Annotated in this window: 53 protein-coding genes (1 of these 53 only partly in view); 20 read left to right on the top strand and 33 right to left on the bottom strand. The window is 66.1% G+C overall.

The genetic code is table 11. The features are described from left to right. From D9X30_RS29175 to D9X30_RS29195, 5 genes are all read right to left on the bottom strand, one after another. Window positions 1–464, bottom strand: a 464-nt coding sequence (locus D9X30_RS29175) for a hypothetical protein (protein WP_249641122.1), incomplete at its 3' end; no start/stop codon positions are given. Window positions 465–478: 14 nt separating this feature from the next. Beyond that, window positions 479–1201 carry a hypothetical protein gene (locus D9X30_RS29180; protein ID WP_249641123.1) on the bottom strand — a complete coding sequence of 241 codons (723 nt, stop codon included), beginning with the start codon at window positions 1199–1201 and terminating at the stop codon, window positions 479–481. Beyond that, a complete protein-coding gene (locus tag D9X30_RS29185) occupies window positions 1198–2076 on the bottom strand; it encodes a glycine zipper family protein (RefSeq protein ID WP_153949351.1) in 879 nt (292 codons plus the stop codon). The genes D9X30_RS29180 and D9X30_RS29185 overlap by 4 nt, the downstream gene beginning before the upstream one ends. Before the next feature lies 1 nt (window position 2077). Next, window positions 2078–2674, bottom strand: coding sequence for a PAAR domain-containing protein (locus D9X30_RS29190; RefSeq protein ID WP_153949350.1), 597 nt, complete (start codon window positions 2672–2674; stop codon window positions 2078–2080). A gap of 120 nt (window positions 2675–2794) precedes the next feature. Beyond that, window positions 2795–3781 carry a GlxA family transcriptional regulator gene (locus D9X30_RS29195; protein ID WP_153949349.1) on the bottom strand — a complete coding sequence of 329 codons (987 nt, stop codon included), beginning with the start codon at window positions 3779–3781 and terminating at the stop codon, window positions 2795–2797. A 149-nt stretch (window positions 3782–3930) separates the two neighbouring features. Here D9X30_RS29195 and D9X30_RS29200 point away from each other — a divergent pair, with 149 nt between their 5' ends. Further along, complete coding sequence (locus D9X30_RS29200; RefSeq protein ID WP_153949348.1) at window positions 3931–4572, top strand: HD domain-containing protein; 642 nt, start codon at window positions 3931–3933, stop codon at window positions 4570–4572. Between the two features lie 23 nt (window positions 4573–4595). Here D9X30_RS29200 and D9X30_RS29205 read toward each other — a convergent pair whose 3' ends face one another. The 9 genes from D9X30_RS29205 to D9X30_RS29245 all read right to left on the bottom strand — a co-directional run bounded on the left by D9X30_RS29205 (window position 4596) and on the right by D9X30_RS29245 (window position 15176). Next, the gene (locus D9X30_RS29205; RefSeq protein WP_153949347.1) at window positions 4596–4976 is read right to left on the bottom strand and encodes a response regulator; all 381 of its coding nucleotides are present in this window, start codon (window positions 4974–4976) and stop codon (window positions 4596–4598) included. Between the two features lie 159 nt (window positions 4977–5135). Then, on the bottom strand, window positions 5136–6140 hold the full coding sequence (locus tag D9X30_RS29210) for a D-2-hydroxyacid dehydrogenase (RefSeq protein WP_153949346.1): 1005 nt from the start codon (window positions 6138–6140) through the stop codon (window positions 5136–5138). Between the two features lie 8 nt (window positions 6141–6148). Next, the gene (locus D9X30_RS29215; RefSeq protein ID WP_153949345.1) at window positions 6149–7147 is read right to left on the bottom strand and encodes a Bug family tripartite tricarboxylate transporter substrate binding protein; all 999 of its coding nucleotides are present in this window, start codon (window positions 7145–7147) and stop codon (window positions 6149–6151) included. A 187-nt stretch (window positions 7148–7334) separates the two neighbouring features. Next, window positions 7335–8123: a class II aldolase/adducin family protein gene (locus tag D9X30_RS29220; RefSeq protein WP_153949344.1), complete on the bottom strand. Its 789-nt coding sequence runs from the start codon at window positions 8121–8123 to the stop codon at window positions 7335–7337. Between the two features lie 47 nt (window positions 8124–8170). Beyond that, on the bottom strand, window positions 8171–9343 hold the full coding sequence (gene tcuB / locus D9X30_RS29225; protein ID WP_153949343.1) for a tricarballylate utilization 4Fe-4S protein TcuB: 1173 nt from the start codon (window positions 9341–9343) through the stop codon (window positions 8171–8173). Next, a complete protein-coding gene (gene tcuA, locus D9X30_RS29230) occupies window positions 9330–10769 on the bottom strand; it encodes an FAD-dependent tricarballylate dehydrogenase TcuA (RefSeq protein ID WP_153949342.1) in 1440 nt (479 codons plus the stop codon). The genes tcuB and tcuA overlap by 14 nt, the downstream gene beginning before the upstream one ends. A 201-nt stretch (window positions 10770–10970) precedes the next feature. Beyond that, complete coding sequence (locus D9X30_RS29235; protein WP_153949341.1) at window positions 10971–12560, bottom strand: gamma-glutamyltransferase family protein; 1590 nt, start codon at window positions 12558–12560, stop codon at window positions 10971–10973. A gap of 71 nt (window positions 12561–12631) precedes the next feature. Then, window positions 12632–13609, bottom strand: a complete 978-nt coding sequence (locus D9X30_RS29240) for a Bug family tripartite tricarboxylate transporter substrate binding protein (protein ID WP_153949340.1) — start codon at window positions 13607–13609, stop codon at window positions 12632–12634. Window positions 13610–13910: 301 nt separating this feature from the next. Then, a complete protein-coding gene (locus D9X30_RS29245) occupies window positions 13911–15176 on the bottom strand; it encodes a 4-aminobutyrate--2-oxoglutarate transaminase (RefSeq protein WP_153949339.1) in 1266 nt (421 codons plus the stop codon). Window positions 15177–15316: 140 nt separating this feature from the next. Here D9X30_RS29245 and pdxR point away from each other — a divergent pair, with 140 nt between their 5' ends. Both pdxR and D9X30_RS29255 read left to right on the top strand, forming a co-directional pair. Next, window positions 15317–16837 (top strand): MocR-like pyridoxine biosynthesis transcription factor PdxR, encoded by a 1521-nt coding sequence (gene pdxR, locus D9X30_RS29250; protein WP_153949338.1) that lies wholly within the window; start codon window positions 15317–15319, stop codon window positions 16835–16837. Window positions 16838–16935: 98 nt separating this feature from the next. Further along, window positions 16936–17955 carry a hypothetical protein gene (locus tag D9X30_RS29255; RefSeq protein ID WP_228771028.1) on the top strand — a complete coding sequence of 340 codons (1020 nt, stop codon included), beginning with the start codon at window positions 16936–16938 and terminating at the stop codon, window positions 17953–17955. A gap of 19 nt (window positions 17956–17974) precedes the next feature. Here the strand turns inward: D9X30_RS29255 and D9X30_RS29260 are convergent, their stop codons facing one another. Together D9X30_RS29260 and D9X30_RS29265 are read right to left on the bottom strand one after the other, a co-directional pair. Beyond that, window positions 17975–19702 (bottom strand): cation:proton antiporter domain-containing protein, encoded by a 1728-nt coding sequence (locus D9X30_RS29260; protein WP_153949337.1) that lies wholly within the window; start codon window positions 19700–19702, stop codon window positions 17975–17977. A gap of 155 nt (window positions 19703–19857) precedes the next feature. Beyond that, window positions 19858–20697 carry a hypothetical protein gene (locus D9X30_RS29265; RefSeq protein ID WP_153949336.1) on the bottom strand — a complete coding sequence of 280 codons (840 nt, stop codon included), beginning with the start codon at window positions 20695–20697 and terminating at the stop codon, window positions 19858–19860. A gap of 56 nt (window positions 20698–20753) precedes the next feature. Here D9X30_RS29265 and D9X30_RS29270 point away from each other — a divergent pair, with 56 nt between their 5' ends. Continuing rightward, window positions 20754–21662, top strand: a complete 909-nt coding sequence (locus D9X30_RS29270) for an ATP-dependent Clp protease proteolytic subunit (RefSeq protein WP_153949335.1) — start codon at window positions 20754–20756, stop codon at window positions 21660–21662. Between the two features lie 27 nt (window positions 21663–21689). Here D9X30_RS29270 and D9X30_RS29275 read toward each other — a convergent pair whose 3' ends face one another. Together D9X30_RS29275 and D9X30_RS29280 are read right to left on the bottom strand one after the other, a co-directional pair. Continuing rightward, window positions 21690–21923, bottom strand: coding sequence for a hypothetical protein (locus D9X30_RS29275; protein WP_249641125.1), 234 nt, complete (start codon window positions 21921–21923; stop codon window positions 21690–21692). Between the two features lie 110 nt (window positions 21924–22033). Then, window positions 22034–22171: a hypothetical protein gene (locus D9X30_RS29280; RefSeq protein WP_153949334.1), complete on the bottom strand. Its 138-nt coding sequence runs from the start codon at window positions 22169–22171 to the stop codon at window positions 22034–22036. Window positions 22172–22440: 269 nt separating this feature from the next. Between D9X30_RS29280 and D9X30_RS29285 the strand changes: the two genes are divergently transcribed. Further along, complete coding sequence (locus tag D9X30_RS29285) at window positions 22441–24060, top strand: bifunctional aspartate transaminase/aspartate 4-decarboxylase (RefSeq protein ID WP_153949366.1); 1620 nt, start codon at window positions 22441–22443, stop codon at window positions 24058–24060. 63 nt (window positions 24061–24123) lie between these two features. Beyond that, complete coding sequence (gene aspT / locus D9X30_RS29290; RefSeq protein ID WP_153949333.1) at window positions 24124–25812, top strand: aspartate-alanine antiporter; 1689 nt, start codon at window positions 24124–24126, stop codon at window positions 25810–25812. Between the two features lie 15 nt (window positions 25813–25827). On the opposite strand, the gene D9X30_RS29295 is transcribed toward aspT, so the two are convergent. Beyond that, window positions 25828–26766 carry a LysR family transcriptional regulator gene (locus D9X30_RS29295; protein ID WP_228771027.1) on the bottom strand — a complete coding sequence of 313 codons (939 nt, stop codon included), beginning with the start codon at window positions 26764–26766 and terminating at the stop codon, window positions 25828–25830. 121 nt (window positions 26767–26887) lie between these two features. Here D9X30_RS29295 and D9X30_RS29300 point away from each other — a divergent pair, with 121 nt between their 5' ends. Both D9X30_RS29300 and ggt read left to right on the top strand, forming a co-directional pair. Then, the gene (locus D9X30_RS29300; RefSeq protein WP_153949332.1) at window positions 26888–27871 is read left to right on the top strand and encodes a Bug family tripartite tricarboxylate transporter substrate binding protein; all 984 of its coding nucleotides are present in this window, start codon (window positions 26888–26890) and stop codon (window positions 27869–27871) included. Between the two features lie 10 nt (window positions 27872–27881). Further along, complete coding sequence (gene ggt, locus D9X30_RS29305; RefSeq protein WP_228771026.1) at window positions 27882–29507, top strand: gamma-glutamyltransferase; 1626 nt, start codon at window positions 27882–27884, stop codon at window positions 29505–29507. A gap of 41 nt (window positions 29508–29548) precedes the next feature. On the opposite strand, the gene D9X30_RS29310 is transcribed toward ggt, so the two are convergent. Next, a complete protein-coding gene (locus D9X30_RS29310; RefSeq protein ID WP_228771025.1) occupies window positions 29549–31345 on the bottom strand; it encodes an ATP-binding cassette domain-containing protein in 1797 nt (598 codons plus the stop codon). A gap of 196 nt (window positions 31346–31541) precedes the next feature. On the opposite strand from D9X30_RS29310, the gene D9X30_RS29315 reads away from it, so the two are divergent. Beyond that, window positions 31542–31679 (top strand): hypothetical protein, encoded by a 138-nt coding sequence (locus D9X30_RS29315; RefSeq protein WP_153949331.1) that lies wholly within the window; start codon window positions 31542–31544, stop codon window positions 31677–31679. 136 nt (window positions 31680–31815) lie between these two features. On the opposite strand, the gene D9X30_RS29770 is transcribed toward D9X30_RS29315, so the two are convergent. The 6 genes from D9X30_RS29770 to D9X30_RS29350 all read right to left on the bottom strand — a co-directional run bounded on the left by D9X30_RS29770 (window position 31816) and on the right by D9X30_RS29350 (window position 38037). Beyond that, window positions 31816–33441: a methyl-accepting chemotaxis protein gene (locus D9X30_RS29770; protein ID WP_153949330.1), complete on the bottom strand. Its 1626-nt coding sequence runs from the start codon at window positions 33439–33441 to the stop codon at window positions 31816–31818. A gap of 208 nt (window positions 33442–33649) precedes the next feature. Beyond that, entirely contained in the window at window positions 33650–34591 is a 942-nt protein-coding gene (locus tag D9X30_RS29330) for a LysR family transcriptional regulator (protein ID WP_153949329.1), read from the bottom strand. A 102-nt stretch (window positions 34592–34693) separates the two neighbouring features. Continuing rightward, complete coding sequence (alaC, locus tag D9X30_RS29335; protein ID WP_153949328.1) at window positions 34694–35911, bottom strand: alanine transaminase; 1218 nt, start codon at window positions 35909–35911, stop codon at window positions 34694–34696. A gap of 121 nt (window positions 35912–36032) precedes the next feature. Continuing rightward, window positions 36033–36422, bottom strand: a complete 390-nt coding sequence (locus tag D9X30_RS29340) for a hypothetical protein (protein WP_153949327.1) — start codon at window positions 36420–36422, stop codon at window positions 36033–36035. A gap of 71 nt (window positions 36423–36493) precedes the next feature. Next, on the bottom strand, window positions 36494–37330 hold the full coding sequence (locus D9X30_RS29345; protein WP_153949326.1) for a siderophore-interacting protein: 837 nt from the start codon (window positions 37328–37330) through the stop codon (window positions 36494–36496). 2 nt (window positions 37331–37332) lie between these two features. Next, window positions 37333–38037, bottom strand: coding sequence for a PadR family transcriptional regulator (locus D9X30_RS29350; protein WP_502799701.1), 705 nt, complete (start codon window positions 38035–38037; stop codon window positions 37333–37335). Between the two features lie 166 nt (window positions 38038–38203). On the opposite strand from D9X30_RS29350, the gene D9X30_RS29355 reads away from it, so the two are divergent. Beyond that, complete coding sequence (locus tag D9X30_RS29355; RefSeq protein WP_153949325.1) at window positions 38204–38797, top strand: 2-hydroxychromene-2-carboxylate isomerase; 594 nt, start codon at window positions 38204–38206, stop codon at window positions 38795–38797. Between the two features lie 45 nt (window positions 38798–38842). Here the strand turns inward: D9X30_RS29355 and D9X30_RS29360 are convergent, their stop codons facing one another. The 3 genes from D9X30_RS29360 to D9X30_RS29370 form a co-directional block, all read right to left on the bottom strand. Beyond that, the gene (locus D9X30_RS29360) at window positions 38843–40387 is read right to left on the bottom strand and encodes a methyl-accepting chemotaxis protein (protein WP_153949324.1); all 1545 of its coding nucleotides are present in this window, start codon (window positions 40385–40387) and stop codon (window positions 38843–38845) included. Window positions 40388–40536: 149 nt separating this feature from the next. Beyond that, window positions 40537–41037, bottom strand: coding sequence for a DUF6644 family protein (locus D9X30_RS29365; RefSeq protein ID WP_153949323.1), 501 nt, complete (start codon window positions 41035–41037; stop codon window positions 40537–40539). A 3-nt stretch (window positions 41038–41040) separates the two neighbouring features. Further along, the gene (locus D9X30_RS29370) at window positions 41041–41415 is read right to left on the bottom strand and encodes a DUF6152 family protein (RefSeq protein WP_153949322.1); all 375 of its coding nucleotides are present in this window, start codon (window positions 41413–41415) and stop codon (window positions 41041–41043) included. A gap of 165 nt (window positions 41416–41580) precedes the next feature. Between D9X30_RS29370 and D9X30_RS29375 the strand changes: the two genes are divergently transcribed. After that, window positions 41581–42729 carry a DSD1 family PLP-dependent enzyme gene (locus tag D9X30_RS29375; protein WP_153949321.1) on the top strand — a complete coding sequence of 383 codons (1149 nt, stop codon included), beginning with the start codon at window positions 41581–41583 and terminating at the stop codon, window positions 42727–42729. 17 nt (window positions 42730–42746) lie between these two features. Here the strand turns inward: D9X30_RS29375 and D9X30_RS29380 are convergent, their stop codons facing one another. After that, window positions 42747–43229: a hypothetical protein gene (locus D9X30_RS29380; protein WP_153949320.1), complete on the bottom strand. Its 483-nt coding sequence runs from the start codon at window positions 43227–43229 to the stop codon at window positions 42747–42749. A 470-nt stretch (window positions 43230–43699) separates the two neighbouring features. Here D9X30_RS29380 and D9X30_RS29385 point away from each other — a divergent pair, with 470 nt between their 5' ends. Together D9X30_RS29385 and D9X30_RS29390 are read left to right on the top strand one after the other, a co-directional pair. Then, window positions 43700–43882, top strand: coding sequence for a hypothetical protein (locus tag D9X30_RS29385; RefSeq protein ID WP_153949319.1), 183 nt, complete (start codon window positions 43700–43702; stop codon window positions 43880–43882). 65 nt (window positions 43883–43947) lie between these two features. Beyond that, window positions 43948–46098: a phosphocholine-specific phospholipase C gene (locus D9X30_RS29390; protein WP_153949361.1), complete on the top strand. Its 2151-nt coding sequence runs from the start codon at window positions 43948–43950 to the stop codon at window positions 46096–46098. Between the two features lie 2 nt (window positions 46099–46100). On the opposite strand, the gene D9X30_RS29395 is transcribed toward D9X30_RS29390, so the two are convergent. Next, a complete protein-coding gene (locus D9X30_RS29395; protein WP_153949318.1) occupies window positions 46101–47360 on the bottom strand; it encodes a glutamate carboxypeptidase in 1260 nt (419 codons plus the stop codon). A 193-nt stretch (window positions 47361–47553) separates the two neighbouring features. Between D9X30_RS29395 and D9X30_RS29400 the strand changes: the two genes are divergently transcribed. From D9X30_RS29400 to D9X30_RS29425, 6 genes are all read left to right on the top strand, one after another. Then, window positions 47554–48468 (top strand): LysR substrate-binding domain-containing protein, encoded by a 915-nt coding sequence (locus D9X30_RS29400; RefSeq protein WP_153949317.1) that lies wholly within the window; start codon window positions 47554–47556, stop codon window positions 48466–48468. A 26-nt stretch (window positions 48469–48494) separates the two neighbouring features. Further along, window positions 48495–49526 (top strand): M14 family zinc carboxypeptidase, encoded by a 1032-nt coding sequence (locus D9X30_RS29405; RefSeq protein ID WP_153949316.1) that lies wholly within the window; start codon window positions 48495–48497, stop codon window positions 49524–49526. Beyond that, a complete protein-coding gene (locus tag D9X30_RS29410) occupies window positions 49523–50272 on the top strand; it encodes an alpha/beta fold hydrolase (RefSeq protein WP_153949315.1) in 750 nt (249 codons plus the stop codon). Before D9X30_RS29405 ends, D9X30_RS29410 begins: the two co-directional genes overlap by 4 nt. 294 nt (window positions 50273–50566) lie before the next feature. Next, complete coding sequence (locus D9X30_RS29415; RefSeq protein ID WP_153949360.1) at window positions 50567–52147, top strand: isocitrate lyase; 1581 nt, start codon at window positions 50567–50569, stop codon at window positions 52145–52147. A 174-nt stretch (window positions 52148–52321) separates the two neighbouring features. Beyond that, entirely contained in the window at window positions 52322–52984 is a 663-nt protein-coding gene (locus D9X30_RS29420) for a dihydrofolate reductase family protein (protein WP_153949314.1), read from the top strand. A gap of 257 nt (window positions 52985–53241) precedes the next feature. Beyond that, a complete protein-coding gene (locus D9X30_RS29425) occupies window positions 53242–54174 on the top strand; it encodes an MBL fold metallo-hydrolase (RefSeq protein WP_153949313.1) in 933 nt (310 codons plus the stop codon). Between the two features lie 121 nt (window positions 54175–54295). Here the strand turns inward: D9X30_RS29425 and D9X30_RS29430 are convergent, their stop codons facing one another. Then, complete coding sequence (locus D9X30_RS29430) at window positions 54296–54910, bottom strand: TetR/AcrR family transcriptional regulator (protein WP_153949312.1); 615 nt, start codon at window positions 54908–54910, stop codon at window positions 54296–54298. 271 nt (window positions 54911–55181) lie between these two features. Beyond that, window positions 55182–55649: a copper resistance protein CopQ gene (locus tag D9X30_RS29435; RefSeq protein ID WP_153949311.1), complete on the bottom strand. Its 468-nt coding sequence runs from the start codon at window positions 55647–55649 to the stop codon at window positions 55182–55184. A gap of 462 nt (window positions 55650–56111) precedes the next feature. On the opposite strand from D9X30_RS29435, the gene D9X30_RS29440 reads away from it, so the two are divergent. Further along, window positions 56112–56373, top strand: the 5' portion of a protein-coding gene (locus D9X30_RS29440) for an alpha/beta hydrolase (protein WP_153949310.1). 623 nt of this gene lie beyond the right edge of the window; the window shows 262 of its 885 coding nt (coding positions 1–262); it begins with the start codon at window positions 56112–56114; its stop codon lies beyond the right edge, outside the window.

The raw sequence follows: 56373 nt of genomic DNA on the forward strand, positions 1-56373 counted from the left end.
TGAAGGCCCATCGCAATCACGCGTCGGCACACCTCCACGTCGTTGGTCGATATACCCGCACAGATCCCATTGAATTGCTCATAGGTATGAAAGATCAAGCGGTTCCCGACATCCGTACGCCCAGCGTATGTGTTTTTCCCAATCAGGTCATAACCTTGCGTTACGACTTCACGCAATGCCGGCACCTTCTCAGGCAGCAGATGCACGCCAGTGCTGACCGCTTCCATTGACCTGTCCCGCAAATCCAGAAACAACGGATAGGCGCCCAGCGACTGGAAGGCCTCGTCGTCCAGTGGACGGCTGAACATGGCCTGCGCTTCTTCCAGGGAAATGCCGCATATCGCACGATAGGCACGCTGCAAGGATCTCTCCATCTCGCGTCGGGCCCGCGTCTCGGGACGCATGGGTCTGTGATCGGCGAGCGTGTCAAGGACCTTCCCTATGATCTTGCGGATCTCGCTCATTCGAAACCCCGGCATCAGTCGAACTCCCGTGCGCGCTCGCGGGCCATTTCTTCGAAGATCTCCCTGCCTTCGCCCACATGGCGCCAGAAACACGCTTGCCAGGCTTCCGTGGCGCCCGCCAGAAACGCCTCCTGCTTGTCCTTGTCGAGCGATTCCCAGTAAGGCTCCCAATACACGTACCACCAGTACTCGATATTGCCCTGCAAGAACCCGAAGGCCGTTTCCGCCAATTCGGGGAAGGCTACCCAGGGCTCCGGCGGCTGAAGGCCCATCGCAATCACGCGTCGGCACACCTCCACGTCGTTGGTCGATATACCCGCACAGATCCCATTGAATTGCTCATAGGTATGAAAGATCAAGCGGTTCCCGACATCCGTACGCCCAGCGTATGTGTTTTTCCCAATCAGGTCATAACCTTGCGTTACGAGTTCACGCAATGCCGGCACCTTCTCAGGCAGCAGATGCACGCCAGTGCTGACCGCTTCCATTGACCTGTCCCGCAAATCCAGAAACAACGGATAGGCGCCCAGCGACTGGAAGGCCTCGTCGTCCAGTGGACGGCTGAACATGGCCTGCGCTTCTTCCAGGGAAATGCCGCAGACCGAACGATAGGCGCGCTGCAAGGTTCGCTCCACGTCGCGCCGGAGCTGGCGTTGCGCCCGCTTTTCGGGATGCATGGGCAAGAGTTCGCGGAGTATTTCGAGGACCCGCTTCAGTATCTTCTGATTGCGGGTCATTCGAACGCCCTTTGGGCCAAGTGGTCGGCCCCGAAATATCCCATCGCTCCGAAGAGCACGCCTCCCACCAGGCCGGTAACGATCACCCCTGGCCCGGTCACCACCCCGTAGGTCACGCCCACGGAGGCGCCTAGCTTTGCGCCGGCCACGGCGCCGGCCCATCCCCCTGCCTGCCTCAGCACTTCCTGCGAGATTGGCTTGATCGATTGCAGTTTCATCGATTCCGACGCGGCCACCTTCAGGTCATAGGCGGTGAAGAATATCCCGACGACCTGAATCACCCGCCCCACGCGTACGTAGCCCTGTGCTTGGGGAAGCGTCTCCGGATTGAATATCGCACTGGCCGGAACTGGCTTGCCATTGAGCAGAACTTCACGATCTATCCTCGCCCAATCCTTCGCCTCCAGCGTCTTTATCCTCGTGTGCGGATACTTCAGGAGGTGGCGGTCCAGATCCCGTTGAATGGCGTCTTGCGAAACGATTCTCGCGCCCGCACGAAGCGCCTTTTCAATATCGACGTACGTGACCCTTCCGTCGAGTCGAGGCGAACCACTTGGGAAAAAATCGGTCGCTGACATGTACTTGGAGAACTTGTTGCCCTTGACATGCCCCGCAATAGAAATGTTCGAGTCTGGTGCCCGATAGTTGATGCCCTTGCGCTCGGGGTTCATTTCATTTTTCAGCACATCTATGGGCAGCTTGGACTGCTCCAACGTCGCTTCATCCAGCACCTCATAAACCTTCCTGACCAGAAAGCCGTTTTGGCCGACCTCTTCCACCACCGCATAGAAAAACGCTCGCGCCGGCATCAACGGCGCCTCGAGCTCGACCCGGGACCCCTCTCGCGCGTTGGTCGCTACGTTGTACGTGGTCATGTCAACGCCGCTCCTGCTTCCAGCGCTCTAGCGCCAGCGGGCCAAAAAAGACGGACAGTGTCTGCGGGCCGTCTGTCGCGATCCTGGGGCAAAAGCCGGCCTCGTCGGTGACGCCTTGCCAGGAATTGCCTTGCTGGTCGGATATGAAGTACGGCACGCCGGGCATGGGGGCGCCATCCTCGTCGATGCAGCGGATCTGCTCGTCATGGGCGGCAGGCGGAGGATTCGATCCACTTCCCGCGTCCGTGGCAACGGCCGCGGCGGCCACCGCAGGCTCGGCGACGTCAGCCGCCGGTGCACTGCCCGCACTTACCTCAAGCGTGAAATCCGATTGCGATGGCATGACAAGCGGTGGCTTTGCGCAGCCGCAATAGACCCGCGCGCCGCTGACAAGCAGTTGCCTGCCCATCAGGTCGAAATTGGGTCGGCAATCGTTGAAGACCTTGCCCGTACCCTTGCAAGCCGGACATGTGGCGATGTCGCCTTCGACCCCCACGGGCTGGCCGTGATGCGTCATCATCCCGGCCCCCGATGCACAGAGCATCCCGCCGGTAGTTGTCTTGTCGCCGTTCTTCAGTGCGTATCGGATATCTGGCATTCTGGCCCCTCGTTGAAGTGAGCGGCCATTCTGTTCAGCGCGGGATATGCCGGTAAATCGTCGAATCCTTGAACTACGAACGTCAATGCCGAAGAAGCAACGGCCCCGATAGGAAACGGATCAATCCTCCGCCGACACAAACCGCTTGCGATACTCCGCCGGGGTCACGCCGACCACCCGCAGGAATGCGCGGCGCAGGGTGTCGACGCTGGAAAAACCGCACTCGGCAGCGGCCTGTTTGGGCGCGATATTGCCTTCTTCGAGCAGTTGCCGGGCGGCGGTCACGCGCGCGGCCTCGATCCAGTGTGCCGGGGTGACGCCAACCTCCTCCTGGAACAGGCGCGACAGGTGCCGCGCGCTGACGCCGATCCGCGCGGCCAGGCTTGGCACGTCGTGGGCCGCCGCCGGGTGGGCGGCTACCCAGCGTTGCAGTTCCTGCAGGGCCGAGCGGTTTGCCGCGGCGGGCGCTTCGCGGCGGCTGAACTGACCCTGTCCGCCCGGCCGCTTGAAAAACATCACGAGCTGGCTGGCCACCTTCAAGGCGATATCCCGGCCAAGGTCCTCCTCAACGAGCGCCAGCGCGAGGTCCATGCCGGCGGTCACGCCCGCCGCCGTGCGCACCTTGCCATCACGCACGTGAATCGCGTCGGCATCGACGGTCACCTTTGGATAGCGCGCCGCCAGCGCATCGGCGACAGACCAGTGCGTGGTGGCGCGGCGGCCATCGAGCAGTCCGGCCTCGGCCAGCAGGAAGGCGCCGCTGCAGACGGAACCGTAGCGCCGCGCCAAGGGCGCCGTGCGGCGGATCCAGTCAAGCACCCGGGGCTCGGCCGGCGCGTGGCCGGCATGCGGTGCACCGGCCACCAGCAGCGTGTGAAAGCGCGACGGCGAACCGCTCGCCGAGTCGTCCTCGATCACCATGTCCGGCAGCAGCCTGGCCCCCGACGACGCCGTCAGCGGCCCGCGCCGCAACGCCACCACCACCATCTGGTAAACCGTGACGCCTGCCTGGACATTGGCTTCGGCGAAAACGTCGAGCGGGCCGGATACGTCCAGCAACTGGACGCCTTCGACGGCCAGCAGGCCGATGGTACGGGTAGCGGGCATGGCGAAATGGTGCCTTTCAGGCACGGGCGGGCGGATTGTGTGAATTGTCCGGATTGTCCGGGAATGTCTTTATTCGTCGTATCACGACGATTGAAGACATGCTACTGCGAACCCTAGACTGGAGGCAACCCAAACGAACAGGAGCCGCCATGCGTTTCACCGCCGCCGACATCGCCATTCCCGACAGCCAGCTGGCCCGGGACATCACCGAACTCGTGCGCGACACCGAGTCGCCGCTGCTTTTCCACCACTCCAGCCGCGTCTACTACTGGGCCGCGCTGGCGGGCCGCAACCGGGGACTCGCATACGACCCCGAACTGCTCTATGCCGGCGCGATGTTCCACGACATGGGCCTGACCCATGCCCACAGCAGCGCCGACAAGCGTTTCGAAGTCGATGGTGCCAACGCGGCCGCCGATTTTCTGCGCAGCCGTGGCATTGGTGAACGTGAGGTGGAAAAGGTGTGGACCGCCATCGCGCTGCACACCACGCCTGGCATCCCCGAGTTCATGGCGCCGGAGATCGCGCTGGTGACGGCCGGCGTCGAGATGGACGTGCTGGGCATCGGGTACGACACGTTTGCCGAGGCCGATCGCGAAGCCGTGGTGCATGTCCATCCGCGCACCGCCCGCTTCAAGGAAGACATCATCCAGGCGTTCTACGACGGTATCCGGTGCAAGCCCGACACCACGTTTGGCAACGTCAAGGCCGATGTGCTGGCCGACAAGGACCCGCATTTTCATCGCGGCAACTTTTGCAGCGTCATCCGCGCGTCGGCCTGGAAGGGCTGATGCCTGCCTGCGGCATGTGCGGGTCAGGCAGGCTGGCGGCCGACATGGCGGTCTAACAGGTACGTCAACATCTCGCGGCTGACGGGCTTGGCCAGCACCAGGTCGATGCCTGCGGCACGGCACTTGCGGCGCGTCTTGCTATCGGCTGTCGCGGTCACCGCGATGATCGGCAGGCGACGGTCGCCCGCGCGCTCGGCATGACGAATCGCCCGCGCCAGTGTCAGGCCACTCATGCCCGGCAGGCCGACATCGGTCAACAGCAAGTCCGCGCCGCGCTGCAGCACAGCCCAGGCATCATGGCCGTCCTCGCAGGCCACGACCTCGCATCCGCCAATGGCTCGCAACTGCTCGACAAGCACCAGCAGGCATACGGGATTGTCTTCGGCGACGACGATGCGTGGCAACGTCTGACGGGTTGCCGGGCCTGCGGCAGTCGATGCGGGAGTCGCGGTATTGGGCACGGTCGTGGTGGGTCGAAAATGCGATGACCTATTGTCAACGCGTTTGCCGCCGCGCAGGTTGCTGAAATTTCCGCAATACCATGCAGACGCGTCTGAAATTGATCACTCCACCCGGTTTTTCAGGGTCTCTCCCAACGACCACCGTCGCAGATTATCCAGGAAGATCTCGACCACGCGCGCTGCATTGCCATCCGAAAAGCCCGCGCTGTGCGGCGTGGCGATGACGTTGGGCAGCGACCAGATAGGCGAGGACGCCGCCAGCGGCTCATGGGCAAAGACGTCCAGGTACGCACCGCCCAGTTTTTCGGCGCGCAAGGCATCGATCAGTGCCAGTTCGTCGACCACCTCACCGCGCGCCACGTTCACCAGCCGCGCCCCGGCCGGCAACCGCTGCAAGGCGGCGCGATCGACCAGCCCGCGCGTGCGATCGGTCAACGGACAAGCCAGGATCAGCCAGTCGGTATCCGGCAGGACCGCGTCGAACTGCTCGAACGTGACCGCCTGGAATCCGGCCTCCATCGCCGCGGCACGCTGTCTGACCACCGTCACCGCCAGGCCCAGCACGCGCAGCACCGCGCCGATCTGCTGCCCGATCGGGCCCCACCCAACGATGGTGGCGCGCTGGCCCTGCAGGTCCCGTGGCAGCCCGCTGCCGATCAGCGGCGCCCAGCGCGACGCCCGTTGCGCGTCGATCATTTGCGGCAAATGCCGCGCCAGCGCCAGCAGGCCAGCCAGCGCCGTCTGGGCCACTACGCCCGCATTGGCACCCGACGACGTGGTGACCGTCACGCCGCGCTGGCGCAACTGCCCAAAGATAGCGCGATCCGCGCCTGCCGAATGCGTATGCGTCCAGCGCAGCGACGGTGCGTCAAACATCGCCGTATAGAACCGCTGCGTGGCGGGCAGGATCTCGTGCTTGGTCGATAGCCCTGTCACATCGCGCGACACAAAGGCCACGTCGGCGTCCACGGCGCGCGGTTCGTCCACCTCGGGCACGACCACCGCCTGCCACGGCACCCCGGCCGCCGCCGTGGTCTTGTCGATGGCCGCGCGGTGCGCCTGCAAGGCAGTAGCGGACAGCAGGATACGCAGGGTCTCGGCTGACATGGCGCGGCTCAGTCCACCGTGGCGCCGGAGGCTTTCACCACGGCCTTCCACTTGACGTATTCCTTGCGCGTAAAGTCGCCGAACTGCTTCGGCGACCCGCCCACCGGATCTGCGCCTTCACGGACCATCTGCGCCTGCAGCGACGGCAGCGCCTCGTTGACGGCCTGGTTGACCTTGGCAATCACGTCCTGCGGCGTGCCCTTGGGTGCGAAGAAGCCGAACCAGGAACCGGCCTCGAAGCCCGGGAAGCCCTTTTCAGCAACCGTGGGCAGGTCGGGCAGCGAACGCGAACGTTTGGCGCTCGACACCGCCAGTGCGCGCAGCTTGCCCGCCTGGATATGGGGCATCACCGAAGGGATGGTTGCGAACATGAATTGCACGCGCCCCGATAGCAGGTCGTTCAGCGCATCGGCGCCCTTGTACGGAACATGCGTGGCCTGCGTGCCGATCCGCTCGGTCAGCATGAAGCCCGACAGGTGCGACGACGTGCCTACACCCGTGGAGCTGTAGTTCAGCTTGCCCGGGTTCGCCTTGGCGTACGCCACGAATTCCTCGAACGACTTCACCGGCAGCGACGGATGCACCACCAGCACATTGGGCACGTCCGCGATCTGGACAACCGGCACCAGATCGGTCAGCGGATCGTAGTTGAGCTTCCTGTACAGCGTCTGGTTGATCGAGATCGGGCCGACCGAGTTGACCAGCATCGTGTAGCCGTCGGCGGGCGACCGCACCACGAATTCGGTGCCGATGTTGCCGCCGGCGCCCGGCCGGTTGTCCACCACGAACGATTGCTTGAAGCGTTGCGCCAGCTGCTGGCTGACGCTGCGCGCCAGCATGTCGGTGGTGCCGCCCGCCGTGAAGGCCACCACCACGCGCACCGGCCTGGTGGGATAGTCGTCGGCGCGGGCCGGCGCGGCGAGCGCCAGGCCAGCTGTCAGGGCGCAGGCCAGCAGCTTGACGGCGGCATTGTTCCAGCGGGTATTCCGGGGCGTTGTGGGGTGCATGCGATGTCTCCGTTCCAGTCGTTGTCGTTGTGGTGTCTGGGATGCTTCGGTGTCGTTATCCGAAGTCTTATCGCCGGGCCGTGTTCGCCCCCCAGCACGCGGTGGGCAGCGTGGCGCGGGCGCGCGACATCATCGCCAGCGCACGCAAGGCGCCTGGCTGAAGCAAAGGGTCGATGTCGTCCGCCCGTCAGTCCCGGAAGCCCGGGTCAAGCCGGTCGAGCTTGCGCAGCAGCGCCGGCCATTCCATCAGGCCGTAGGGACGGCGCGTACCGGGCTGATAGTTGTTCCAGGTTTCCTCCAGTACCTCGGGCGACACCTGCTGCAGCGGCGTATTGCACGACATGGCCGCCACCTGCGAGCGGCAGGCCAGTTCCAGCCGGTGCATCCAGTTGAAGGCCTCGCCTACCGAATTGCCCACGGTCAGCGCGCCGTGGTTGCGCAGGATCAGCGCCTCGCCGCGGCCCAGGTCTGCAATCAGGGACGCCTGTTCGGCGGTGTCCAGCACCACGCCCTGGTAGTCGTGGTAGCCGATCTTCAGGAAGCGCATGGCGGTCTGGGTGATCGGCAGCAGCCCACATGCCAGCGACGACACGGCCATCGATGCCCAGCTATGCGTGTGGATCACGCAGGCCACCTCGGGGCGTGCGTGGTGCACGGCGCTGTGGATCACGTAGCCGGCCTTGTTCACGCCATAGTTGAGCGGGCCGAAGTCGGGCGTCGACAGGATCTTGCCGGCGTGGTCCACCTTGATCAGGCATGACGCCGTGATCTCCTCGTACATCATGCCGTACGGGTTGATCAGGAAGGCGTCTTCCTCGTCCGGCACGCGCACCGAGATATGGTTGGCCATCATGTCGGCCATGCCATACAGCTCCACCAGCCGGTAGCAGGCGGCCAGGTCCACGCGTGCCTGCCATTCCGCCTCGCTGCACTGGCCTCGCATCGAGGGGATGTTCAGCACACCGGGTTTCGTCATGACGTGTCTCCTTGGTGGTTTTGGTATCTGTATGCAGTGGGTGCGGTTCAGTCCGAACCCAGCGCGAGATCGCTGGGCCGGCGTTTTTCGATATGGAACTTGAGCAGCGCCGCGCTGCGGAAGATGCCGTGCGCGAACTTGCCATAGGGCAAGGTCAGGAACAGCGCCATCACAATGCCCAGGTGGATGGCCAGCAGCGCGGCCATGGCACCGGTGTCGCGGAACGCCAGCAGCGCCAGACCGCTTGCGCTGGTCAGGAACAGCAGCGCGATGAAGCCACGGTCCATCGGCTTCTGCTTCGTATCCATCGTGCGCACGTCGCGCTTCAGGTTCAGCCACAGCAGGCCGGCCGGCCCGATCAGCAGGCCGATGCCGCCCGCGATGCCCAGCAGCACCGGCAGGCTTGTGACCGGATACGGCGCGTGCAGGTCCAGCAGATAGTGGTACAGCGTGGCCACGGCAGTCGCCGCAAAGCAGAGCATGAAACCGTAGAACGTGAAGTGATGGAAGCGGCGGCGCAGCAGCGTGAAGGCGTCGTCGTCATTGTTGCAGCCCTGCCCGTGCCCGCCATCCAGATACTTCAGCTTCAGCGCATCGTGTACCGCGCCGCCCGCGGCGGCCCCACGCTCGTCGCCGCTGCGCGTGCCCGGCGTGACCTTGCGCCAGAACCGCGTCACGCCGATACCCAGCGCCCCGCAGGCAAACAGGAACACCACGCCGAACATGGCCGCCAGCAGGTTGTGCGGGAAGATCGCGTAGAAATTGCCGGCCAGCGGTTCATGCCAGAGCGTGCCACGCATCGTCAGCACCATCAGCAGGAACAGCGCCAGGCCGCCGGCCAGTGCCAGCGCCATCGTCACGCCGGCGCGCCGGTACAGGCCGCCCAGCGCGGCCGGAAACGCGTAGTCGCCATAGGTCTGCACGCGGACCTTGGCCATTGCCTGAGGAATGTTGACGGCAAACTCATGCGGCGGCGCGTACTGGCACGCGTGATAGCAGGCGCCGCAGTTGTGGCACAGGTTGGCCAGGTAGTGGATATCCGCCTTGGGGAATTCCAGCCGGCGCGTCATGGCCGGGAAGACCGCGCAGAACCCTTCGCAGTAGCGGCAGGCATTGCAGATCTGCAGGGTACGGGCTACTTCGGCCTCGTCGCCGGTCAGGGGCAGCGCACCGTTTGCCAGCGCCGCCGCCTCGCGCGTCAGCGCTTCAAGATGTTGCATGTTCCTCTTCCCGTGATGCCTGAATTGCCGCGCCTGCGTGGCGGGCCGTGTGCGCCGCCCTGGCGGCCTGGGTGCCGGCGATACGGCCGAATGCCGTGCCGATGGCCATGCCCACGCCGGCCGTATAGCCCTTGCCCAGCACATTGCCGGCCATCATCTCGCCCGCCACGAACAGGTTCTGGCTGGGCTTGCCACCAAAATGCGCGGCCGCTTCCTGGTTCACCTTGAGCCCCAGATAGGTGAAGGTGATGCCGGGACGCAGCGCGTAGCCGAAGAATGGCGCGGTGTCGATGGGCCGGGCCCAGTGCGTCTTGGCCGGGGTCACGCCTTCGGTGTGGCAATCGTCCAGCGTCGTATGGTCGAACTTGCCTACGCGGCACGCGGCGTTGTACTCGTTGATGGTGCGGATGAAGGTGGCTTCGTCCAGCCCCAGCTTGCGCGCCAGTTCGGGCAGCGTATCGGCCTTCACGCCGGGGAACACGGGCGGCATGAAGCGCCCCACGGCCTTGGCGTCGATGATCGAGTAGCCGATCTGCTGCGGCTGCTGCGCCACCAGGCGGCCCCAGATCGCGTACCGCTTGGGCCAGAAGTCCTCGCCCTCGTCATAGAAGCGCTCGGCTTTGGCATTCAGCACCACGCCCAGCGACACGCAGTCGATCCGCGTGCAGATGCCGCCGTCATAGAGTGGCGCGCGGGCGTCGATGGCCACGCAGTGCGACTGCGACGGATCGCCGATGGCGTCGGCGCCCTGGGCGATCATGTGCTTGAGTAGCACGCCCATGTTGAAGCGGGTGCCGCGGATCAGGAAGTTGTCCGCGGGCCATTCGCCGCGCTCGTTCTGGCCCCAGGCCTCGCGCAGCCATTCGCGGTTCGATTCGAAGCCGCCGGCCGCCAGCACGCAGGCGCGGGCCTCGATACGCTCGCCGCCGATACGCGCCGCCACAAAGCGGCTGCCGTCGAGTTCGATCGCATCGACCGGCGCGTTGTAGCGGATCTGCACGCCCAGCCGTTCGGCGCTGCGGTAGTACGCATTGACCAGCGCCTTGCCGCCGCCCATGAAGAACGCGTTGGTGCGCGCCACGTGCAGGGCGCCCGACAGCGGCGGCTGGAAGTGCACACCGTGGCTGCGCATCCAGTCGCGGCAGGTCGACGACGCGCGGATGGCCAGCCGGGCCAGCGTCTCGTCAGTCAGGCCGCCTGTGACCTTGAGCAGGTCCTGCCAGTATTCCTCTTCGGGATAGGCGTCGACCAGCACGTCCTGCGGCGCGTCGTGCATGCAGCGCAGGTTGCGGGTGTGGGAAGAATTGCCGCCGCGCCATTCGCGTGGCGCGGCTTCCAGCAGCATGACGCTGGCGCCGGCCTCGCGGGCCATCAGTGCGGCGCAGAGGGCGGCGTTGCCGCCACCGATTACCAGGACGTCGATCATGCGCGGACGCCCTGCCTGCGGGGATTGTGAGTGGGGATGGACACGGCGATCTATGCCTTCGTGAGTCTGTTCCGCGACTCTATCCGCAGGGCGAAACGCTGCTAAGCCCTTGCGCGGCATGGGGGTATCACGATTCGTGATGGGTGCCCCGCGATACCCCCGCTGCGATGCCGGGCCCTCTCCCCGGTCATCGCCCGCCGGTCAGAATCCTACGGCCTGCCCGTCGCGGCGCGAGTCCGATGCGGCGATATAGCCATGTTCCGCCTTGTAGATCAGCTGGGCGGAGCCGAATGCCAGGCTGTCGCGCGGCGCCACCTCCACCCGGTGGCCACGCTCGCGCAGCACGGCCACCACATCGGCCGGCAGGTGGTGTTCGACGTTGACTACCGGCCCGTGCTCCACCCGGAAGCGCGGCGCGTCGCTCATCGCCTGGGGGTTCTGCCCGAACGCGGCCAGCCGGGCCATCATCTGAACGTGGCCCTGCGCCTGCATCGACCCGCCCATCACGCCGAACGACATCACCGGTGCCCCATTGCGGGTGACAAAGCCCGGGATGATCGTGTGCATCGGCTGTTTGCCGGGCGCCACGCAATTGGCGTGGCCCGGCTTCAGGTTGAAGCCTTCGCCCCGGTTGTGCAGGGAAATGCCCGTGCCCGGCACCACGACGCCCGAGCCAAACCCGCGATAGTTCGACTGGATGAACGACACCATCGAGCCCGCCGCGTCGGCCGCCGTCAGGTACACGGTGCCGCCGATCTTCGGCATGCCCGCCGACGGCGTGCCCGCGCGCTTCAGGTCGATCAGTGCGGCGCGTTCGGCCAGGTATGCCGGGTCCAGGAACGAAGCCGGCGCGTGCTGCATCGTCGCCGGGTCCGACACATGCCGGTGCAGGTCGGCAAAGGCCAGCTTCATGGCTTCGATGCCGACGTGGTAGAAATCGGCGCTGTCCACGCCCATGCCTTCCAGGTCGAAGCGATCCAGAATGCCCAGGCCGATCAGCGCGGCAATGCCCTGGCCGTTGGGCGGAATCTCGTGCAGCGTGTAGCCACGGAAGTCCTGCTTCATCGGCTCGACCCAGGCCGGCTGATGCGCGGCCAGATCGCCGGCACGCAGCGCGCCGCCCGTTTCCTGGGCAAAGGCCACGATGCGCTCGGCCAGTTCGCCCCGATAGAAGCTCTCGCCATCGCTCTCGGCGATCTTGCGCAGCGTGGCGGCCTGCTCCGGAAAACGCCACCGCTCGCCGGCCTGCGGCGCCCGGCCGTTGGGCATGAAGGCCTTGGCAAAGCCGGGCTGGTCGCGCAGCACCGGCACCTGCGCGGCCCACTGGCGCGCGATCTGCGGCGACACCATGAAGCCCTGCTCCGCGTATTCGATGGCCGGCACGAACAACCGCGCGAACGGCAGCTTGCCGAAGCGCGCCGACAGCGCCTTCCAGCCCGCCACCTGGCCTGGCACCGTCACCGTGTCCCAGCCGACCGACGGCATGCGGTCGCGTCCGGCGAAGTAATCGGGCGTCCAGGCCGCCGGCGCGCGGCCGCTGGAATTCAGGCCGTAGAGCTGCCCTTCATGCCAGACCAGCGTGAACATGTCGCCGCCGATGCCGTTCATGACAGGCTCCACCACGGTCAGCGCAATGGCCGTGGCAATCGCGCTGTCGATGGCGTTGCCACCTTCGTAGAGCATGCGCAAGCCAGCCTGCGCGGCCAGCGGCTGGCTGGTGCTGACGGCGTTGGCGGCCAGCAGCGGCATCTTCTGGGACGGATACGGGAAAGACCAATCTAAAGGCAACATGGGCGGAACAGGTAAGAAAGTCAGGACATGGCGCGCCGGCAGGCGGCGCCACGAGGGTTGCTGCGGCAGCGTTACTGCAGGGCGACGCCGGACTGCTTCACGAGCTTCTCCGTGCGCGGGATCTCCGCGTTGATCATCGCCGTGAAGTCGTTGACACTGCCGCCACGCGGCTCGGCGCCGGTCGCGGCCAGCTTTTCGCGGAAGTCGGGCGTGGCCAGCAGCTTGTTGATCGACGTATTGAGCTTGACCACCACATCGGCCGGCGTGCCCTTGGGTGCCACGATGCCATACCACGGCGCGATATCGAAGCCTGCGTAGCCCTGCTCGGCAATGGTCGGGATTTCGGGCGCCTGCGGCGAACGCCTTGCCGTGGACATGCCCAGCGCGCGCAGCTTGCCCGCCTTCACGTAGGGCAGGCCGGTCATGATGGTGTCGAAGTACATGGACACCTGGCCCGACAACAGCGCCGGAATCGCCTCGCCCGCGCCCTTGTACGGCACGTGGACGATGTCGATGCCGGCAACGGCCTTGAGCATTTCACCGGCGATATGCGACGTCGTACCGGTACCAAACGATGCGTACGAGAGCTTGCCCGGGTTGGCCTTCGCATAGGCCACCATCTCGGGCAGCGTCTTGAACGGCAGCGACGGATTCGACAGCAGGATGTTCGGGGTGATCGCCACCACGGCAACCTTCTCGAAGGCGTCCGGGTCGTAGCTCAGCTTCTTGTACAGGAAGCGGTTGGTCACCATCGACGCCGGCCCCGACATCAGCAGCGTATAGCCGTCGCCCGACGCACGCGCCGCGACTTCGCTGCCGATCATGGCCGCCGCGCCGGGCCGGTTTTCCACCACGAAGCTCTGACCGTACTCCCTGGCCAGGCCGGCGCCCAGTTGCCGCGTGATCAGGTCGGTGGCCGAGCCGGCCTGGAACGGCACCACGATGCGCACCGGCTGCGTGGGCCAGTCGCGCCCGCCTTGCGCCTGCGCCAGCGACGACGCGGCGATCAGGCCGATGGAAAGTAGTGCTCGGAAAGAAGAGAAACGCATGTCTGTACCCTCATTGAATCGAACGATGGTCATCCGCGCGAACACGCCGGATGCCACCATTCCGTCCGCAATTTGCGTGCCACTGGCATCGCCGCGTCGTTGACACGAGCCCCGTCCGCCCCCTTCAGATCGATGAAGTTTGCGTATCTGGCGCACCGGTTTGGTTAGCCTTGCCGGTGCGCCCGCAGGCTGGTGTTGTCTCGCTGGTGCCAAGGCACTATTGGTGTGCCCGGCGCTCTCTCTGGATGGTGCTTGCTGCGTGTTGTCGCAGGCCCACGGCCCGTGGCCTGCGCCAGTGGCTTCAGTCGACCAGCGCCCTGGCCAGCACGGCCAGCGCCGCGTCGAACTGCGCCTGCGGAATCGTCAGCGGATACAGGAAGCGGATGACGTTGCCGTAGGTGCCGCAGGTCAGCAGGATCAGGCCCGCTTCCATCGCACGCGTCTGCACGCGCTTCGCATGCTCCGCGCTGGGCGCGCCGGTGGCCGGATCGACGAACTCGGCAGCGATCATCGAACCCAGGCCGCGCACTTCGGCCATCGCCGGGCATTGCGCACGCAAGGCTTCGAGATGGGCCTGCAGTTGCGCGCCCAGTTGCGCGGCGCGCTCGCACAGCTGCTCGTCGGCGATGGTGTCGATCACGGCGTGGGCGGCGGCCACGGCCAGCGGATTGCCTGCATACGTGCCACCGAGCCCGCCAGGCAGTGGCGCGTCCATGATCTGCGCGCGGCCACACACGGCCGACAACGGCATGCCGCCGGCCAGGCTCTTGGCCATCGTGATCAGGTCCGGTTGCACGTCGTGGTGCGACATGGCAAACAGCTTGCCGGTACGCCCGAAGCCGGTCTGCACCTCGTCTGCGATCATCACGATGCCGTGCCGATCGCAGACGGCGCGCAGGCCTCGCATGAAATCGGCAGGCGCCGGCTGGAAGCCGCCTTCGCCCTGCACCGGCTCCACGATGATGGCGGCCACGCGTTGCGGATCGATATCGGTCTTGAACAGCATATCAAGCGCCTGCAGCGCCTGTTCCGTGCTCACGCCGTTCAGCGCGCCGGGAAACGGCGCGTGATAGATGTCCGAGGGGAAGGGTCCGAAGCCCACCTTGTACGGCACCACCTTGCCAGTCAGCGCCATGCCCAGCAGCGTGCGGCCGTGGAAGCCGCCGGCGAATGCGATGACGCCCGGGCGACCCGTATGGGCACGCGCGATCTTGATCGCGTTTTCCACCGCTTCCGCGCCGGTCGTGAACAGCGCGGTCTTGTTGAGTCCGGTGATCGGCACCAGTGCGTTGATGCGCTCGGCCAGCGACACGTAGCTCTGATACGGCACGACCTGGTATGCGGTATGGGTGAAACGCTCCAGCTGGGCGGCCACGGCCTGCATCACGCGCGGATGCCGGTGCCCCGTGTTCAGCACGGCAATGCCGGCAGCGAAGTCCGTATAGGCGCGGCCTTCGACGTCCCACAGCGTCGCGTTCTCGGCGCGCTCGGCGTAGAAGTCGCACATCACGCCCACGCCGCGGGGCGTGGCAAGGCTGCGGCGTTGATTCAGTTCGATGTTTTTCATGGTCGGAATGCGAAGGGGGCAGGTCAGCGCCGGCAGCGGCCGCGCCGGATATCCGTCCAGCACTGCGCAGCGATTCCGCACATTTCAATCACATTTGGCCCTACAATCCAGCGCCACTTTCATAAATTCAATGGTGCCAATTGAAATCGATCTGCGGTGACCTGCTGCTCCAGCGCCTGGGGCCCGATGGCCTGGCGGCCTTTGGCAAGCCCCTGAACCGGGGCCTGTATGCGTGCATCCGCGGCGCCATCCTCGATGGCAGCCTGGCGCCTGCCACCCGGTTGCCCCCGCAGCGCGACCTGGCGGCAGAGCTGGGCCTGTCGCGCAACACGGTGATGTACGCGTACGAGCAGCTGCTGGCCGAGGGCTATTTGCGGGCCCGCACGGGCAGCGGCACGTTTGTGGCCGATACGGCGCCCGAGAGCTACCTGAACGCCACGGCCGCCACGGTGGCGGAAGCGGGACCGCGCGAGATGCCGGGGCTGTCGGCCCGGGGCCGGCGGCTGATCGAAAATGCCTCGGCATCGCCCACGCAGTGGGGGGCGTTCATGCCCGGCGTGCCCGATCTGCGCAGGTTTCCGCACCGGCGCTATGCCCAGATTTCGGCACGGCTGTGGCGCAATCCCCAGCCGGAATGGCTCAGCTACAGCCACGGCGGCGGATTGCCGGCCTTGCGCGAAGCCGTGGCAACGCATCTGCGTGTGGCGCGCTCGGTGCGCTGCGACGCCGGACAGGTGCTGATTACCGAGGGCATCCACCAGGCCATCGATCTCGTGGTGCGCCTGCTGGGGTCGCCCGGCGACCAGGCCTGGGTGGAAGAACCCGGCTACTGGGGCATTCGCAGCGTGCTGCAGGTGTGCGACATCGGCATGGTGCCAATGCCCGTGGACGACGACGGGCTGACGCTGCCCGACACCGATACGACGGCCGACGCGCCCCCGCCCCGCTTTGTCTTCGTGACACCGTCCCACCAGTACCCGATGGGCGCGGTCATGAGCCTGAAGCGCCGTCGCGCGCTGCTGGAGTTCGCGCGCCAGCACGGCAGCTGGATCGTCGAGGACGACTACGACAGCGAATTCCGCTTCTCGGGGCAGCCCATCCCGTCACTGCAGGGGATGGAGCCGGATGCCCCGGTGATCTACATCGGCACCTTCAGCAAGACGTTGTATCCGGGGCTGCGCATGGGCTACCTGGTATTGCCACGCGCCCTGGCCGCATCGTTCCAGACCGCACACGCCGATCTGTACCGCGCCGGCCACCTCATGACGCAGGCCACGGTGGCGGAGTTCATGCAGGCTGGCGATTATGCCGCCCACATCCGCCGCATGCGCCCGCTCTACGCCCGGCGCCGTGCGATGCTGGCGGACCTGATCGAGCGTTACCTGGGCCCCGCCGCGCTGAACCGCCAGGGCAGCAACGCGGGGCTGCACCTGGTACTGCGGCTGCCCGACGACGCCGACGACGTGGCCATCGCCGCCACGGCGCGCGAGCGCGGCATCATCGTCCGTCCGTTGTCGCGCTACTACCTGGGGCAGACGGTCCAGAAGGGCCTGCTGCTCGGCTACGCCTGCGTGCCCGAGGAACATATCGGCCCGGCGTTCGACGTGCTGCTGGGCTGCCTGCCGGCCGGGCACCTGACGGGGACGCAAGCCCGCCAGTAGGTCGCCAGCCACGGCGATTGCCTAAAATCCAGTAGCAGCGACCGTGGCGGATGCCCTCCGCCCTCTGGACAACGCGGACACCGGCCGGGAGCGGAACGATGAGTCTGATCGGATGGATGCGCGGGCGAACCACGCACGCGGACGAACACGACAAGCACGCGATTGCCGAACTCGCGGAGCGTGTCACCCGGCTCAATCCCCGCCTGCGGCTGGTATCGCACTATGAGCGGCAGTTGCGGCCGGCCCTGGCCCAGGCGCTGACGCACGTTCGCTCGCTGGTGCATGACGTTCCCCCACCGCGCGAAGCCAGCGACCATGCATGGGGCGTCGATCCCTATATCCACGCCTTCTTCGGCACGCCGCACGATGTGGCGCTGACGTTCAGCCGCTCGCCTGAACTGCGGGAATTTTTCGGCACATCGCCGGCTACGCAGACGGCCACCGCCGTGCTTGGCATGACCATGACAGAGCGACGCACGCTGGGGGTGGCGCTGGAAGGCGATGTCATGCGATCCGACGTGCCGCAGACCAACATCAGCTTCAGCGAGCACCGGATCACGATCATCGCCGATTCGGACGCGGCCTTGCGCGACGAGATCGTGCGCCGCATGTTCGACCAGTTGGCTCTGGAGTCAGTGGCCCGGTTCACCGCGGGCAAGTCGCGGCGCGACGAACTCGATCGCGAGCAGACCTTGCTGCTGGCCCGCCTGCACCTGTTCGAGCGCCAGGGCACGGGCATGCGGTCGGTGGTGGGCGGCGATGCGCCGGTCAGCGCCGCCGAGGCCGCGTCGCTACGCGAACAGATCGCCAGCAACGAACAGGCACTGTCCCAGCTGAGCGCGACATCGGGCACGCTGGAGCGGCAGCTCGAATGCCTGAACGAAACGCTTGCCGACGCGCCAGCCCGGTTTTCCATCGCGCATCGACCGCTGCGCCTGAGCGCGACGAATGTGCTGCTGGCGCCGGACAGCACGACGCCGGCCAGTGATCTCGACCTGCTGACTGCCCACGTGCCGGGCGATCCGCCGCTGGTGCCCGCGTTCACGCTGGTCAGCTTCGCACGTGGCGACATGGTGTCGCCACGCGCCCTGCTCGACGAGGCGGAACGCTACCTTTGAGGGTGCAGCCGCCTGCCTGCTACAGGGCCACGGCGCTGGCGCCATTCACGCTCTCGGGCACGAAACGCCCGAGCACATGGCCGGACATGCCCTTGGCCAGTTCTTCCTCGCCGTAGAACACGGTGCCCAGCCCTTCCTTGCGCAGCAGCTTTGACTCGTCCTCGCTGTGGGTGCGCAGAACTACCTCGACATGCGGATTGAGCGTGCGGGCAGTCTCCACCATCTGCCGCACGTACAACGGTTCCGGCACGGCCACCACCAGCATGGCTGCATGGGCGATATGCGCCTGGATCAGCACGGCCGGGTCGGCCGCATTGCCCGACACCGCCGCAAAGCCGGCCTTGCGCAGGCCCTCCACCAGCTCGCGGTTTTCGTCGGCAATCACGAACGGGATGCCGCGCTCCTGCATCGCCTTGGCAATCCGGCGACCCACACGGCCATAGCCGACCAGCACCACCTGGCCCTGCAAATACTTGCGTTCGGTCGTGACCGGCAGTTCGGCATACGGGTCGCCACGCTGCTCCAGATTGCGGGCAATCGCCGAACGCGCCAGAATCCAGCGCCGCACGGGCTCCAGCGCCGCAAACAGCAGCGGATTCAGGGCGATGGAGATCAGCGCGCCAGCCAGGATCAGGCTCATGCCTTCTTCCGGCAGCAGGCCGAGCGTCACACCAAGCCCCGCCAGGATGAACGAGAATTCGCCAATCTGAGCCAGGCTGGCCGACACCGTCAGCGCCGTATTGAGCGGGTAGCGGAACGCCAGCACCAGCGCGAACGCGGCCAGCGACTTGCCCACCACGATGACGGCCACCACGGCCAGCACGTGCAGCGGCAGCTCCACCAGGATCTCGGGCTTGAACAGCATGCCGACCGAAACGAAGAACAGCACCGAGAACGCATCGCGCAGCGGCAGCGATTCTTCGGCCGCGCGGTGACTGAACTGCGATTCGCGCATCACCATGCCGGCAAAGAAGGCGCCAAGCGCGAACGACACGCTGAAGACCTCGGCCGCACCAAACGCGATGCCGATCGCCACGGCCACCACCGCCAGCGTGAACAGCTCGCGCGAGCCGGTCTTGGCCACCTGCCACAGCAGCCATGGCAACACCCGACGCCCCGCGATCAGCATCAGCGCGATAAAGGCCACCACCTGCAGCAGCGTCTGGAACACCGTCATGCCGATCGACTGCGAGGCCTGTGCGTCGGCGTTCACCGTCCCGCCCAGCAGCCCCGCCAGCGGCGGCAGCAACACCAGCACCAGCACCGTTGCCAGATCCTCGACCACCAGCCAGCCGACCGCGATGCGCCCATTCATGGTTTCCAGCACCCCCCGGCTTTCCAGCGCCTTGAGCAGCACCACCGTACTGGCGCACGACAGCGACAGCCCGAAGATCAGCCCGGTGCCCCAATGCCAGCCCCAGCCCCATCCGATGGCCATGCCCAGCAGCGTGGCAATCCCCATCTGAACCACGGCGCCGGGTATGGCGATCCGCTTGACGGCCAGCAGGTCGCTCAACGAAAAATGCAGGCCCACGCCGAACATCAGCAGCATCACGCCAATCTCGGAAAGCTGGGCGGCCAGGTGGACATCAGCGACAAAGCCGGGCGTGCCCGGACCAATGATGATGCCCGACACGAGATAGCCAACCAGCGCCGGTATCTTCATGCGCTCCGCGAGGAATCCGAGCACAAGCGCGATACCAAAGCCTGCGGCGAGCGTGGTGATGAGGGTCAGGTTGTGATCCATGGGCAGGGGCGTCCGGGAGGTCAAGCGGCAAAGGGGCGTTCACGAATTGTAACTGCCATGCTGGCATCGCATCGCGAACGTTTTCCTGACAGGCATGACCCGGCCCGCGCGGCACGGCGAGTCTGGCGCCCGGCCGTGGCATCGATGTGCCCCGGTTACCGGGCGCCGGATTCGGTGTTCTCGATGATCGGCCGCAACAACGTGAAATCGTTGGGATAGAAAGGCGGCACCGCCGAGGGGCTCCTCTTGCGCGCCACCTCCACGAACGGTCGGTCGGCCTCGATCGCAAGCATCAGGTCGAACCGTTTGACGCCCGCAGCCTTGGCGCGTTCCACATCGCGCTCGCTTTTGGCCCGGTAGGCAATCGTTCGCATCAGCAGGTCATAGAGCAGCCGGGGCCGGCGCTCGACCGCCAGTGCCGCATCGTGGCGGCGCCTTGCCAGCACCGCGTGCCACAGCGCGGAGTCTTCGAGACCAGCCGTGTGCTCGGCGAGCGCAACCAGTTGCACCTTGCCGGTGCGCGGCGAGTACGCGACGCCCTGGGCATCCAGGAACGCCCGGATATCCGACAGACGCTGGCCAAGCAGTTCCTCGGTACGGGTCTTCGCCTTCTGCGGCTGGTCGATGTCGGTCCAGTGCGATGGAAACGCGCCCATCTCGGCGAAAATTGCGGCCCAGTCGTCGTACTCGGTCCAGGTCCAGTCCCGGCCCTTGAAGTACCTCGAATAGACCTGCTCGAAATAGCCGGCCATGTTCAGGCCGTCTGACCCGCTGCGCTTGACGATGGCAAGAATCTCGGCGGCTTCGGCATCGGAGATGCCGACCACGCTCTCCATCACGCGATTGAAGACGCGCTCGTAGGAACTGGTTGTATCCTGAACATACAGCGCAGGCGGCGCGGCCATCGGCGCCGGCCTGGCTTCAGCCGGCGCGCGTCTGGCCTTGCGAAAGAATTTGAAGACGCCCACTTCTCTGATGTGTGCCCCGGGCGACACGATGTATCGGTTGATCCGTGACATTTTTGCATATTTGCGGGAAAGGTGAGGCGGCCATGCGATCTGCCGAGAGTCATGCCGGACAAGCCGGGCTTGCGCCTTTCCTGCACGCCTTGCGGGGATTGCTGCTGCTGGGCGGCCTGTTTTCCGCCCACGCCCCGGCCATGGAATTCCGCATCTACCACCAACCCGAACTGAACCGGCGGATGATCGTTGGCCAGGGTCGCATCGAGGACGGTGACGCCGACAAGTTCCGGGCCGTGGCCCGCATCGCCGACCGCGACGACGAAGGCCTGGTCACGCTGATCCTGGACAGCCCCGGCGGCAACGTGGAGGCAGCCTTCCGGCTGGTGGACGCGATGGACAACGTGCGCGTGTACACCGCGGTGCCGGACGGTGCCCGGTGTGCGTCGGCCTGTGCGTCGATCGTTTTTGCGTCCGGAGAGCGCCGCAGCATCCTGGGTTCCGGACTGCTGGGGTTCCACAGTTGCTACAAGCGCCAGGGCGCCGCCCTGCTGTCGGACTCTCTGTGTAACGAGATCGTCGCGGCAAATGCCATGCAACGAGGCGTGACCCATGCCGCCATCAACCGCTTCGTGGCGGACCACGGCGCACACGAGATGGCCTGGGTTGGCCGCAACGTCGTGTGCCGCTCGCTGCAAGGGCTCTGCAAGCCGGGCCCCATCGAAAAGCGGAACGACACCCACGCGGCCCTGACGCGCAGTTTCGACTGCAGCCGGCTGACCTCGATGGCATCGCAACTGGTATGCGGCGATACCGATCTGGCGCGGGCCGACAAGGAACTGGCCGACCTGTATGGCCGCAAGCTTGCGTCCGCGGCCAACAAGACGCGCGTCCGCGATGACCAGCGAACGTGGCTGCGCGACGAGCGCAACCGCTGCAGCGACAAGGCCTGCCTGCAGCGCGCCTATCGGAACCGGATCGATGTGCTGAAGCGGGCCTGACGGGTCCGGGGCGCCCTCCGCCTCCGCCTAGTACTTGATATCCCGCGCCGCCTCCCGCCCGCCCTGCTTGGTCTGCCGCTTGTCCTGCCGGCATGCCGAATTGCTCTTCTGGTCGGCCGCCCGACAATCCTGCTTGGTCTCGCGCGCACCCTGACGCGTGTCCTGCCGTACGTCGCGGCCCTGGCGCCGTTGCTGGGCCTGCTCGGTGGCCCACGCCGGCGCGGCAGGCAGCGCCACCACCAGCGCCAGCCATGCCAGCACGCAGGCCTTCGCATGGCGACTGCCTCGCCCTTTCGCCTGACAGTTTCCGTTACGCATCACAGTGGCCATCACAGTTGCCTCATCGGACATGAAAATCATTGCGCAGCAGGTCACGGCTTGCGCAATGCCTGCAGCGCCCCGGGCCAGATCCGTTCCAGCCCGCGTGCCGCGTCGGACCCGTGAATCTCCCTGACATCGCCCTGGCGTTGCTCCAGCGGCCACAGCACGCCCCGCATGCCGTCATTCAAGGAATTTGGCAGCCGGCGCCCGTTTTTCCATTGGACCTTGGCCTAATCCGCCCCCCCAAATGCCGCGTAAATTCCATCCAGTAGCCCTTTGGCCCAATTGAGCACCAACGCTGGGCAGACTACGTTGTGTATCTGGGAATAGTGCGTGGCACCGGGAATTGACTTTGCCGATTCACCAAGGTGCCCATTCGTCACGCAGCCCGCGAAATGGAGCCGGTCCGAGTGGCCGCTTTCGCGCTGCAACATTGGATCAAAACCGGAGATACATGATGAGCAAGCGGGATACCTCCAAGCTGGCCAGCCTTTCGCCATTCGAACTGAAGGACGAACTGATCAAATTAGCCGGCAGCGTGTCCAACCGGCTCATGCTCAATGCCGGGCGCGGCAACCCCAACTTCCTGGCTACCGTGCCGCGTCATGGCTTCTGGCAGCTGGGTCTGTTCGCCATGCGCGAATCCGAGCGGTCGTTCTCGTATCTGACCGAAGGCGTAGGCGGCTTTCCGCGCCGCGCCGGCATCGAGGAACGCTTCGACCTCTTTGCCCGCGAGCATCGCGACGTGCCGGGCGTGCGTTTCCTGGCCGGCGCCGTGTCCTATGTACGCGACCAGCTCGGGCTGGACGGCGGCGATTTCCTGTACGAGATGTGCGAAGGCATCCTGGCCTGCAACTACCCGGTGCCCGACCGCATGCTCAGGTTGTCGGAAAAGATCGTCAAGCAATACATTCGCCGGGAAATGATCGGCAAGCACCCGTTCCTGGGGGATTTCGATCTTTATGCCGTCGAAGGCGGAACGGCCGCCATGACCTATCTGTTCAATTCGATGCGCGTCAATCACCTGCTCAAGGCCGGCGACACGATTGCGCTGGGCATGCCGATCTTTACGCCCTATATCGAAATTCCCGAGCTGGCCGAATACCACCTGACCGAATTGTCGATCGACGCCGATCCGGCCGATGGCTGGCAATACCCGAAAAAGGAACTCGACAAGCTGCGTGACCCGAAGGTCAAGGCATTCTTCCTGGTCAACCCGAGCAATCCGCCATCGGTCAAGGTCAGCGACGAGAGCCTGCAATACATCGCCGAGATCGTCAAGGAGCGTCCGGACCTGATCATCCTGACCGACGATGTCTACGGCACGTTCGCCGACAACTTCGTGTCGCTGTTCGCCATGTGCCCGCGCAACACCATCCTGGTCTATTCGTACTCGAAGTATTTCGGGGCCACGGGATGGCGGCTCGGCGTGATTGCCACGCACAAGTCGAACCTGTTCGACGAAAAGCTGGCCGAGTTGCCAAAGGACGACCGCGCCGGCCTGAACAAGCGCTACGCGTCGATCACCACCGAACCCGAGAAGCTGCAGTTCATCGACCGCATCGTGGCCGACAGCCGCACCGTCGCGCTCAACCACACGGCGGGCCTCTCCACACCCCAGCAGGTGCAGATGGTGCTGTTCTCGCTGTTCTCGCTCATGGACACCGACGAAAGCTACAAGAAGGCCATGAAGCGACTGATCCGGAGCCGCAAGGCCGCACTGTACCGCGGCATGGGTACGCCGCTGGCCGAGGTGGACGAGAACGTCGTGGACTACTACACCCTGCTCGACGTCGAACAGATGAGCCGCGAGGTGGGGCCGGAGTTCGTCAAGTGGCTGCTCGAATCGATCCAGCCGCACGAACTGCTGTTCAGGCTGGCCGAAGAGGCCGGCGTGGTGCTGCTGCCCGGCGGCGGCTTTGGCACCCGGCATCCGTCCGGCCGCGTGTCGCTGGCCAACCTCAACGAAGAGGACTACGTCAAGATCGGCCGCTCGGTGCGCAAGCTGCGCGATGAATACCTGGAGCGGTATCGCGAGAACGGAGGCGGCAAGGAGAACGGCGCGAAGAAGAAGTAGGCGCACTCGCCACGCCCATCCAGTCTTGCCGCAAACGCCGAGGTCCGACAAGGAGGCATCACCATGACGTGGTTCGTTGATACGCTCAAGGCCTATCCGGAGATCGCCATCTTCCTGGCGCTCGGTATTGGCTACTGGGTGGGCGGAAAGAGCTTCAAGGGGTTCAGCCTTGGGGCCGTGACATCGACGCTGCTGGTCGCCATCGTCATCGGCATTCTCGGCGTCAAGATCTCCGCGAACGTGAAATCGGTCTTCTTCCTGATGTTCCTGTTCGCGGTGGGTTACGGGGTGGGTCCGCAGTTCGTGCGCGGCATCGCCAAGGATGGCGTGCCGCAGGCGATCTTCGCGGCCATCCTGGCGGTGCTGTCGCTCGGCGCATCCGTGGTGGCCGCCATGGTCGCCGGGTACGACCTTGGCTCGGCGGCCGGGCTGTTCGCCGGATCGCAAACCATCTCGGCGTCGATGGGCCTTGCCACCGACGCCATCAACCGGCTCGGGCGATCGCCGGAAGAAACCAAGATGCTGCTGGACGGCATGCCGATTGCCTATGCGGTCACGTACATCTTCGGCACCGTGGGATCGGCCATCATCCTGGCCCAGATCGGGCCCAGGCTGCTGGGCATCGATCTGGTGGCTGCCTGCAAGGAGTACGAGCAGATGCTGGGGGCCGGGTCGGCCGGCGGCGCGGGCACCGAATGGCACGAGTTCGAGGTGCGCGCCTACGCCGTAGCGCCCGACAGCCCGTTCATCGGCCGGTCCGTGGGCGATCTCGAAGCCGGCACGCGCGACGGTGTGCGCGCCTTCATCGAACGTATCCGGCGCGGCGGCAAGATCATCGAGGTGGACCAGCACACGCTGATCGAAGGGGGCGACGTGGTGGCCATCGGCGGCAAGCGCGACCAGCTGATTGCGCGGCTGGGCCCCAGCGGCCGAGAGGTGGAGGATGCGGAACTGCTCAACATCCACACCGAAGGCGTCGACATCTACATCACCAACAAGGAAGTCGACGGCAAGCCGCTGCAGGAACTGGCGCGCTGGCCCGGCGCGCGCGGGGTGTTCCTCAAGAAGATCAAGCGTGGCCCGACCGAGACCGTGATTCCGGTGCTGCCCAAGACCCAGCTGTATCGCGGCGACGTGATCACGCTCGTGGGCCGCACGCAGGATATCAACGCCACCGCCAAGCAGCTGGGCTATGTGGACCGCCCCACCACCGTCACCGACGTCGCCTTCGTCTCGCTGGCCATCACGGTCGGCGCGCTGATCGGTGCCATCGTGATCCACGTGGCCGGCATTCCATTGACGATTTCCACGGCGGGCGGGTCGCTGATCGCCGGCATCATCTTCGGCTGGTTCCGCGCCATCCATCCCACGTTCGGGCGCATTCCCGAGCCGACGCTATGGTTCATGAACTCGGTCGGCCTGAACGTCTTTATCGCCGTGGTCGGCATCTCGGCCGGGCCGGGCTTTATCGCCGGGCTGCAGAAGCTCGGCGTGAGCCTGTTCCTGTGGGGCATCTTTGCCACCGCGGTGCCGCTGATCATCGGCATGTTCCTGGCAAAATTCGTGTTCGGCTTTCACCCGGCCCTGATCCTGGGCATCTGCGCCGGTGCGCGAACCACCACGGCGGCGCTGGGGATGGTGTGCGAAGCGGCCAAGAGCCAGGTGCCCGGCCTGGGCTACACCGTGACGTACGCGGTAGGCAACACGCTGCTGACCATCTGGGGGATGGTGATCATCATGATCCTGGCCTGATACGGCGCCGACGCATTATCGGCCCAGCAACCCGGCCTCGCTGCGAAGCAGTGACACAAAGTCGAGCAGCATCTCGTCGGCACCGCCCCGGCGCCACACGGCGCCCACCGGCCCGAACGATCCCACATCGGCCAGCGGCAGGATAGCGACGAGGCCGCGGCTCTGCAGATGGGCCGCCATCGCCGCGGAGCAGACGCCGACATGGTCGCTGCCGCGTACCACCGATTCCAGCACCACGATCGACCCGGTTTCGATCTTTGGCTTGATGCCGGCGCCGCCGCGTTCCAGCAAGGTGTTTTCCAGCCGCACCCGCATCAGCGTGTCGCGTGGCGGCATCAGCCACGGGTAGCCGAACACGTCGGTCCAGCTTACGCTGCGCGCCGTGGCCAGCGGGTGACCAGGTCCCACCACGATGGCGATGTCGTCGGCGAACAGCACCTCGTGCTCCAGATGCTGCCCATAGGCGCGCGCGTCGATCGAGCCCACCACCAGGTCGTACTCGCGCTCCTCCAGCCCGCTCAGCAGCGCGTTGAACACGCCTTCGGTCACCTGGAACGACACATCGGCATGGCGCGCCTGGAAGGCCAGCACCGCGCGCGGAATCAGATGGGCGATACCGGCCGTCACGCTGCCGATGTGCAGGCGTGCCACGTCGCCCTTGGCCAGCGACAGCAGTTCCGCGTTGGTCCGGCCCACCTCGCCCAGCACGCGTAGCGCCAGCTTGCGCACGGCCTCGCCAGCGGCAGTCAGCTTCATCTGCTTGCCACGCAGCACCAGCTTCGTGCCGACCAGATCCTCCATCTCGCCCAGCCAGTGCGACATGGCCGACTGGGTCATGTGCAGCCGCTGGGCGGCCAGCGTCAGCGTCCCCGCCTCATGGAGGACCAAGAACGATTCCAGGTGACGCATCCGCAACCGGCGCGCCCACGCCACGGTATCCGGCGACTGCAACATGAACAAACACTCATACAAGGTTCGGAACATTTCATTGGCCGTTCCGCGCATCCCGCGCCAATATTGACGCTTCTGCGGCCGCGGAACAATCCATGGAACCACTGATCAAGAAGGACACGACATGAGAAAAATCTCCATCATGGGGAAACTGCTGGCCGGGATGCTCGCAGTGGGTGCATCGGCAACAGGCTGGGCCTGCGGGGAAGCGGGGAACACGCGACCGATCAAGCTGGTGGTTTCGCAGCAGGCCGGCGGCAGCACCGATACGCTCGCGCGCATGTGGGCCGAGACGGCCTCGAAGGAACTGGGCACCACCGTGCTCGTGGAAAACAAGGCCGGCGCCGGTGGCGTGATCGCGGCCAGGTACGTGCTGTCCCAGCCTGCCGATGGATGCACGCTGTTCCTGGCCGGCGTCTCGCAGATGGTGCTGAACAAGTTCGCCTATGCTCCGCTGTCGTACAAGCCCGAAACCGACTTCACCCCCGTGTCGGTGCTGACCACGGTGCCGTTCGTGCTGGTGGCCAATCCGCAAACCGGCTTCCACTCGCTGGCCGACCTGGTCGCGGCCGCCCGCGCCAAACCGGGCAAGATCAATTTCGCGTCGTCGGGCAACGGCAATTCCACCCACCTGGTGGTGGAGCTGTTCCAGAAGAACCAGAACATCCGCATGACCCACGTGCCGTACAAGGGCGAGCCCGATGGCGTGGTGGCCACCGTTGGCGGCCAGACGCAGGTGATGGCGCCGGTGCTCAGCACGGCCATGCCGCAGATTCGCGCCGGCAAGCTGGTGCCGCTGGTGCTGTTCGCGCCAAAGCGGCTACCCGACCTGCCGGACGTGCCGACTGCCTCCGAGCTTGGCCTGTCAGGGCTGGACGACCTGGGCTGGATGGGCGTGGCCGCCAAGGCCGGCACGCCGCCCGATGTCGTGAAGCGCCTGCACGCTGCCTCGCAGGTCTTCCTGGCCGACAAGGGCACGCTCGACAAGCTCAAGACCATGCAGGTGGTGCCCATGCCGGGCCCGTCCGGCATGCTGATGCAGATGACCGTGCGCGACACCGCCAAGGTGCAGGAAGCACTCGGTTCCGTCGACTTCCAATCCCGGTGAGGACCATTCCATGACAAATCCTGGCATGGTGGTCTGCCCGCAGCCGGAAGCGGCAGAGTCGGGCGTCGAGATCCTGAAGGCCGGCGGCAACGCAGTGGATGCCGCCGTGGCCTGCGCGCTGGCGCAGACCGTGGTCGATCCGCTGATGTGCGGCATCGCGGGCTTCGGAACCGGCGCAGTCTACATGCGCGATGCCGGCGCACACGAATATTTCGACTTCCACGCCACCGCCCCGGCCAGCGCGCGCCCCGACATGTGGGCCGACCTGCTCGAGGGCGAGGCACGCGACGGCTTCGGCTTCTTCATCAAGGACCGGCTCAACGACATCGGTTATCAGTCGATTGCCACGCCCGGCACGCTGCGCGGCCTGGAGGCCATGCACGCCGCCCACGGCCGCCTGCCGTGGCGCGAAGTGGTGGCACCGGCCATCGCCTGGGCACGCGACGGCTATTTCGTGCGCCCCGGCATGCACGCGTTCTGGATGGATGAAGCCACGCTGGGTCGCGCCAGCAACCGCGAGCGGCTGGCCTTCAGCGAATCGGGCCGGCGCGTCTACTGCCGCGAAGACGGCTGGCCCCGGCCCATCGGCGCGCCGATTGTCAACGCCGACATGGCCGATGTGCTTGGCGTGATTGCCCGCGATGGCGCCGATGCCTTCTACGGGGGGTCGATCGCCGATGCCATCGTCGCGGACATGCAGGCCAACGGCGGCCTGCTGAGCCGCCAGGACCTGGCCGACTACCGCGTGATCCGCCAGAAGCCGCTGTTCGGCCGCTATCGCGACCGGGTCATCGCCACTAACCAGCCCCCCGGCGGCGGCGCGATGCTGCTGGAAATGCTGCACGCATTGGAGCAGTTCGACCTGGGCGCGATGCCGCACAACTCGCCCGAATACCTGCGCATCGTCTGCGAAGTCATGAAGCAGGCCACCGTGGACAAGGACATGTATCTGGGCGACCCGGCGTTTGTCGACATTCCGCTGGAGCGCCTGCTGTCCGCCGAGCGCGCCGCGCAGACCGCCGCCGCCGTGCGTGCGCACGAGAAAGTGTCCGTCACGCGCGTGAATCCCGGACACGCGGTGCCGCGCGATACCACGCACCTGTCGGTGGTGGATGGCGACGGCAACTGCGTGTCGCTGACCCATTCGCTGGCCATGCCGTCGGGCGCCATCACGCCCGGCCTGGGCTTCATGTACAACGGGTGCATGGGCGTGTTCGACCCCCGGCCCGGCCGCGCGGGCAGCATCGCACCGGGCAAGCGCCGCTTCACGTCGTCGTGCCCTACCATCGTGTTCCGCGACAACCGACCGGAAATCGTGCTCGGGGCACCGGGCGGCACGCAGATCGCCATGGGCGTGCTGCAGGTCATCCTGAACGCGGTGGACCACGGCATGCCGATCCAGGACGCCGTGTCGGCGCCGCGCTTCTCGTCGACCAGCAATGCCATCGACGTCTGCAACCGCATTCCGCGCGCGGTCTGCCGGCAGCTCGAACAGCAGGGCTACGAGGTGATCCGCAATCCGTACAACTACACGATCGGATGGGTTCATGCGGTGCATATCGACGGCACCACGCTGCGCGGCGGCGCCGACCCCGGGCGCGATGGTGTCGCCTACTCGACCGACTCGCTGATGTAATGGCACCGTGCCGGCCGCCACTGGCGGCCGGCGCCGCACGCTCAGTCGCCGCGCCGTGCCAGCACCTCGTCGCGGGGCCCGGCGTCCACCACACGGCCGGCTTCCACCACGACAATGGTGTCGAACCGGGCCAGCAGGCTCGGCCGATGCACCGAGGCGACGATGCAGGCCAACGGGAACGCCGCGAACATGCGGTCGAACACGCGGCCTTCGGCCTGCGGGTCCAGCGCGCTGGTCGGCTCGTCGAGCAGCAACAGCGAACTGCCCTGCGCGGCCAGTGCGCCGCGTGCCAAGGCCAGCCGTTGCCGCTGGCCGCCGGACAGGTTGGCCCCGCGCTCGCTGAGCGGACTGGCCAGCCCGTCGGGCAGGCGCTTCAGCACCTCGTCGAACACGCCCGTATGCACGGCGGCCTGCAGCGCCGCCGCATCGGCGGGCTCGCCGAAGGTCAGGTTTTCTTCCACGCTGGCCTCGAACACCTCCGCCTCCTGCGGGATCAGCGTGGCCAGCGCGCGCAGTTCGATCCAGTCCTCGGCCATGCCGTCGCGGCGCAGTTCGCCCTGCTGCGGGCGATAGAGACCCGCCAGCACGCGCAGCAGCGTGCTCTTGCCGCCGCCGCTGGGCCCGACCAACGCCACGCGCGCACCGCGCCGCAACTGCAGGTCGATACCGTGCAGCCCGCCGCGCGCATCGTCGGGGTAGCGCCACGTGGCGCCGCGCAGTTCCAGTGTCTGCCACGGTGCGTCGGGTATCACCGCGGGCACCGCCGCTTCCGGGTCGCCGGGCGTCGCCCAGATCGGTTCGGCGCTGCCGTAGTCCGTATGCATGCGCGCGAAGCTCTGGAAGTTGGAGGCCATCGCGCCAACCACGGTGGCGGCCTGCTGCGCATACTGGTAGATCATGAAGACGGTGCCCAACAGCACGGCCTGGCCCGGCTGCCGCGCCTGCAGTACGTACACCACCACCAGGACCCAGGTCAGCCCCATGCCAAGCAGATCAACGGCAAACCATTTGCCTTCGTTGACCACCACCGCGCGGCGCAGCGGCGCCATCACTGCCGCCATGCGATGGCCGAGCAGCTTGCGCGACGCGGCCTGCAGCCGCAGGCCGATCACCGTGCCGGCATTGCCGACAAAATCGAGCAGCGCGGCGGCATAGCGGCGCTCCGCGTCGTTCTCGGCACGGGCCAGCTGCATCAGGGTGCGGTCGAATCGCAGGATGATCAGCGCGATGACGACGTAGCCGGTGACTGCGATCACACCGCTGCTGCGCGACAGCAGCGCCAGCGCGACGATGGGCCCCACGAAATTGAACGCGCTCTGCAGGTAGCCGAACTGGTTCTGCGCGAAGTCCGATAGCGCGCGGCTGGACTGCACCACGCGGTGCTGCAGTTCGCCCGAGTGCCGGCCATCGCGCCACGCCAGCGGCGCCGACGCAATGCGCGCGTAAAGCTGGTCGGACAGCCGCTCGCGTACCCGCACGCCCACATTGCGTTCCAGCACCCGGCCCGGGCCGTGCATCAGCCACGACAGCAGGTAGATGCCGATCAGATAGACAATCCAGCGGCCCGCCACCTCCATCTGCCCCTGCTGCAGCGCGTTGATCGCCTGCGCGGCCAGCCAGGGCATGGTCAGCCGCAGCAACTGCGCCGCCGACAACAAGCCGGCTGCGCCGAGCATCTGGCCCCGCACGCCATGCGCATGGCGCCAGAGCGCGCGATATAGGTCGCGCGCCGCGCTGCCGAGGCCGATGGCGGGCGGACGAGCGGGCTTGCCGGACGAATCGGACGAACCGGGCGAATCGGACGGATCTGGCGAGGCGGACATATCGGGCACCGTCATGCAGTCATCTCTCCTGTGCGGGGGCGCGCGAGCCCTCGCCAGTGGGCGACGGCGCGGGCGAAGCTTGCCATTGTGCCAAGCCTGGGGGCCGATGTCTGGCATCGCTGCCAACACGGGCGGCAGGCCGCATGGCACGCATCCTGCACACCCACCCCGCTGTCGGCCCATCGGGCCCCGGACTTCGAGGAGGACACCCATGCAGCAAGGCGACGTGCAGGACCGCGAAGAGAAGATGCAGAAACTGCGTGGAAACCGCCGCTATACGTGGACGCACCCGATATTCCTGATCGCCCTCGCGCTGATCCTGGTGGGCTACGCGGCCACGTTCTGGTAGCCCTGCGCCGGACCATGCCGCGCCCCGCCAGAACGTGCAAGCCGTGTAAGGATTACCGGCCAGGCCCGGGCGGCGGACCATGAAAAAGCCGGAAACTGGCTCCGGCTTGCTCCGTACGTGCTATCTCGGCTTGCGATCAGGCTAGCGCGGGCGCCCCGCCCCGGCTGAAATCGGAGACGCCGCCGCTGCGCGGCTGCCCACGCCGGTTGGACAGCCTGAACACCGACACCGACGACAGCAGGCTGCGGCTCTGCTCGTCAAGCGCGGTGGCCGCAGCCGCCGCCTCTTCCACCAGCGCCGCGTTCTGCTGCGTCACATCGTCGATCTGCGTCACCGCCGCGTTCACCTGCTCGATGCCGCTGGTCTGTTCGGTCGAGGCCGCCGAGATATCGGCCACCAGTTGGGATACCTGCCGCACGGCTTCCACGATCTCCTGCATGGTCTGGCCGGCGCTATCGACCAGCGTGGAGCCCTCCTGCACCTTGCTGACCGAGCCTTCGATCAGCTCCTTGATCTCCTTGGCGGCCGCCGCACTACGCTGGGCCAGCGTGCGCACCTCGCCGGCCACCACGGCGAACCCGCGCCCCTGCTCGCCGGCACGCGCCGCTTCCACGGCGGCGTTTAGCGCCAGGATATTGGTCTGGAACGCGATGCCTTCGATCACGCTGATGATATCGACGATGCGGCCGGAGCTTTTCGAGATATCGCCCATGGTGCTGACCACGTTGCCCACCACCTGGCCGCCCTTCTCGGCCAGCGACGATGCGCTTTGCGCCAGCTTGTCGGCATGCCCCGCGTTGTCGGCGTTCTGCCTGACCGTGACGGCCAGTTCCTCGATGCTGGCCGCCGTCTGTTCCAGCGCGGACGCCTGTTCCTCGGTGCGCTGCGACAGGTCCACGTTGCCCTGGGCGATCTGCCCCGACGCGGTAGCCACGGCCTCGCTGGACGCCTTGATGTGGCGGACGATATCGGCCAGCGTCAGGCGCATGCGATTCATCGCGTGCAGCATGCTGGACGTATCGCCCGGCTGCAGCACGACTTCCAGCGCCAGATTGCCGGCCGCCACCTCGCCGGCCACCTGGGCCGCATAGGCCGGCTCGCCGCCCAGCTGACGCACCAGGCCGCGCGCCAGCACCAGTGCCAGCGCAACCACCAGCACCGCCATCGTCAGCAGCGCGCCAATCATCATGTTGCGCGCCGACGCAAAGACCTGCTCGACATGCGCGCCGCTGGCCTCCGAACCGGTCACGTTGAGTTTGACCGCCTGGTCGATACTGGCTTCCAGCTGGCTGCGCACCTGGAACGATTCGCCACGCAACATGGCCACCGCACCCTGGCGGTCGCCGCTGCGCGACAGCGACAGCAGCTTGTCATGGACGGCCAGGTACTGCGTCATCAGCGCCGTCATCTCGCGATACGTCAGCCGTTCGGCTTCCGTGGAAAGCAGGCTGGCGAAGATCTTTTCGGCGTGACGGAAGGCATCGAGCTGCTTGCCCATCAGGGCCTCGTACCGGCGGAATTCCTCTTCCGACGCGGACAGCACATGCTGCAACTCCGACGTGCGATAGGCATTCAACTGGCTCTTCATCTCAAGGGAATGGCGCACCGACGGCATCCAGTTGTCCTTGATATCCCGCGTGGCATCGCCCACACGCCCCAGTTCGTACAGCGCGAAGCCGCCCATTCCGCATGTCATCGCCAGCACTACCGCGAAGGCTGACATGATGCGCTGGAAGACGGTCATTCGTTGAAAACGTTGCATTGGCGTTACCTCCCGATCTCTGGATTTATTGGCTGGGCATGATGGGTCCGCGAAGTTTCCCGTTCGGGCCGTATCCTCGGCCTCTCCAGTCATCAGCTAACGGTGGGTTGTAGGGTCAACTGAACGGGATTCCGGCCCTTCCAAAGTGGGGGACGCTGGGCGGCCAGCGGCCAGCCCGAGCGAGCGGGCCCGCCGGCACGTGACGGGCCTAGCCTTCCAGCAGCCGCGCCCCGCGCCATTCGCCCGAACGCACCAGACCGCGCGCGGTATCGGCCAGCACCACGCGCAAGGCCAGCGCGGCGGGCGACAGTTCGTCGTCGGACAAGCTGCACAGCAGGTTCTGGCGTCCCGCCTGCGGGTCGTCGATCTGTGCCAGGTGGAAGCGCGTTTGCGCGTCGGGATAGCGGCCGACCGCCGCCCACGGCTGCAGCGTGGCGCCGAAGCCCATGTCCACGGCATCCATCAGCATGGCCAGCGAGTCAACCTCCTGGATCACGCGGGGCGTCACCTTGGCGCGCGCGAAGGCGGCGTCGAGCGTGCTGCGCAGGCCGTGGACGCTGCTTGGCATGATCAGCGGCACGTCGGCCAGGTCGGCCATCGTCCGCTGCGTGGGGGGATCGGCCTTGCCCTGGGGCAGCGCCTGGCGCGACTGGATCAGGAACAGTGTTTCCTCCAGCAGCGGCATCACGGTCCAGCGGCGGGCGGCGTGGGTGCCGAACAGCACGGCCAGGTCAAGCTGCCGCGCGTTGAGCATGGCGGTCAGGTGGCCCGACAGGCTTTCCACGATATGCAGCCGGACGTCGGGATAACGCTCGCGCATCGCCCGGATCAGCGGCACGCCGATCACCGACGCCGTGGTCGGCGCCAGGCCCACGCTCACGGCACCGGACAGCCGTGCCTGATGCGCGGCACGGCGCGCCTGCTCGGCGTGGCGCAGCGTGAGCTGGGCTTCATGGAAAAACGCCAGGCCGGCTTCGGTCGGCGTCACGCCCTGCGGCGTGCGGCGCAGCAGGCGGGTGGAGAGTTCGCTCTCCAGGCGGCTGATCTGCTGGCTGACGGCCGATTGCACCATGTCGAGCTCTAGCGCGGCACGGCTCATGCTGCCGAGTTCGACCACCCGCACGAAATACTGAAGCTGGCGCAATTCCATCTGGTCTCCCTGCTGGGCCGACCTCCCGCGCCAGCGGGGATCGGCTTCGAAGTTGTGGGGGACTTATACCAGATACGCCGCCGGCGCAGTCCGCGCGACGCCTCAGGCCACCGCCGGCTTGACCAGCCCGTCGGCGCGGAACATCGCCTTGATGCCGCGCACGGCCTGGCGGATTCGCGATTCGTTCTCGATCAGGGCAAAGCGCACGTACTCGTCGCCGAAGTCGCCGAAGCCGATGCCGGGCGATACCGACACCTTGGCCTTGGCCAGCAGCTGCTTCGAGAATTCCAGCGACCCCAGCGCGCGATACGGCTCGGGGATCCGGGCCCAGATGTACATCGACGCCTTCGGAATATCGACCTGCCAGCCGGCTTCGATCAGGCCGCGCGCCAGCACGTCACGGCGCGCTTGGTACTGGGCCGCGATCGCCTTCACACACTGCTGGTCGCCCTCCAGCGCGGCAATGGCAGCCACCTGCAGCGGCGTGAACGTGCCGTAGTCGTGATAGCTCTTTATGCGCGTCAGCGCGGCCACCAGATCCGGATTGCCCACCATGAAGCCGATGCGCCAGCCCGCCATGTTGTAGCTCTTCGACAGCGTGAAGAACTCCACGGCAATGTCCTTGGCGCCGGGCACCTGCATGATCGACGGCGCCTTCCAGCCGTCGAACACGATGTCGGCATAGGCCAGGTCATGCACGACGAAGATGTCGTGCTTGCGCGCCAGCGCGATCACGCGCTCGAAGAAGTCCAGTTCCACGCAGGCCGCGGTCGGGTTCGACGGGAACCCGAGCACGATCATCTTCGGCTTCGGATAGCTGCCCCGAATCGCGCGTTCAAGTTCGGCAAAGAAGTCGATGTCCGGCGTCAGCGGCACCGAGCGGATATCGGCGCCGGCAATCACCGCACCGTAGATATGGATCGGGTAGCTCGGATCGGGCACCAGCACCGTGTCGCCACGGTCCAGCGTGGCCAGCATCAGGTGTGCCAGCCCTTCCTTCGAGCCGATCGTGACAATGGCCTCCTTGTCCGGATCGATCTCCACGTCGTAGCGGTCGCGGTACCAGTGCGAGATCGCGCGGCGCAGGCGCGGGATGCCCTTCGACGCCGAATAGCCATGCGTATCGGGCCGCTGCGCGGCATCCACGAGCTTGGCCACGATATGCGGCGGCGTGGCGCCGTCGGGGTTGCCCATGCTCATGTCGATGATGTCCTCGCCACGGCGGCGGGCAGCCATCTTGAGCTCGGCGGTGATATTGAAGACGTAGGGGGGAAGACGATCGATGCGCGCAAAGCGGCGCTTGCCGGATTCGGCAGTCATGGAGGTGTCCTTTACGTAAGCGCCCGGAACCGTCCGAGCGACGTCGTGGCCGTTGTCTCGGCCACTGGGGACTGATATTAGCCAGCCGCGCGCATTTGCACAACGGGCTGGCCGCAAAAAATCAGAACATGCCGCCGGGCGGGCTGGTCGGCCGGTCGGGCGGCAGGTTGCGCACGATGCAGTCCAGCGCGTCGGCGTTGGGCTGGTTGCCGCCGAATGCGCCCGCGATCGAATCGCGATACTGCGGCACCGTGATCCGGTTGTAGTACAGCCGCGACGTCTGGTCGAGCCAGTACACGTAGTTGCTGTCGCTGTCGTCCGAGCCGCTGCGCAGCCATTCGCCCAGGGGCCGGCTGTTCAGCCGCGTGTTGGCGCAGACGGCCTGGATCTTGTCGAGATAGTTGTTGAGACCCCGCGCCTCGTAGTTGCGGAACGAATCGGGGGCGCAGGCGGTGAGTCCGGCAGCAGCGGTCAGCACGGCAATCGACAACAACGGGCGAAGGCGGGGCATGGCAGGGTCCGTGGCAATGGGCGAGCCGCCAGTGTAGCCGCGCCGCATCGCCGCGGGAACCAGACTTTAGGTCAGTCGTCCAGCGTTTCGTGAACGGCTGCGTTGCCCCGCTTCCAATAGGCCGATGCCCGGATGCGCGTCTTGTGGATGCCGCGCTCGTTCACCAGGTACTGGCGCACTTCGCGCATCGCGGCCGCTTCGCCGGCGGCCCACACGTAACCCTCGCCGGCCGGCAGGCTCAGCCAGCGCAACGTGGGCGTCAGCAGACTGCCCTCGGGCGCCGCTTCGTCGGCCTCGTCACGATGTTCGTCGCGATGGATCCAGTGCACCTCGGCGTGCGGGCCGGTGGCCAGCGGAATGCGGGCCGACTCATCGGCCACCTCGGCCACGACGATCACGCGCGCATCGGGGCCCAGTTCCTCGATGCGGCGGCCAATGGCCGGCAGCGCGGTGTCGTCGCCGATCAGCAGGTGCCAGTCGAAGCCACGCGGAATCACGAACGACCCGCGCGGGCCGCCCACGCCCAGATGCTGGCCCGGCTGCGCCTGCGCGGCCCACGTCGATGCGGGGCCGTCGCCGTGCAGCACGAATTCGATGTCCAGCTCGCGGGCGGCCGTGTCGTAGCGGCGCGGCGTATAGTCGCGCGCCTGCGGGCGCGGCTGGTCCTCGGGAAACTTGATGCCGTCCGGGCCGGCCTGCGGCAGCACGGGCTTGTCGGCACCGGCCTCCGGAAAGAAGACCTTGACGTGGTCGTCGAACGATCCGGAAACGAAATCGGCCAGGTCTTCGCCGCCCAGCGTCACGCGCAGCAGTTGCGGGGACACCTGGCGGGTGCGCAGCACCTTGAGCAGGCGCATCTTCAGCGGATGACGCACGCGTTGCACGGTCAGGTCACGGGTATCGCTCATATTCACTCCGGCTGGCTGGCGCCGCGCTCAATCTCGTCGGCCGCGCGTTCGAGGATGGCGGCAATCCGGCGCTGCTCGTCGGCCGTGGCGCCGCTGCGCATCATCAGGGCCTGCTTCAGGCGTCCGCGTGCCTGCACCAGTTCTGGCACCCAGCCGCCCTCCTCGACATCGCGCTGGGGCTGGCCGCTCATGGCGCGGCGCATGAAATCCATCTTGCGCGCCACGTGCTGCAGGCGCGCCACCATCTGCTCCAGCCGCGCGCGATTCTGGTCCAGGTAGGCGCGGCCCGCCTCGGACAACTGGTAGCGTTTCTTGTTGCCTTCCAGGTCCACCGTGGCATAGCCGACGTCTTCCAGGAAGGTCAGCGCGGGGTACACCACCCCGGGGCTCGGCTTGTAGAAGCCCCCCGTGCGGGTTTCGAGCGCCTTGATCAGCTCGTAGCCGTGCGATGGCTTTTCATCGAGCAGCGAGAGCAGCAGCAACTGCAGGTCCTCGGCGCTGAATTTGCGGCCACGGCGCAGGTTGTCTCCGTCGAAGCCATCGCCATCGCCTTCAAAGCCGCCGCCCTGCGACCAGAAGCCGCCGCCCCGCCCTCCCATCATGCCCATCAACTTCATCGCCATCATGGCGCGCATGCCGCCGTGGTGCTTGCCATGCGGGCCGCCATGGCCCATGTGATCGTGCATCCGATTGAAATGGTGTCGCATTGCTCACTCCGTTATATCGTAAGACGTATCGTAAGATATATATCGTACGATATAAAGTCAAGGCGGATTTGCCGCGTGCCAACGCGGCGGAGTTCCTGTCACAATGCAAGCCACCTGAGCGCACAACAACCACGACGTAGCATCACCATTCCAACGGAGACACGCGATGACCAGGCAGGTGGAATTCTTTTTTGACTTCGGCAGCCCCTATTCGTATCTGGCGTACAAGGAATTGCCACGGGTGGCGGCACGCACCGGCGCCACCATCGTGTGGCGGCCGATGTTGCTCGGCGGCGTGTTCAAGGCCACGGGCAATCACAGCCCGATGGAGATTCCTGCCAAGCGGCAATGGTCGGACGGCGATCTCGACTGCTGGGCCCGGCGATATGGCGTGCCGTTCCGGCTCAATCCGCACTTTCCGATCAATACGCTGGCGCTGATGCGTGGCGCCATCGGCTACCAGCGCAAGGGCGAGGCGGCATTCCACCAGTATGTGGAAGCCATCTTCACGGCAATGTGGGAATCGGGCCGGAACCTGAACGATCCGGTCGAGATCGGCAAGGTGCTGGTGGCGGCGGGGCTGGACCCGCGCGAGGCGCTGGCGATGCTGGACGACCCGGATGTCAAGGCCGATCTCAAGCGCGTGACTGACGAAGCCGTGGCGCGCGGCATCTTTGGCGCGCCGAGCTTTATCGTCGAAGACAAGCTGTACTGGGGCAACGACCGGCTGCTGTTCGTCGAGGAACAGCTGGCCGGCTGATAGGCGGATATCACCCCGGGGCTGGCACGCAAGCCAGCCGGCAAATCAGGCCAGCCGGAACGTGGCCACGGCGGCAGCCAGCTGGTTGGCCTGCGATTCCAGCGAATCGGCGGCTGCGGCCGCCTGCTCCACCAGTGCGGCGTTCTGCTGGTTGACCTGCTCCATCTGCGACACGGCTTCGCTGACCTGCGTGATGCCGCTGGACTGCTCGATCGACGCCGCCGAGATCTCGCTGACGGTATCGGCCAGGCGCTTCACGGCCGCCACGATCTCTTCGATGGTGCTGCCGGCCTGCTCCACCTGCTGGCTGCCGGCGTCCACCTTGTCGACCGACGAATCGATCAGGCCCTTGATTTCCTTGGCCGCATTGGCGCTGCGCTGCGCCAGGCTGCGCACCTCGCCAGCCACCACGGCAAACCCGCGCCCCTGCTCGCCGGCACGCGCCGCTTCCACGGCGGCGTTCAGCGCCAGGATGTTGGTCTGGAACGCGATGCCGTCGATCACGCCAATGATGTCGACGATCTTCTGCGAGCTGGTGTTGATCTCGCTCATCGTATGCACCACGCCGCGCACCACCTCGCCGCCGCGTGCAGCCAGGTCAGCCGCGTTGCGCGCCAGGGCGCTGGCATGCGTGGCGCTTTCGGCATTGTTGCCGACCGTCGATGTCAGCTGCTCCATGCTGGCCGCCGTTTCTTCCAGCGCCGACGACTGCTGCTCGGTACGCGAAGACAGGTCCGTATTGCCGGCGGCAATCTCGCGCGCGCCGGTGGTCACGGCATCGGAGCCCGCGCGCACCTTGGCCACGGTCTGCGTCAGGCCGGCCTGCATGCGCGACACGGCATCGAGCAGCTGGCCGATTTCGTTGCGTCCAGCCTGCGGCACCTTGATGGTCAGGTCACCGTCGGCCACGCGCATGATGAGGTCGCGCGCCAGATACAGCGGCATCACCACCAGGCGGCGCAGCGCCAGGTGCACCACCACGATCAGGCCGGCGGACATGGCCAGGCCCACGCACACCAGCAGGATCACGCGGTTCAGGCGCTGCCGGCCATCGCCGGCCGCCTCGTCGTTCAGCTTTTCTGCGAACTGCTGGAATCGCTCCACGCCGGCCGAATATTTGGCCCCCGACGACGTGATGTCCTTGTCGTTGATGGTCGCGTAGCCGTCGGGATCGCCGTTGCGCAGCGCATCCAGGCCGCGCTGCACTACGTCCATGTGGGCGCGGCCGGCGGCGACGATGTCGTCGCGCGTGGTGGCATCCTGTTCCGGAAAGGCGGCGGCCTTCTCGAACCGTTCGAGTTCGTCCTTCGACCTGGCGATGGACTTGGTGGCGCTGGCCAGCGCGTCGTCGTTGACCTGGCCGCCAGCCTTGGCCGAACTGTATGCGCGCGTCAGCGCCGAGCGCGCGCGCGTCATGTCCTTGTAAGCGTCGTTGAGCAGGATGGCCCGCGACGAAATCAGGTGGATCCGTTCCGCGGCGTCGCTGCTGGCGCTCAACTGGCTGACACCCAGCACGGCGCCAAATACGATCATCAGGCCAAAGATCACGAGCGTGGCCAGCAGGCCGTGGCGAATACTCAAGTTATTCATCGGGGGGGCTCTACACGTATGGATTCAGCCCAGCCTTAACGTCCCACTTGCTTGAACCTTGAGGCCCCCGATACCCAGCATTTGCGTTACATCAAATTCACAAGTCGAGACGTGTCTCATGCGCCACTCCTGGGCGTCATGCATGTCGGCTAGACGTAGGCGATCAGCCGCCCCGCGCAGATCACCAGCATCCATGTCACCAGGGACAGCACGGCGCAGGCGCGGGCCACCGGCGGCGGCGCGCGCAACGTTTCCCATCCACTGTTGCCGGCATGGAGCGCCCGGTAGGGGCCGGCGTGGAACCATGCCGCATTGGCCAGTCCCAGCACGATCAGGCCCAGCTTGACCATGAACGCCCGGTTGCCGATCAGGTCGTCGGCATGGGCCACGAACAACAAGGCGCCGCTCAGCAGGATCACCACGAAGCCGGCCAGGGTGGCCGGCAAGGCGTGCCGCAGCAGCGGCGTCACCGGTAACTGGCGGCCCAGGCCGGCCAGGCGCAAGTCCACCACCACGATGGATCCGAACAGCAGCGCCATGCCGGCCAGGTGCAGCATCTCGCAGGCCGGATAGGCCCATGCCGACGCCCGCAGCCATACCGCGAACGGCGAGGCTGCAAGCTGGGCGGCCAGGCCGCCGAGATCCGCCATCGGTCAGCGCAGTTCCACGGTCTGGCCGCCGTCGAATGTGATGCGCTCCACGCGCATTTCATCGGCCTTTTCCTTGCTGGCGTAGCCGACCATCGTCACCTGCTTGCCCACCGCCACCTTCTCTGCGGTGGCGCCGCGTGATTCCATGCGCGACACCGGCGCCAGCACGGCCAGCCAGCGTCTGCCCTGCACGTCCACGCGGATCGTGGCGTGGGGGTTCTCATAGTGCGTCTCCACGATCTTGCCGGTCACCGTGAGCGGCTTGGTTTCGTCGTAGGTGGACCATCCATGATGGGCAATCGCTGGCAGGCTGGCCAGCGCCGTCGCGGCGGCCAGGCAAAGCACGGGGCGGGAAACAGCGATGCGCGGGAAGATCATGGCGAGACTCCTTTGCCCTGGGGCGGAAGTTTGGCTGAGGCAAATGGCGAGAACACCCCCCCATCGTAGATGACCGACGGCCGAGCGCAAGGCGGAGCATCCCGCACGCCGTGGTACGCTGTGGGTCGCCCTTTTTCACCCCGCTGCAGCGTCTCTTCCATCGCCATGTCCATCGCCTTCGATCTGCCACCGGCCGCGCGGCCGGGCCAGTCCGCCGACACCATCGACACCCCTTCCCTGGTCCTGGACCTGGATCGCTTTGCGACCAACGTCGACCGCATGCAGGCCGCCGCCGACCGGCGCGGCATCAAGCTGCGGCCCCACGCCAAGGCGCACAAGTGCCCCGATATCTCGCTGGCGCAGATCGCCCGCGGTGCGGTGGGCATCTGCTGCCAGAAGGTCAGCGAGGCGATTCCGTTCGTGCGCGCCGGCGTGCGCGACATCCACATCAGCAATGAAGTGGCCGGGCCTGCCAAGGCGGCGCTGCTGGCCGAGCTGGCACGACATGCCACGCTGAGCGTCTGCGTGGACGACATCGCGCAGGTCGATGCCCTGGCCGCCGCCACCGAAGCCGCCGGCAGCAGGCTGGGGGTCTTTGTCGAGGTCAATGTCGGGCAGGGGCGTTGCGGCGTCACCGACCCGGCCGCGATGCTGACCCTGGTGGAACGCATTGCGCGCCATGGCCAGTTGACGATGCGCGGGCTGCAGGCCTATCACGGTGGCATCCAGCATCTGCGCGGCTGGAACGAACGGCGCGATGGCGCCGCGCGTGCGGCCGATCGTACCGGCACTTTCATTGCGCGACTCGAAGCCGCCGGCGTACGCTGCGACGTGGTGACGGGCGGCGGCAGCGGCAGCGTCGAGTTCGACCTGGGCAGCGGCGTCTTTACCGAAATCCAGCCGGGCTCCTATGTCTTCATGGATGCCGACTACGGCGCCAACGACTATGCGGGCGCGCTGCGCTTCGAGCACAGCCTGTTTATCGCCACGTCGGTCATGAGCGTGGCGGCCGGCGATCGGGCGGTGGTGGACGCAGGGCTGAAGTCGATGGCCGTCGACTCCGGGCTGCCGTGGATCTGGACCAATGGCAAGCAGTCGGCCACGCTGGACTACGTGGCCGCCAACGACGAGCACGGCATCGTGATGCCGAAACATGAAGACCTGGTGGGCAAGCTGCCCGCGCTGGGCAGCCGGATGATGCTGGTGCCCGGCCATTGCGATCCCACGCTGAACCTCTACGACGAGATCGTGGGCATCCGGGCGGGCGTGGTGGAAAGTGTCTGGCCGGTATCGGCACGCGGGCTGAGCCGCTAGGCCCCGGCCACCGAAGATCAGGCGGACTGGGCCACCAGTTCGTCGAGGTCGGCCGGCGCCCACGCGGCGCCGGTCCATCTTTCGAATCGCAGATCGTCCAGCGGCACATCGGTCAGCGTGCCGATCCAGTCGGTGGGCGCCGCGCCGCAGCGCAGGCCGCTGGCGACCATCGTCATGGCCTCGGGCACGTCGATATCGGCTACGCGCGTGACCGTGGGCCATGGCAGCAAACGCATGTCGTGCGCAGGCAGGCCAAAGCGGTAGAGACCAAACCGTGTGTGCAAGGCGGCACGCGACAGCGTTTGCCTGGCCTGACTCAATCCGTCGTCGCGCGTCGCGGACGGATCCCATTGCTGGTTGCGCGAGAACCACAGAATTCCGTCACCGGATCGGGGGGCCGACCCATGTGCGGCAGCAGGCATGAGCCGGCCCGAACGCGCAATGGCGACCAGCGGGGTACCTACCGTGTAATGCCAGACGTAACCGGTTTCGTTTTCCATATGCAGCTCCTGCGAACGCCCTTTCCGCCTACCACTTTGGTGGCGACATGCCCCGTTTACAAGCAAGGTCACGGCGTGTTGCAACCGCAACAAAAATCGAGCAAGAGGTCTCGGATCTCGCGTCACTTCCCTGCAGGCGAGAACTGGCGCGGCTTCCCGAAATTTCGCAAGTGTCACTGCTTTGGTGCACCTGTTCGTGGTTTGAGGGAAACGTCTAAAACCATAGCACAGGGCGTGGTGCATCGCAGCAGAAATTGCGCCCTGAAAGCTTGCCGAAAGCGTTCGCTACGGCACCTTCGTCCAGATTGCCCATGTCCGCAATGTCTGTACATGGACCGTAAAAATCACGAATAGCGGTATCGGAAATCTTGTCCTGGATGTCACCCGGGTGACCTGCCCGCTGCTTACGCTGCGGACCGCATCGCGCGTCACGCGCTGCAACTTGCCACTCCCCGCACCCGACACAGACCATGACCGAAGCCATTCGAACCCTTGCCCGGCGGCACCCGCTGGGCATGCTGGCCGCCCTGCTGCTCTGCACGGCCCTGACCGCCTGCGGCGGTGACAACGACAGTACGCCCGCGTCGAACACCCCGGCCAGCCCGGGAGCCAGCACGCCCGACGCCAAGCCGCAAATGAAATGCGCGCCCTGATTGCCGCGCCAGACCCCTACGCCAATCCACTGACCGCGCATCCGATCTTCTCCGGGCAATCCGACATGACTTCCAGCAGCCGACGAAATTTTCTCAAGATGGCCGGTGGCAGCGCCGCCGCCACCGCCGCCCTTTCCGCCTTCCCGCCAGCCATCCGGCGCGCGCTGGCCATTCCGGCCAACAACGCCACCAAATCCATTCGCGACGTGCAGTACGTGGTGGTGCTGATGCAGGAAAACCGTTCGTTCGACAACTACTTCGGCACCATGAACGGCGTGCGGGGGTTCGGCGACCGCTTCACGATCCCGCTGCCGGGCGGCCGCAACGTGTTCCAGCAGACCTATGCCAGCGGCAACAAGAACCGCATCGTGCTGCCCTACCACCTGGACCAGACCGCCGGCAATGCCCAGCGCGTGAGCGGCACGCCGCATAGCCAGCCCGATGCCCAGGCCGCGTATGACCTGGGCCGCATGAGCGCCTGGCCCACATCGAAGCAGACCCAGTCGATGGGTTACTACACCGAGCAGGAACTGAAGTTCCAGTTCGCGCTGGCCAATGCGTTCACGCTGTGCGACGCGTACCACTGCAGCTTCCACGGCGGCACCAACACCAACCGCCTGTTTCACTGGACCGGCACCAACGACCCGTTCGGCACCCATGGCGGCCCGGTCATCGACAACAGCGGCGATTCGCTCGACGCCACCGGCATCAACTACACGTGGACGACATACCCCGAGCGCCTGCAGGCGGCCGGCGTGAGCTGGAAGGTCTACCAGAACATGCCGGACAACTTCACCGACAACCCGCTGGCCGGCTTCCAGCAGTACCGTGCCGCCAACGCCGCGCGCGGCAATGCCGCGAATGGCTCGCCGTATCCGCCCTACACGCCGGCGGACGACGCCACCAACCCGCTGTTCAAGGGCATCGGCAACACCATGCCCGACGGCGGCTTCCTGCAGGCGCTGCGCGACGACATCGCGGCCGGCACGCTGCCGCAGGTATCGTGGATCGTGGCCCCGGCCACCTATTCGGAACACCCTGGGCCTTCCAGCCCGGTGCAGGGCGCGTGGTACACCCAGCAGGTGCTCGATGCGCTGACCGCCAATCCCGATGTGTGGAGCCGCACGGTCCTGCTGATCAACTTCGATGAAAACGACGGCTTCTTCGACCACGTGCCGCCGCCATGCGCCCCGGCGCTCACGGCCACGGGCGAACCGATCGGCTACACGTCGGCGGCGCTGGACCCGAAGACCGAGTACTACAGCGTCGACAAGACCCCATTCGGCCCCGGCCCGCGCGTGCCGATGTATGTGGTATCGCCGTGGAGCCGCGGCGGCTGGGTCAATTCGCAGGTATTCGACCATACGTCGGTGCTGCGCTTCCTGGAGCAGCGGTTCGGCGTGGCCGAAACCAATATCAGCGCGTACCGGCGCGCCATCATGGGCGACCTGACGTCGGCGTTCGACTTCGTCAACCCGAACGCCAACGTGACGCTGGGCATCACGCCCCTGACGCAGTCCGGCGCGGACGCCGAGCGCGCCGCCCAGGATGCCAAGGCCCAGATTCCCGCGCCCGCCGTGACCGCCCAGCAGATGCCCACGCAGAAGCGCGGCACGCGCCCGTCGCGCGCCCTGCCCTACACGCTGCATACCAGCGGGCTGGAAGACCCGGTTACCAACACGTTCTCGCTGCTGTTCAAGAATGACGGCAAGCAGGCGGCCGTGTTCCACGTCTACGACCGTCTGCACCTGAGCGATGTGCCGCGCCGCATTGCCCTCGACGCCGGCGATGCCTATAAGGCCGACATCAACGTCAGCGCCGATGGCGGCCGCTACAACTTCTGGGTGCTGGGCCCGAACGGCTACCACCGCGCCTTCGTGGGCGATGTCAGCGCGCAGAAGGCCGCCGGCGGCGGTGCGGCGCCCGAGATCCGCGTCTGCTATGACGAGGCCAATGCCGAAGTCTGGCTCACGCTGATCAACCGGGGCACCGCCGCCTGTACGTTCACGGTCAGGCCGAACGCCTATCGCAACGATGGCCCGACCACGTTCGAGCTGCCGCCGGGCAAGGCGTTGGACCAGCACTGGCCGGTCGGACCGCAGGGCAACTGGTACGACTTCACGGTGACCACCCAGCAAGGCGGATTCAGCCGCCGCTTTGCCGGGCGGCTCGAGAACGGTACGCACACCACGTCCGATCCGGCCATGGGCGTTTGAAGTTACCGGCCCAGGCTCAGGTCCATGATCATCCGCGCCTCCAGGTACAGGCGGCGCGGAATGGCGTCGATCAGGATGTATTCGTCGGCATTGGTGTGATAGCCCATGCCGGGCAGGCCCATGCCCTCCAGCACGGGCTTGCCCGACAGCGCGGCGTAGGCGGCATCGCTGCCGCCGCCGGTGCGCGCGGTGGCAATGCCGATGCTGCCGCCCACCTCCTGGTAGATCGCCTGCCCTTTCGCGGCCAGCGCCTGGCCGGCGGCCGAGGCATTGAACGCCGGGCGCCCCTTCTTCATGTCGATGGTGATCTCGGCGGCCGGCAGGCGCTTGCGCCGGGCGCGCTCGTCGAGCATGGCGACGATGGCGTCATAGTCGTCGTTGCGGCCGTAGCGCATGTCGGCCGTCAGCGTGGCCGAGGCGGGAATCGCGTTCGACGCCGACCCCGCCGACGCCAGCGTCCAGTTGAAGCGGATCTCGCGCGCCTTGTCGTCGATGTCCTGCGTGCGCAGGATCAGGTCCGCCGCCTCGGTCAGCGCGTTGACGCCCAGTTCGGGCGCGACGCCGGCATGCGAAGCCACGCCCTTGATGGTGACTTCGGCATGGGCAATGCCCGAGGTGGCCAGACCAAAGCTCTCGGCCGTGGCGAAGGCCGGCTCGTGCGACAGGACATAGTCGTGCGATGCCGCCAGGCGCTCGATCAGCGCGCGCGATCCGAACGAGCCGGTTTCCTCGTCGGTATTGAACAGCACGGTCAGCGTGCCGTAGTCGCGGAAACCACGCGCATCGAGCAGCCCCAGCGCGTGCAGGATCACGGCGATCCCGCTCTTGTCGTCGGCGATGCCGGGCCCGTAGGCATGGTTGCCGTCGATCCGGAATGGCGCTTTGGCCAGGAATCCGCGCGGATAGACAGTATCCATATGCGCCATCAGCAGGATCTTCGCCGTGCCGGTGCCCTGGAACACGCCGACGATGTTGTCGCCGACCACGCCGGCCTCGGCCGGATAGCGGGTCACGGTGGCGCCCAGATCGGCCAGCCGCGTGGCCAGGTAGTCGCCCATCGCCTTCATGCCGGCCGCGTCCCCGGGGCCGGTTTCGATATTGACCAGCGCCTCCAGCGTGGCCAGCACCGGGGCCTGCTGCGCTCTTGCGGCCGCATCGAGCGCGCTGTCGTAGGTTGGCGGTGCAGCGGCACTGTCCGAACAGCCGTAAGACACCATCATTGCGCCAGCAATGGCCGCCGCGCCAAGCAATCTCTTGAACATCGTGTTGACTCCTGAATGAAACAACCCCCTCGGCGTCGGCGCTGTCTGGTGATCTCTGGATGGTCATTCGCGCCGTGAGGCGGCATTATTGCCAGCCGCCGCCCCATGGCGATTGACCGGGCGCATGGATTCGTCACGCTGTCATATTTCCGCCTTATAGTCGCCGGCTATCGCTATTTGCCCCGGGAGTTCCATGCTTGGCGACCTGCTGATGACCTTCTACGAGGTGGCGCGACAGGGCAGCATCACCACGGCCGCACGTCAGCTGCGCGTGAGCCAGCCCACGGTCACCGGGCGCATCCGGCAGCTCGAGGAGCTGTACGGCGTGGAGCTGTTCCACCGCCGCGCCAGCCGCGTGGACCTCAGTGACGTTGGCGTGGCGCTGATGCCGGTGGCCGAGCAGATCATGCAGCAGGAGAGCAATGCCGACTTCCTGCTGCGCAATGCCGGCAACCTGAGATTCGGCAACCTGCGGATCGGCGCCACCGGGCCCTACTACATCCTGCGCAGCGTGGCCGCCTTCCGGCAACGCTACCCGGCTATCGAAATCAGCATCGAGATCGGCAATTCCAGGCAGATGATCGGGGCGCTGTACGAGTACCGCATCGACGCCGCCGTGTCGTCGCACGCGCTGGACGACGACCGTCTGCATCGGGTCACGCTGGCGGCCGACCCCATGGTGCTGGTGGTGCATCCCGTGCATCCGCTGGCGCGCCGGCCGCGGGTGGAAGTGCCCGAGCTGTCCGCCTGCCATCTGCTGGTGCGCGAACAGGGGTCGATGACGCGCGAGGCCACCGAGGCGTCGCTGCGCGCAGCCGGCGCAGGCATGCCGCCCCATACGGTGATCGGCAGCCGCGAGGCCATCTGCGAGGCGATTCGCCACAATCTCGGCGCCAGCGTGATGCCGGCGGGCGAAGTGCCGCGCGATCCGGCGCTGGTGGTCGTGCCTTTCGCCAGCGCGGCGCCGGTCATCCACGAATACCTGTACTGCCTGAACGGCCGCCGTCACACCCGCCTGGTGGGCGCGCTGCTCGATTGCCTGGTGGCCCCCGCCAGCGCGGCCGCGCCGCATTGCGAGACGCCGCCGCCAGCGCCTATATTGAACTGACCCTTCCTCCCGAGCCCCCGCCCCCGATGACCGGTCCGGTCCCATCCAGTTTCCCGGAGTACGACCAACTGCTGACGCTGCTGGAACTGGGCGCACCGTGGTTCGACACGCGCACCGCATGCCATGTCGACGTGCTCGGCCGCACCTTCGCCGTGCCGGTGGCCAGCCTGGGCACGCACGCGCCCGATGCGCCGGCCATCGGCATCTTCGGCGGCATCCATGGCCTGGAACGCATTGGCACGCAGCTGGTGCTGGACTACATGCGCTCGCTGCTGTGCCGGCTGAGCTGGGACGACCTGCTGCACCGGCAACTGGAAAGCGTGCGGCTGGTGTTCATGCCGATCGTCAATCCCGGTGGCATGTATAGCGCCACGCGCGCCAATCCCAATGGCGTGGACCTGATGCGCAACGCGCCACAGAATGCCGACGCCCGGGTGCCCTTCCTGGCAGGCGGACAGCGCATCGGCAGCTGGCTGCCCTGGTATCGGGGCCGCGCGGGCTCGCCGATGGAAGCCGAAAGCATGGCGCTGCTGCGCGTGGTGGAATCCGAACTGCTGCCCCGTCCGCTAAGCTTTGCCGTGGACTGCCATTCCGGCTACGGCTGGCGTGACAGCATCTGGTTTCCGTATGCGCGCACGCATGCCCCGATGCCGCACCTGCCCGAGATGTACCTGCTCAAGACCATGTTCGAACAGGCTCACCCACACCATGGCTATGCCTTCGAGCCGCAGAGCCACCAGTACCTGCTGCATGGCGATCTCTGGGACTACGCCTACGATCGCACGCCGCCGGCATGCCTGTTCCTGCCCATGACGCTGGAGCTCGGGTCCTGGCTCTGGATCAAGAAGAATCCGCGCCAGCTCTTTTCACGGGCCGGCATCTTCAATCCGATCAAGGCACACCGCACCGCACGCGTGCTGCGGCGCCATGTGAGCCTGTTCGATTTCCTCGGGCGGGTCGCGGTGGCGCCAGACCGCTGGCTGCCACAGGGCACGCACCGCCAGCAGTTGCTGGAGCAGGCCCGCGTGCACTGGCAGAACGGCAAGCCCGCGCCATGAGCGGATGGATCTTCCTGCGCGGCCTGACGCGCGAGTCGCGGCACTGGGGCGACCTGCCCGCGCGCTGGTCTGCCCACGGGCTGCCCGCGCCGCTGATGCTCGACCTGCCCGGCAACGGCCGCGCACGCCACCTGCCGATCCCCGGCCATGTGCGCGGCATGACCCATGCCGTAAGGGCTGCCGCCCAGGCCACGGGCCGCAGCGGCCCATGGCACATCCTGGCGATGTCGCTGGGCGCCATGGTGGCCACCGACTGGGCACAAGGCTGGCCCGCCGAGGTCAGTGGCCTGGTGCTGGTCAACACGAGCATGCGTCCATTCAGCCATCCCGCCGAACGGCTGCGGCCGCGCAACTGGCCGGCCCTGCTGGGCATGGCCCGCCACTGGCATGACCGCGCACGCTGCGAGCGCGTCATCCATCGGCTGACCTGCGAACGGCTCGATAGCCGTGACGCCGACCTGGCGCACTGGGTGGAAATCGGCCAGAGCGCCCCGGTGTCGCGCGAGGCGGCCTGGCTGCAGTTGCTGGCCGCGGCGCGCTTCCGTGCGCAAGGCACGGCGCCGGCCTGCCCGACGCTGGTGGTGTCATCCGATGCAGACCGGCTGGTCAACCCCCGCTGCTCTGCGCGGCTGGCGGCAGCCTGGGGCGTACCGCACGCACGACACCCCTGGGCCGGACACGATCTGCCCCACGACGATCCGCAATGGCTGTGCGAAACGGCTGGCGCGTCGATGCACCGGCCCTGAGCCTGCCGCCGCCCCCCGTCGAATCCGACACCTGAAAGCCCCTTTCACATTGCGAAATCTGGACCCCGCCTGCCCCGGCGTCGCGGTTTCGTGCTGAGAAAACGCGTTTCACATTCCGATATTTGCCTTCTATCCCGTTGAAATATAAGGAAAAACAAAGTCTTATGTCTTATATAAGAGTTGGTTGCTGCGCAGCAAAACCGCCATACAATGACTTCCACGCTGCTCGGCTTCGAGACCCCCGGCGGCACCCGCAACCCTTACTCGAACACGCTCACTTCTCAGGAAATCGACATGGCCCAGTATCAAGACGACATCAAGGCAATTGCAGCGCTGAAGGAAAGCCACGGCAGCGCGTGGGACGCCATCAACCCCGAGTATGCCGCCCGCATGCGCGCCCAGAACCGGTTCAAGACGGGCCTGGACATCGCGCGATACACCGCAAAGATCATGCGTGCCGACATGGCCGCGTACGACGCCGACCCGGCCAAGTACACGCAGTCGCTGGGTTGCTGGCACGGCTTCATCGGCCAGCAGAAGATGATTTCCATCAAGAAGCACTTCAAGAGCACCGAGCGCCGCTACCTGTACCTGTCGGGCTGGATGGTTGCCGCGCTGCGCTCGGAATTCGGCCCGCTGCCGGACCAGTCGATGCACGAGAAGACTTCGGTCAGCGCGCTGATCCGCGAGCTGTACACGTTCCTGCGCCAGGCCGACGCCCGTGAACTGGGCGGCCTGTTCCGCGAACTCGATGCCGCCACCGGCGCCGCCAAGGCTGCCATCCAGGAAAAGATCGACAACCACGTGACCCACGTGGTGCCCATCATCGCCGACATCGACGCCGGTTTCGGCAACGCAGAAGCCACGTATCTGCTGGCCAAGCAGTTCATCGAGGCGGGCGCCTGCTGCATCCAGATCGAAAACCAGGTGTCCGATGAAAAGCAGTGCGGCCACCAGGACGGCAAGGTCACCGTGCCGCACGAGGACTTCCTGGCCAAGGTTCGCGCCATCCGCTACGCCTTCCTGGAACTGGGCGTGGACGACGGCATCATCGTCACCCGTACCGACTCGCTGGGCGCCGGCCTGACCAAGCAGATCGCCGTGACCCATACGCCGGGCGACCTGGGCGACCAGTACAACTCGTTCCTCGATTGCGAGGAAATCTCGGCCGACGCGCTGGGCAACGGCGACGTGGTGATCAAGCAGAACGGCAAGCTGATGCGCCCCAAGCGCCTGCCCAGCAACCTGTTCCAGTTCCGCGCCGGCACGGGCGAAGCGCGCTGCGTGCTGGACAGCATCACGTCGCTGCAGAACGGCGCCGACCTGCTGTGGATCGAAACCGAAAAGCCGCATATCGAGCAGATCGCCGGCATGGTCCGCGAGATCCGCAAGGTCATCCCGAACGCCAAGCTGGTGTACAACAACAGCCCGTCGTTCAACTGGACGCTGAACTTCCGCCAGCAGGCTTACGACGCGATGAAGGCTGCGGGCAAGGACGTGTCGGCCTACGAGCGCGGCCAGCTGATGAGCGCCGAGTACGACGATTCCGAACTGGCCAAGCTTGCCGACGAGAAGATCCGCACGTTCCAGGCCGATGCATCGCGTGAAGCCGGCATCTTCCACCACCTGATCACGCTGCCGACCTACCACACCGCCGCGCTGTCGACCGACAACCTGGCCAAGGAATACTTCGGCGACCAAGGCATGCTGGGCTACGTGGCCGGCGTGCAGCGCAAGGAAATCCGCCAGGGTATTGCCTGCGTCAAGCACCAGAACATGTCGGGCTCGGACATCGGCGACGATCACAAGGAGTACTTCAGCGGCGAAGCCGCCCTGAAGGCGGCCGGCAAGGACAACACCATGAACCAGTTCTGATCGTCTGGTGCCATGGCCAAAACGCCAACCCATCACGGGTTGGCGTTTTTTCTTTGCGCCGTAGCGATGCGTTATCCGAAAGGGGCGGATGCGCCCTTCATTCGCTGTGTTCAGGCCGCAATCCGCCATCGGTATCCGGTACATTAGCCGTCGGGCACCCACACGGAGACAACCATGACACGCGTTCGCGTTGAAGGCTTCACCATCTCGCTCGACGGTTACGGCGCAGGCCCGGATCAGGACATCGACAATCCGCTCGGCCTGGGCGGCACGGATCTGCACCAGTGGCTGATTCCCACGCGCACGTTCCAGCAAACCCTGTTCGGCAAGGACGGCGGCACCACCGGTATTGACGATGATTTCGCGGCCCGCGGCTTCCAGAATGTCGGCGCCTGGATTCTCGGGCGAAACATGTTCGGGCCCATTCGCGGCGACTGGCCGGACACAAGCTGGAAAGGCTGGTGGGGAGACAATCCGCCGTATCACGTTCCAGCCTTTGTCCTGACCCACCACCCGCGCCCCGCCATCGAAATGGAAGGCGGCACGACATTCCATTTCGTCACAGGCGGCATTCAGGAGGCGCTCGACCGCGCACGCGAGGCCGCTGCCGGCAAGGACGTGCGGATCGGCGGCGGCGCGGACACGATCCGGCAATATCTCCGGCAGGGTCTCATTGACGAACTGCACATTGCCATCGCGCCGGTCCTGCTTGGCCGGGGCGAACCACTGTTCGAAGGGATCGACCTGCGGACGCTTGGATACGAATGCGTGAAATACGTGGCGACGGAAAAAGCCATGCATACCGTCCTGCGCCGCCAGGGCACAGCCACCAAGTGAGGGCCTGCCGCACGGGCGATGGCCCTGCCAATCGCTAGCCATCGCCGTTTGTCCATTTTGTGCCACAGATTGTTGTCGTCCGATCAACATACTGAAGGCTTTCGCGACCCTACTGCCATTCGCCTGCGCTACCTAGAATCCGTCGCAACGATGGTTGCACAAGCCGTGCGACGGTCGAGGAGGATGTCCGCCCACTGAAGCGGATAGCGCCTGCCGCCCCGTGCGGCTTACTCACTCAATGGACAGGACGAATGAAAATGAGCGAAACAATCCGCAACGTGCAGCCGGTGACGGCCAACCTTGGCAAGGATGGTGCTGGCGAACTCGTGCCTTCGCGCTATGCGGTGCGCGTGGGTGATGTCGATGTGGTGCTGATCAGCGACGGCATTCTGCCGCTGCCGACGTCCACCATGTCCACCAATGTGAGCGAGGCGGACCGCAACGAATGGTTTGATGGCCGCTTCCTGCAACGCGACATGTTCGACTGGGCGCTGAATATCGCGCTGGTTCGCAGTGGCGACCGTCTGATCCTGATCGACTCGGGTGTGGGCGATGGCTTCGAGTACTTCACGCGCGCCGGACGGTCGGTCATGCGCCTGGAAACGGCCGGTATCGACCTGGCTGCGATCACCGACATTGTGATCACGCACATGCATATGGATCACGTCGGCGGCCTGAACGTCGATGGCGTCAAGGCCAAGCTGCGCCCGGACGTGCGCATTCACGTGGCCGCCGCCGAAGTCGCGTTCTGGAAGAACCCCGACTTCAGCAAGACCGTGATGCCCGAAACGGTGCCTCCCGCGCTGCGCAAGGCCGCCGCCAGGTTCGTGGAGCTGTACAGCGAGCACATCGTGCAGTTCGACCAGACCGCTCACGTTGCGCCGGGCGTATCGGCGCGCGTGACGGGCGGGCACACGCCGGGGCACTGCGTGGTGGACGTCGCATCGAATGGCGAAACACTGACGTTCGTGGGCGACGCGATTTTCGAAGTGGGCTTCGATCACCCGGAATGGCAAAACGGCTTCGAGCACGAGCCTGAAGTGGCGGCGGACGTCCGCATCGCGCTGCTCAACGAGGCCGCCGAAACGGGCGCCATGCTGGCCGCCGCGCATATCGCCTTCCCGTCCATCGGCCATATCGCGAAGAACGGCGACGGCTTCCGGTTCGTGCCGGTGCAGTGGGATTACTGATGGATACCGGTGCCCGCCCTGCCGGCCCCGGCTGCAGGGCGGTGTCGCCGGGCCATAAAAAAACCGCCCGATGGCATGGTGCCATCGGGCGGTTTTCCATTCGGCAGTCCGTTGCAGGCGCTTACAACGATCCGCAGGTCACCTGGGCGTCGAGCAAGGCCTTGGCCCGCTGGTTGCACAGGGCGCCCAGCAGTGTCTCGGCCGCGGCATCCAGCCGTTCGTGGGTGCCAAACAGACGCGCTGCGATCAGGCCGCTTTGCAGCGAACCATAGATCACCTGGGCGAGCATCGCGGGGGGCACCGGATACGGCGTCTCGCGCTCGCGCTGGCCGCGCTCCAGCAGCTTGGTCAGCCACCCTTCGTTGATGTGATAGAACTCCTTGAGCACATGGTGCACCGACTCGGGCAGGCTCAGGATTTCGGTCGAAAGCATGCCGGCCAGGCAGATCTGCCCCGAGCCGCAGGTCTGGCGCAGCGGGTCCAGATACTGACGCGCCTGTTCCAGCACCGGCAGGCTCGAATCGATGCCGGCCAGCCGCTCGGAAATGCGCCGGCTGTACTCCTTCACCGCTTCCAGGACCAGATCGTCCTTCGACGGGAAATAGTAGTGGATGCTGGAGGTCTTGACCCCCACCAGTTCGGCCAGGTCGCGATAGCTGAATCCATTGAAACCGCGGCTGCGGATCAGGACCAGCGTATGTTCGAGCAGTTGCTCGCGGACAGGTTGCGTTTTCATGGCTGGTACTTTATCTACACGAAGATAGATACTCAACCGGGATTTTCCCGGAGTCAACCGCCAGGCGGTTCAGGCCAGTGCCTGCACCACCACTGTGATGGCTGCACCACTGACGGCGCAGAGCGCCAGCCATCCGCCCAGCAACAGGGCGTCGTGTCGGATCGCTTCCATGGTAGTTCGCCTGCAAAAATGCAGACGGACACCCTTGTGGAGTGCCGTCTGCGTTGGGGTCATCGCCAGATCATGGCGAGATTCGGGGTCTTGGCCTGGATCAAGCCAGGGCGCCGTCGGTGTACACGTCGGCCGAGCGGCCACCGTCGAAGTACGGGTTGCGCGGGCCATTGCCGCGGGCGCCGTCAAGGTACGGATCCACCTTGCGGGCCGGGCTGGCGGAAACGCCCTTCGTGTCCAGGCCGGCGACGAAGCGCGCACCGTCCAGGTACGGATCGGCCGTACGGGCACCGTCGGTAAAGCCATCGCGGTTCGTGATGCGCGCGCCGTCGGTATAGACATCACGCTTGCCGATGCCGGCCACCAGGCCATCGCGGTTCGTTACGCGGGCGCCGTCGGTAAAGGCGTCGCGGTTGCCGATGCGGGCGCCGTCGGTGAAGGCGCTGCGTTGGTCATTCACACGATACGTATAACCGTAGGCTTCGCCGCTCGGTTGTGCGGCCTGGGCGGCGCCCGTCACGAAAGCAGCTGCGAGGGTGGCGGCGGTCAGGATGGTCTTGGCGTTCATGGTGCTCTCCTTGCTATGCCGGCGATCCGGTTCGTTGGTCGATCGCGCGGCAATGGGTCTGTGCTGCAATTTCGGCGGCCTTCTTTCTGGTCCTCACTGCATCCGCTATCTACTGCTAGATAGAGGATCAGGGCTTAAAAAAAACCGCCTCCGGTTACTGAAACTGCCTGGTGTTGCCTGGACCGTTTCGCGTTGCCTTGCCGTTTTGATCTTTTCGGTTCGGCGTCGCGCTGTCCATGGCCTGAATACTATCTACCTGTAGATAGATAAGCAAGAAGAAATTCGGCCTCGGGGCTAAAAAGATTTCTATCGGTGTGATCGAAGACGTTTATTTAGCAGATATGTCGTTGATTTTTAATGACTTGTTCAAGAAACACCCGGCGACGGCCGGCCGACACCCGCTTCCCATTGGCATCACAAGTGCTACGGTTATCCCACCTGCCCGCCTTTTCTCATCGTCACATGCCGCCCGTCCCCACCGCGCAATCTGCCCCGCTCGCCTACCGGCGCTGGTTTGCGGGCGCCCTTGGCCTGGCCGGCCTGGCCGTGATGGCCGGCGTTGGCCGCCTGCTGCTGTACCGTGCCATCGAGCGCGATGCGTTCGGGCCCGGCCAGGTCCGCACGCTGCAGCCCGATGACCTGGGCGTGGCGTCGCGGCAATTCACATTCAAGAGTGGCGATCGGGCGCTGCGTGCGTCCTGGGTGGCTGCCGCCAACCCGGCCG

It is taken from the genome of Cupriavidus sp. U2 (genome assembly GCF_009663685.2).
Classification (GTDB): Bacteria; Pseudomonadota; Gammaproteobacteria; order Burkholderiales; family Burkholderiaceae; genus Cupriavidus; species Cupriavidus necator_C.

Excerpts from the sequence above, each read along its gene's own strand:
- D9X30_RS29180 (WP_249641123.1), bottom strand. The coding sequence starts at position 1,201 with ATGACCCGCAATCAGAAGATACTGAAGCGGGTCCTCGAAATACTCCGC.
- D9X30_RS29360 (WP_153949324.1), bottom strand. The coding sequence starts at position 40,387 with ATGAATAACTTGAGTATTCGCCACGGCCTGCTGGCCACGCTCGTGATC.
- D9X30_RS29430 (WP_153949312.1), bottom strand. The coding sequence starts at position 54,910 with ATGAAAACGCAACCTGTCCGCGAGCAACTGCTCGAACATACGCTGGTC.
- D9X30_RS29235 (WP_153949341.1), bottom strand. The coding sequence starts at position 12,560 with ATGTTGCCTTTAGATTGGTCTTTCCCGTATCCGTCCCAGAAGATGCCG.
- D9X30_RS29410 (WP_153949315.1), top strand. The coding sequence starts at position 49,523 with ATGAGCGGATGGATCTTCCTGCGCGGCCTGACGCGCGAGTCGCGGCAC.
- D9X30_RS29395 (WP_153949318.1), bottom strand. The coding sequence starts at position 47,360 with ATGTTCAAGAGATTGCTTGGCGCGGCGGCCATTGCTGGCGCAATGATG.
- D9X30_RS29220 (WP_153949344.1), bottom strand. The coding sequence starts at position 8,123 with ATGACGAAACCCGGTGTGCTGAACATCCCCTCGATGCGAGGCCAGTGC.
- D9X30_RS29270 (WP_153949335.1), top strand. The coding sequence starts at position 20,754 with ATGCGATCTGCCGAGAGTCATGCCGGACAAGCCGGGCTTGCGCCTTTC.
- D9X30_RS29770 (WP_153949330.1), bottom strand. The coding sequence starts at position 33,441 with ATGCAACGTTTTCAACGAATGACCGTCTTCCAGCGCATCATGTCAGCC.
- alaC (WP_153949328.1), bottom strand. The coding sequence starts at position 35,911 with ATGACTGCCGAATCCGGCAAGCGCCGCTTTGCGCGCATCGATCGTCTT.
- tcuA (WP_153949342.1), bottom strand. The coding sequence starts at position 10,769 with ATGATCGACGTCCTGGTAATCGGTGGCGGCAACGCCGCCCTCTGCGCC.
- D9X30_RS29380 (WP_153949320.1), bottom strand. The coding sequence starts at position 43,229 with ATGGAAAACGAAACCGGTTACGTCTGGCATTACACGGTAGGTACCCCG.
- D9X30_RS29310 (WP_228771025.1), bottom strand. The coding sequence starts at position 31,345 with ATGACGGTGCCCGATATGTCCGCCTCGCCAGATCCGTCCGATTCGCCC.
- D9X30_RS29355 (WP_153949325.1), top strand. The coding sequence starts at position 38,204 with ATGACCAGGCAGGTGGAATTCTTTTTTGACTTCGGCAGCCCCTATTCG.
- D9X30_RS29385 (WP_153949319.1), top strand. The coding sequence starts at position 43,700 with ATGACCGAAGCCATTCGAACCCTTGCCCGGCGGCACCCGCTGGGCATG.
- D9X30_RS29195 (WP_153949349.1), bottom strand. The coding sequence starts at position 3,781 with ATGCCCGCTACCCGTACCATCGGCCTGCTGGCCGTCGAAGGCGTCCAG.
- D9X30_RS29245 (WP_153949339.1), bottom strand. The coding sequence starts at position 15,176 with ATGAAAAACATCGAACTGAATCAACGCCGCAGCCTTGCCACGCCCCGC.
- D9X30_RS29260 (WP_153949337.1), bottom strand. The coding sequence starts at position 19,702 with ATGGATCACAACCTGACCCTCATCACCACGCTCGCCGCAGGCTTTGGT.
- D9X30_RS29425 (WP_153949313.1), top strand. The coding sequence starts at position 53,242 with ATGAGCGAAACAATCCGCAACGTGCAGCCGGTGACGGCCAACCTTGGC.
- D9X30_RS29240 (WP_153949340.1), bottom strand. The coding sequence starts at position 13,609 with ATGCGTTTCTCTTCTTTCCGAGCACTACTTTCCATCGGCCTGATCGCC.
- aspT (WP_153949333.1), top strand. The coding sequence starts at position 24,124 with ATGACGTGGTTCGTTGATACGCTCAAGGCCTATCCGGAGATCGCCATC.
- D9X30_RS29285 (WP_153949366.1), top strand. The coding sequence starts at position 22,441 with ATGAGCAAGCGGGATACCTCCAAGCTGGCCAGCCTTTCGCCATTCGAA.
- D9X30_RS29415 (WP_153949360.1), top strand. The coding sequence starts at position 50,567 with ATGGCCCAGTATCAAGACGACATCAAGGCAATTGCAGCGCTGAAGGAA.
- D9X30_RS29295 (WP_228771027.1), bottom strand. The coding sequence starts at position 26,766 with ATGTTGCAGTCGCCGGATACCGTGGCGTGGGCGCGCCGGTTGCGGATG.
- D9X30_RS29435 (WP_153949311.1), bottom strand. The coding sequence starts at position 55,649 with ATGAACGCCAAGACCATCCTGACCGCCGCCACCCTCGCAGCTGCTTTC.
- D9X30_RS29185 (WP_153949351.1), bottom strand. The coding sequence starts at position 2,076 with ATGACCACGTACAACGTAGCGACCAACGCGCGAGAGGGGTCCCGGGTC.
- D9X30_RS29215 (WP_153949345.1), bottom strand. The coding sequence starts at position 7,147 with ATGCACCCCACAACGCCCCGGAATACCCGCTGGAACAATGCCGCCGTC.
- D9X30_RS29200 (WP_153949348.1), top strand. The coding sequence starts at position 3,931 with ATGCGTTTCACCGCCGCCGACATCGCCATTCCCGACAGCCAGCTGGCC.
- D9X30_RS29340 (WP_153949327.1), bottom strand. The coding sequence starts at position 36,422 with ATGCCCCGCCTTCGCCCGTTGTTGTCGATTGCCGTGCTGACCGCTGCT.
- D9X30_RS29365 (WP_153949323.1), bottom strand. The coding sequence starts at position 41,037 with ATGGCGGATCTCGGCGGCCTGGCCGCCCAGCTTGCAGCCTCGCCGTTC.
- D9X30_RS29370 (WP_153949322.1), bottom strand. The coding sequence starts at position 41,415 with ATGATCTTCCCGCGCATCGCTGTTTCCCGCCCCGTGCTTTGCCTGGCC.
- D9X30_RS29255 (WP_228771028.1), top strand. The coding sequence starts at position 16,936 with ATGAGTCTGATCGGATGGATGCGCGGGCGAACCACGCACGCGGACGAA.
- D9X30_RS29210 (WP_153949346.1), bottom strand. The coding sequence starts at position 6,140 with ATGTCAGCCGAGACCCTGCGTATCCTGCTGTCCGCTACTGCCTTGCAG.
- D9X30_RS29330 (WP_153949329.1), bottom strand. The coding sequence starts at position 34,591 with ATGGAATTGCGCCAGCTTCAGTATTTCGTGCGGGTGGTCGAACTCGGC.
- D9X30_RS29315 (WP_153949331.1), top strand. The coding sequence starts at position 31,542 with ATGCAGCAAGGCGACGTGCAGGACCGCGAAGAGAAGATGCAGAAACTG.
- D9X30_RS29400 (WP_153949317.1), top strand. The coding sequence starts at position 47,554 with ATGCTTGGCGACCTGCTGATGACCTTCTACGAGGTGGCGCGACAGGGC.
- tcuB (WP_153949343.1), bottom strand. The coding sequence starts at position 9,343 with ATGCAACATCTTGAAGCGCTGACGCGCGAGGCGGCGGCGCTGGCAAAC.
- D9X30_RS29390 (WP_153949361.1), top strand. The coding sequence starts at position 43,948 with ATGACTTCCAGCAGCCGACGAAATTTTCTCAAGATGGCCGGTGGCAGC.
- D9X30_RS29345 (WP_153949326.1), bottom strand. The coding sequence starts at position 37,330 with ATGAGCGATACCCGTGACCTGACCGTGCAACGCGTGCGTCATCCGCTG.
- D9X30_RS29350 (WP_502799701.1), bottom strand. The coding sequence starts at position 38,037 with ATGCGACACCATTTCAATCGGATGCACGATCACATGGGCCATGGCGGC.
- D9X30_RS29375 (WP_153949321.1), top strand. The coding sequence starts at position 41,581 with ATGTCCATCGCCTTCGATCTGCCACCGGCCGCGCGGCCGGGCCAGTCC.
- ggt (WP_228771026.1), top strand. The coding sequence starts at position 27,882 with ATGACAAATCCTGGCATGGTGGTCTGCCCGCAGCCGGAAGCGGCAGAG.
- D9X30_RS29190 (WP_153949350.1), bottom strand. The coding sequence starts at position 2,674 with ATGCCAGATATCCGATACGCACTGAAGAACGGCGACAAGACAACTACC.
- D9X30_RS29405 (WP_153949316.1), top strand. The coding sequence starts at position 48,495 with ATGACCGGTCCGGTCCCATCCAGTTTCCCGGAGTACGACCAACTGCTG.
- D9X30_RS29300 (WP_153949332.1), top strand. The coding sequence starts at position 26,888 with ATGAGAAAAATCTCCATCATGGGGAAACTGCTGGCCGGGATGCTCGCA.
- D9X30_RS29420 (WP_153949314.1), top strand. The coding sequence starts at position 52,322 with ATGACACGCGTTCGCGTTGAAGGCTTCACCATCTCGCTCGACGGTTAC.